General features: G+C 68.9%; 53 protein-coding genes, 1 other RNA gene and 1 pseudogene (1 of these 55 running past the window's edge). 44 read left to right on the top strand and 11 right to left on the bottom strand.

Annotation, left to right across the window (positions count from 1 at the left end):
• The 3 genes from murA to hisD form a co-directional block, all read left to right on the top strand.
• On the top strand, window positions 1–503 hold the end of the coding sequence (murA, locus tag C1H66_RS13900; RefSeq protein WP_102628479.1) for a UDP-N-acetylglucosamine 1-carboxyvinyltransferase. The gene continues 760 nt to the left of window position 1, outside the view; only the last 503 of its 1,263 coding nucleotides appear in the window; its start codon lies beyond the left edge, outside the window; its stop codon occupies window positions 501–503.
• A gap of 21 nt (window positions 504–524) precedes the next feature.
• On the top strand, window positions 525–1,184 hold the full coding sequence (gene hisG / locus C1H66_RS13895) for an ATP phosphoribosyltransferase (RefSeq protein ID WP_102628478.1): 660 nt from the start codon (window positions 525–527) through the stop codon (window positions 1,182–1,184).
• Between the two features lie 73 nt (window positions 1,185–1,257).
• Window positions 1,258–2,583 (top strand): histidinol dehydrogenase, encoded by a 1,326-nt coding sequence (hisD, locus tag C1H66_RS13890; RefSeq protein ID WP_102628477.1) that lies wholly within the window; start codon window positions 1,258–1,260, stop codon window positions 2,581–2,583.
• A gap of 93 nt (window positions 2,584–2,676) precedes the next feature.
• On the opposite strand, the gene C1H66_RS13885 is transcribed toward hisD, so the two are convergent.
• Window positions 2,677–3,909, bottom strand: coding sequence for a Do family serine endopeptidase (locus C1H66_RS13885; protein ID WP_102628476.1), 1,233 nt, complete (start codon window positions 3,907–3,909; stop codon window positions 2,677–2,679).
• Window positions 3,910–4,010: 101 nt separating this feature from the next.
• Here C1H66_RS13885 and C1H66_RS13880 point away from each other — a divergent pair, with 101 nt between their 5' ends.
• Window positions 4,011–4,769, top strand: a complete 759-nt coding sequence (locus C1H66_RS13880; RefSeq protein ID WP_102628475.1) for a Nif3-like dinuclear metal center hexameric protein — start codon at window positions 4,011–4,013, stop codon at window positions 4,767–4,769.
• Window positions 4,770–4,816: 47 nt separating this feature from the next.
• Here C1H66_RS13880 and C1H66_RS13875 read toward each other — a convergent pair whose 3' ends face one another.
• On the bottom strand, window positions 4,817–5,260 hold the full coding sequence (locus tag C1H66_RS13875) for a Z-ring associated ZapG family protein (RefSeq protein ID WP_102628474.1): 444 nt from the start codon (window positions 5,258–5,260) through the stop codon (window positions 4,817–4,819).
• Between the two features lie 209 nt (window positions 5,261–5,469).
• Between C1H66_RS13875 and zapE the strand changes: the two genes are divergently transcribed.
• From zapE to C1H66_RS13835, 8 genes are all read left to right on the top strand, one after another.
• Window positions 5,470–6,636, top strand: a complete 1,167-nt coding sequence (zapE, locus tag C1H66_RS13870; RefSeq protein WP_240618325.1) for a cell division protein ZapE — start codon at window positions 5,470–5,472, stop codon at window positions 6,634–6,636.
• 266 nt (window positions 6,637–6,902) lie between these two features.
• Window positions 6,903–7,331: a 50S ribosomal protein L13 gene (gene rplM, locus C1H66_RS13865; RefSeq protein ID WP_102628472.1), complete on the top strand. Its 429-nt coding sequence runs from the start codon at window positions 6,903–6,905 to the stop codon at window positions 7,329–7,331.
• A gap of 13 nt (window positions 7,332–7,344) precedes the next feature.
• Entirely contained in the window at window positions 7,345–7,734 is a 390-nt protein-coding gene (rpsI, locus tag C1H66_RS13860; protein WP_102628471.1) for a 30S ribosomal protein S9, read from the top strand.
• Window positions 7,735–7,954: 220 nt separating this feature from the next.
• The gene (petA, locus tag C1H66_RS13855) at window positions 7,955–8,545 is read left to right on the top strand and encodes a ubiquinol-cytochrome c reductase iron-sulfur subunit (protein WP_102628470.1); all 591 of its coding nucleotides are present in this window, start codon (window positions 7,955–7,957) and stop codon (window positions 8,543–8,545) included.
• A complete protein-coding gene (locus C1H66_RS13850; RefSeq protein ID WP_102628469.1) occupies window positions 8,545–9,804 on the top strand; it encodes a cytochrome b in 1,260 nt (419 codons plus the stop codon). Before petA ends, C1H66_RS13850 begins: the two co-directional genes overlap by 1 nt.
• Window positions 9,804–10,571, top strand: coding sequence for a cytochrome c1 (locus C1H66_RS13845; RefSeq protein ID WP_102628468.1), 768 nt, complete (start codon window positions 9,804–9,806; stop codon window positions 10,569–10,571). Before C1H66_RS13850 ends, C1H66_RS13845 begins: the two co-directional genes overlap by 1 nt.
• Before the next feature lie 144 nt (window positions 10,572–10,715).
• The gene (gene sspA / locus C1H66_RS13840; RefSeq protein WP_102628467.1) at window positions 10,716–11,342 is read left to right on the top strand and encodes a stringent starvation protein SspA; all 627 of its coding nucleotides are present in this window, start codon (window positions 10,716–10,718) and stop codon (window positions 11,340–11,342) included.
• Between the two features lie 52 nt (window positions 11,343–11,394).
• Complete coding sequence (locus C1H66_RS13835) at window positions 11,395–11,865, top strand: ClpXP protease specificity-enhancing factor (protein ID WP_102628515.1); 471 nt, start codon at window positions 11,395–11,397, stop codon at window positions 11,863–11,865.
• Window positions 11,866–11,958: 93 nt separating this feature from the next.
• Here C1H66_RS13835 and C1H66_RS13830 read toward each other — a convergent pair whose 3' ends face one another.
• From C1H66_RS13830 to C1H66_RS13815, 4 genes are read right to left on the bottom strand one after another with little or no spacing between them, the layout of a single operon-like run.
• Window positions 11,959–12,537 (bottom strand): BON domain-containing protein, encoded by a 579-nt coding sequence (locus tag C1H66_RS13830; RefSeq protein WP_102628466.1) that lies wholly within the window; start codon window positions 12,535–12,537, stop codon window positions 11,959–11,961.
• Window positions 12,538–12,542: 5 nt separating this feature from the next.
• Window positions 12,543–13,136, bottom strand: coding sequence for a phosphoheptose isomerase (locus C1H66_RS13825; RefSeq protein ID WP_102628465.1), 594 nt, complete (start codon window positions 13,134–13,136; stop codon window positions 12,543–12,545).
• 51 nt (window positions 13,137–13,187) lie between these two features.
• A complete protein-coding gene (locus C1H66_RS13820) occupies window positions 13,188–13,556 on the bottom strand; it encodes a YraN family protein (protein ID WP_102628464.1) in 369 nt (122 codons plus the stop codon).
• Complete coding sequence (locus C1H66_RS13815; protein ID WP_102628463.1) at window positions 13,556–15,367, bottom strand: penicillin-binding protein activator; 1,812 nt, start codon at window positions 15,365–15,367, stop codon at window positions 13,556–13,558. Before C1H66_RS13815 ends, C1H66_RS13820 begins: the two co-directional genes overlap by 1 nt.
• A gap of 38 nt (window positions 15,368–15,405) precedes the next feature.
• Here C1H66_RS13815 and rsmI point away from each other — a divergent pair, with 38 nt between their 5' ends.
• From rsmI to lpxC, 17 genes are all read left to right on the top strand, one after another.
• Window positions 15,406–16,263 carry a 16S rRNA (cytidine(1402)-2'-O)-methyltransferase gene (rsmI, locus tag C1H66_RS13810; protein WP_102628462.1) on the top strand — a complete coding sequence of 286 codons (858 nt, stop codon included), beginning with the start codon at window positions 15,406–15,408 and terminating at the stop codon, window positions 16,261–16,263.
• A 32-nt stretch (window positions 16,264–16,295) separates the two neighbouring features.
• Window positions 16,296–16,661: RNase P RNA component class A (rnpB, locus tag C1H66_RS13805), an RNA gene on the top strand.
• Between the two features lie 51 nt (window positions 16,662–16,712).
• Window positions 16,713–17,669 carry a 16S rRNA (cytosine(1402)-N(4))-methyltransferase RsmH gene (gene rsmH, locus C1H66_RS13800; RefSeq protein ID WP_102628461.1) on the top strand — a complete coding sequence of 319 codons (957 nt, stop codon included), beginning with the start codon at window positions 16,713–16,715 and terminating at the stop codon, window positions 17,667–17,669.
• 9 nt (window positions 17,670–17,678) lie between these two features.
• Window positions 17,679–17,999: a cell division protein FtsL gene (gene ftsL, locus C1H66_RS13795; RefSeq protein ID WP_102628460.1), complete on the top strand. Its 321-nt coding sequence runs from the start codon at window positions 17,679–17,681 to the stop codon at window positions 17,997–17,999.
• Entirely contained in the window at window positions 17,996–19,705 is a 1,710-nt protein-coding gene (locus C1H66_RS13790; RefSeq protein ID WP_102628459.1) for a peptidoglycan D,D-transpeptidase FtsI family protein, read from the top strand. Before ftsL ends, C1H66_RS13790 begins: the two co-directional genes overlap by 4 nt.
• A 37-nt stretch (window positions 19,706–19,742) precedes the next feature.
• Entirely contained in the window at window positions 19,743–21,251 is a 1,509-nt protein-coding gene (locus C1H66_RS13785) for a UDP-N-acetylmuramoyl-L-alanyl-D-glutamate--2,6-diaminopimelate ligase (protein WP_102628458.1), read from the top strand.
• Window positions 21,248–22,627 carry a UDP-N-acetylmuramoyl-tripeptide--D-alanyl-D-alanine ligase gene (locus C1H66_RS13780; RefSeq protein WP_102628457.1) on the top strand — a complete coding sequence of 460 codons (1,380 nt, stop codon included), beginning with the start codon at window positions 21,248–21,250 and terminating at the stop codon, window positions 22,625–22,627. The genes C1H66_RS13785 and C1H66_RS13780 overlap by 4 nt, the downstream gene beginning before the upstream one ends.
• Window positions 22,628–22,636: 9 nt before the next feature.
• Entirely contained in the window at window positions 22,637–23,719 is a 1,083-nt protein-coding gene (gene mraY / locus C1H66_RS13775) for a phospho-N-acetylmuramoyl-pentapeptide-transferase (protein ID WP_102628456.1), read from the top strand.
• Between the two features lie 58 nt (window positions 23,720–23,777).
• The gene (gene murD, locus C1H66_RS13770; RefSeq protein WP_102628455.1) at window positions 23,778–25,154 is read left to right on the top strand and encodes a UDP-N-acetylmuramoyl-L-alanine--D-glutamate ligase; all 1,377 of its coding nucleotides are present in this window, start codon (window positions 23,778–23,780) and stop codon (window positions 25,152–25,154) included.
• Entirely contained in the window at window positions 25,151–26,365 is a 1,215-nt protein-coding gene (gene ftsW, locus C1H66_RS13765) for a putative lipid II flippase FtsW (protein WP_102628454.1), read from the top strand. The genes murD and ftsW overlap by 4 nt, the downstream gene beginning before the upstream one ends.
• 29 nt (window positions 26,366–26,394) lie before the next feature.
• Window positions 26,395–27,450 (top strand): undecaprenyldiphospho-muramoylpentapeptide beta-N-acetylglucosaminyltransferase, encoded by a 1,056-nt coding sequence (murG, locus tag C1H66_RS13760; protein WP_102628514.1) that lies wholly within the window; start codon window positions 26,395–26,397, stop codon window positions 27,448–27,450.
• A gap of 58 nt (window positions 27,451–27,508) precedes the next feature.
• The gene (gene murC / locus C1H66_RS13755; RefSeq protein ID WP_102628513.1) at window positions 27,509–28,921 is read left to right on the top strand and encodes a UDP-N-acetylmuramate--L-alanine ligase; all 1,413 of its coding nucleotides are present in this window, start codon (window positions 27,509–27,511) and stop codon (window positions 28,919–28,921) included.
• Window positions 28,918–29,847: a D-alanine--D-alanine ligase gene (locus C1H66_RS13750; protein WP_102628453.1), complete on the top strand. Its 930-nt coding sequence runs from the start codon at window positions 28,918–28,920 to the stop codon at window positions 29,845–29,847. The genes murC and C1H66_RS13750 overlap by 4 nt, the downstream gene beginning before the upstream one ends.
• Window positions 29,844–30,569 carry a cell division protein FtsQ/DivIB gene (locus C1H66_RS13745; protein WP_102628452.1) on the top strand — a complete coding sequence of 242 codons (726 nt, stop codon included), beginning with the start codon at window positions 29,844–29,846 and terminating at the stop codon, window positions 30,567–30,569. Before C1H66_RS13750 ends, C1H66_RS13745 begins: the two co-directional genes overlap by 4 nt.
• Before the next feature lie 199 nt (window positions 30,570–30,768).
• On the top strand, window positions 30,769–32,058 hold the full coding sequence (ftsA, locus tag C1H66_RS13740; RefSeq protein ID WP_102628451.1) for a cell division protein FtsA: 1,290 nt from the start codon (window positions 30,769–30,771) through the stop codon (window positions 32,056–32,058).
• Window positions 32,059–32,092: 34 nt separating this feature from the next.
• Window positions 32,093–33,271, top strand: a complete 1,179-nt coding sequence (gene ftsZ, locus C1H66_RS13735) for a cell division protein FtsZ (protein WP_102628450.1) — start codon at window positions 32,093–32,095, stop codon at window positions 33,269–33,271.
• 111 nt (window positions 33,272–33,382) lie between these two features.
• Window positions 33,383–34,294, top strand: a complete 912-nt coding sequence (gene lpxC, locus C1H66_RS13730) for a UDP-3-O-acyl-N-acetylglucosamine deacetylase (RefSeq protein ID WP_102628449.1) — start codon at window positions 33,383–33,385, stop codon at window positions 34,292–34,294.
• A gap of 102 nt (window positions 34,295–34,396) precedes the next feature.
• On the opposite strand, the gene C1H66_RS13725 is transcribed toward lpxC, so the two are convergent.
• Window positions 34,397–34,819 carry a DUF721 domain-containing protein gene (locus C1H66_RS13725; RefSeq protein ID WP_102628448.1) on the bottom strand — a complete coding sequence of 141 codons (423 nt, stop codon included), beginning with the start codon at window positions 34,817–34,819 and terminating at the stop codon, window positions 34,397–34,399.
• Between the two features lie 144 nt (window positions 34,820–34,963).
• Here C1H66_RS13725 and C1H66_RS13720 point away from each other — a divergent pair, with 144 nt between their 5' ends.
• The 4 genes from C1H66_RS13720 (at window position 34,964) to C1H66_RS13705 (ending at window position 40,498) form a co-directional block, all read left to right on the top strand.
• Complete coding sequence (locus tag C1H66_RS13720; RefSeq protein ID WP_240618323.1) at window positions 34,964–35,338, top strand: hypothetical protein; 375 nt, start codon at window positions 34,964–34,966, stop codon at window positions 35,336–35,338.
• A gap of 64 nt (window positions 35,339–35,402) precedes the next feature.
• A complete protein-coding gene (gene secA / locus C1H66_RS13715; RefSeq protein ID WP_102628447.1) occupies window positions 35,403–38,147 on the top strand; it encodes a preprotein translocase subunit SecA in 2,745 nt (914 codons plus the stop codon).
• Between the two features lie 89 nt (window positions 38,148–38,236).
• Window positions 38,237–39,466: a bifunctional glutamate N-acetyltransferase/amino-acid acetyltransferase ArgJ gene (gene argJ / locus C1H66_RS13710; RefSeq protein ID WP_102628446.1), complete on the top strand. Its 1,230-nt coding sequence runs from the start codon at window positions 38,237–38,239 to the stop codon at window positions 39,464–39,466.
• A gap of 84 nt (window positions 39,467–39,550) precedes the next feature.
• A complete protein-coding gene (locus C1H66_RS13705; RefSeq protein ID WP_102628445.1) occupies window positions 39,551–40,498 on the top strand; it encodes a Nudix family hydrolase in 948 nt (315 codons plus the stop codon).
• 181 nt (window positions 40,499–40,679) lie between these two features.
• On the opposite strand, the gene C1H66_RS13700 is transcribed toward C1H66_RS13705, so the two are convergent.
• Window positions 40,680–41,582, bottom strand: coding sequence for a carbon-nitrogen hydrolase (locus C1H66_RS13700; protein ID WP_102628444.1), 903 nt, complete (start codon window positions 41,580–41,582; stop codon window positions 40,680–40,682).
• The gene (locus C1H66_RS13695; RefSeq protein WP_102628443.1) at window positions 41,579–42,646 is read right to left on the bottom strand and encodes an agmatine deiminase family protein; all 1,068 of its coding nucleotides are present in this window, start codon (window positions 42,644–42,646) and stop codon (window positions 41,579–41,581) included. Before C1H66_RS13695 ends, C1H66_RS13700 begins: the two co-directional genes overlap by 4 nt.
• A 153-nt stretch (window positions 42,647–42,799) precedes the next feature.
• On the opposite strand from C1H66_RS13695, the gene C1H66_RS13690 reads away from it, so the two are divergent.
• Together C1H66_RS13690 and C1H66_RS13685 are read left to right on the top strand one after the other, a co-directional pair.
• The gene (locus tag C1H66_RS13690; RefSeq protein ID WP_102628442.1) at window positions 42,800–44,041 is read left to right on the top strand and encodes a lipoprotein-releasing ABC transporter permease subunit; all 1,242 of its coding nucleotides are present in this window, start codon (window positions 42,800–42,802) and stop codon (window positions 44,039–44,041) included.
• A 49-nt stretch (window positions 44,042–44,090) separates the two neighbouring features.
• Complete coding sequence (locus C1H66_RS13685; RefSeq protein ID WP_102628441.1) at window positions 44,091–44,804, top strand: ABC transporter ATP-binding protein; 714 nt, start codon at window positions 44,091–44,093, stop codon at window positions 44,802–44,804.
• A 96-nt stretch (window positions 44,805–44,900) separates the two neighbouring features.
• Here C1H66_RS13685 and C1H66_RS13680 read toward each other — a convergent pair whose 3' ends face one another.
• A complete protein-coding gene (locus C1H66_RS13680) occupies window positions 44,901–45,443 on the bottom strand; it encodes a DUF2062 domain-containing protein (RefSeq protein ID WP_102628440.1) in 543 nt (180 codons plus the stop codon).
• A 139-nt stretch (window positions 45,444–45,582) separates the two neighbouring features.
• Here C1H66_RS13680 and C1H66_RS13675 point away from each other — a divergent pair, with 139 nt between their 5' ends.
• The 9 genes from C1H66_RS13675 to murB are packed head-to-tail and all read left to right on the top strand — an operon-like array spanning window position 45,583 to window position 54,362.
• Window positions 45,583–47,874 carry a DNA internalization-related competence protein ComEC/Rec2 gene (locus C1H66_RS13675; RefSeq protein ID WP_102628439.1) on the top strand — a complete coding sequence of 764 codons (2,292 nt, stop codon included), beginning with the start codon at window positions 45,583–45,585 and terminating at the stop codon, window positions 47,872–47,874.
• Between the two features lie 35 nt (window positions 47,875–47,909).
• On the top strand, window positions 47,910–48,608 hold the full coding sequence (locus tag C1H66_RS13670) for a MotA/TolQ/ExbB proton channel family protein (RefSeq protein WP_181421933.1): 699 nt from the start codon (window positions 47,910–47,912) through the stop codon (window positions 48,606–48,608).
• Complete coding sequence (locus C1H66_RS13665) at window positions 48,605–49,027, top strand: ExbD/TolR family protein (protein ID WP_102628438.1); 423 nt, start codon at window positions 48,605–48,607, stop codon at window positions 49,025–49,027. The genes C1H66_RS13670 and C1H66_RS13665 overlap by 4 nt, the downstream gene beginning before the upstream one ends.
• Window positions 49,024–50,781 carry a lipid A export permease/ATP-binding protein MsbA gene (gene msbA, locus C1H66_RS13660; protein WP_240618322.1) on the top strand — a complete coding sequence of 586 codons (1,758 nt, stop codon included), beginning with the start codon at window positions 49,024–49,026 and terminating at the stop codon, window positions 50,779–50,781. Before C1H66_RS13665 ends, msbA begins: the two co-directional genes overlap by 4 nt.
• Window positions 50,778–51,809, top strand: a complete 1,032-nt coding sequence (gene lpxK, locus C1H66_RS13655) for a tetraacyldisaccharide 4'-kinase (protein WP_102628437.1) — start codon at window positions 50,778–50,780, stop codon at window positions 51,807–51,809. The genes msbA and lpxK overlap by 4 nt, the downstream gene beginning before the upstream one ends.
• A gap of 46 nt (window positions 51,810–51,855) precedes the next feature.
• On the top strand, window positions 51,856–52,065 hold the full coding sequence (locus C1H66_RS13650) for a Trm112 family protein (RefSeq protein ID WP_102628436.1): 210 nt from the start codon (window positions 51,856–51,858) through the stop codon (window positions 52,063–52,065).
• 13 nt (window positions 52,066–52,078) lie between these two features.
• The gene (kdsB, locus tag C1H66_RS13645; protein WP_102628435.1) at window positions 52,079–52,861 is read left to right on the top strand and encodes a 3-deoxy-manno-octulosonate cytidylyltransferase; all 783 of its coding nucleotides are present in this window, start codon (window positions 52,079–52,081) and stop codon (window positions 52,859–52,861) included.
• A complete protein-coding gene (locus tag C1H66_RS13640; protein WP_102628434.1) occupies window positions 52,861–53,337 on the top strand; it encodes a low molecular weight protein-tyrosine-phosphatase in 477 nt (158 codons plus the stop codon). Before kdsB ends, C1H66_RS13640 begins: the two co-directional genes overlap by 1 nt.
• Window positions 53,334–54,362, top strand: coding sequence for a UDP-N-acetylmuramate dehydrogenase (murB, locus tag C1H66_RS13635; protein WP_102628433.1), 1,029 nt, complete (start codon window positions 53,334–53,336; stop codon window positions 54,360–54,362). The genes C1H66_RS13640 and murB overlap by 4 nt, the downstream gene beginning before the upstream one ends.
• Before the next feature lie 78 nt (window positions 54,363–54,440).
• Here the strand turns inward: murB and C1H66_RS13630 are convergent.
• Window positions 54,441–54,746: pseudogene (locus C1H66_RS13630) on the bottom strand (hypothetical protein); the annotation flags it as partial.

Raw genomic sequence — 54,746 nt, 5'->3', positions numbered from 1 at the left:
GCCGTACCCGGGCCGACATCCTCGAAGCGGTGCTGGCCAAGCTGGAGGAGGCGGGGGCCACCATCACCACCGGTGACGACTGGGTCGAGGCGGACATGGAGGGGCGGCGGCCGCGGGCGGTGAATGTCCGTACCGCGCCCTATCCCGCCTTTCCCACCGACATGCAGGCCCAGTTCGTGGCGCTCAATGCGGTGGCCGAGGGGACGGCCCGGGTGGTGGAGACCATCTTCGAGAATCGCTTCATGCACGTCCAGGAACTCAACCGCATGGGGGCGCAGATCGCCCTGGAGGGCAACACCGCGGTGGTCACCGGCGTCGAACGCCTCTCCGGCGCCCCGGTGATGGCCACCGACCTGCGCGCTTCCGCCTCGCTGGTGGTGGCGGCGATGATGGCCGACGGCGAGACCCTGGTCGACCGCATCTACCATATCGATCGAGGCTACGAGTGCATCGAGGAGAAGCTGCAGCTGCTGGGTGCCAATATCCGTCGCATTCCCGGCTAGCTTCCCAAGACAGGCGAGAGCATGAGCAAACAACTGATTCTGGCCCTCTCCAAGGGTCGCATTCTTGACGAGACGCTGCCGCTGCTGGCCGATGCCGGCATCACCCCGGCCGAGGACCTGGGCGCCAGTCGCAAGCTGCTGTTCGACACCAACCTGTCGGACGTCAAGCTGGTGATCCTGCGAGCCACGGATGTCCCCACCTACGTTCAGCTGGGGGCCGCCGACCTCGGCGTGGCCGGCAAGGACGTGCTGCTCGAGCATGGCGCCGAGGGGCTCTACGAGCCGCTGGATCTCGAGATCGCCCGGTGCCGGCTGATGACCGCCGGTATCGACGGTGCCGAACCGGCCAGGGCCCGGCGCCGCGTGGCCACCAAGTTCGTCAACGTCGCGCGCCGTTACTATGCCGAGCAGGGCATCCAGGCCGAGGTGATCAAGCTCTACGGGGCCATGGAACTGGCACCGCTGATGAACCTGGCCGACGAGATCGTCGATATCGTCGACACCGGCAACACCCTGCGTGCCAACGGCATGGCGCCGCGCGAGCTGATCGCCCCGATCAGTACCCGCTTGGTGGTCAACAAGGCGGCCATGACCATGAAGCATGCCCGGCTCAAGCCGCTGATCGAGCGCCTCGGCGATGCCGTGGCCGCCCGTCGCGATAGCCGCGTCACCTCAACCTGACAGCGACTGATGCCATGGCCCGGCCCTGGCGTCAGGCCCAGACAAGACCCGACAGCCACGGGAGCCGCACCCCATGACCAAGACCCTCGCTTCCGCTACCGGCATCGCCAGACTCGCCACCGGTGATGCCGACTTCGACGACCGCCTGGATGCCCTGCTGGCCTGGGAGGGGGTTTCCGATGCCGAGATCCAGGGGCGCGTCGACGAGATCATCGCCGCGGTGAAGGCCCGCGGCGACGCGGCGCTGGTCGAGTACAGCAACCGCTTCGACCGGTTGTCGGTCGCCTCCATGGCCGAACTCACCCTGGGGTCGGCGCGCCTCGAACAGGCCTACCGAGGATTGCCCGCCGCGCAGCGTGATGCCCTGGCCGCCGCCGCCGAGCGCATTCGTCTCTACCACGCGCGCCAGAAACCCGAGTCCTGGCACTACACCGAGGCCGACGGGACCGTGCTCGGCCAGCAGGTCGTGCCGCTCGACCGCGCCGGGATCTATGTGCCCGGCGGCAAGGCGACCTATCCCTCCTCGGTGTTGATGAACGCGATTCCCGCCCATGTGGCCGGCGTCCGCGAGATCATCATGGTGGTGCCGATGCCGGACGGCGTGCTCAACGAGCTGGTCCTGGCGGCGGCCCACCTGGCCGGCGTCGACCATGTCTTCACCATCGGTGGGGCCCAGGCGGTGGCGGCACTGGCCCATGGCACCGAGACGGTGCCGCGGGTGGACAAGATCGTCGGGCCCGGCAACATCTACGTGGCCACGGCCAAGCGGGCGGTGTTCGGCCGGGTCGGCATCGACATGATCGCCGGGCCATCCGAGATCCTGGTGGTCTCCGACGCCGGCACCCCTGCCGACTGGCTGGCCATGGACCTGTTCTCCCAGGCCGAGCACGACGAGGATGCCCAGGCGATCCTGGTCAGTTGGGATGAGGCCCATCTCGATGCGGTCGAGGCGGCCATCGAGCGCCTGCTGCCGACCCTGGAGCGGGAGGCAATCGTGCGCGAGTCCCTGGCGGGGCGGGGCGCGCTGATCCACTGCCGCAACCGCGCCGAGGCCGTCGAGCTGATCAACCGCATCGCCCCCGAACACCTGGAGCTGTCGGTGGCCGATCCGGACAGCTGGCTGTCCGAGGTGCGCCATGCCGGGGCCATCTTCATGGGGCGCTACACCGCCGAGGCGCTGGGTGACTACTGCGCCGGCCCCAACCACGTGCTGCCGACATCGGGCACGGCACGTTTCTCCTCGCCGCTGGGGGTCTACGATTTCCAGAAGCGCTCGTCGATCATCCACTGCTCGTCCCGGGGCGCTTCCGAGCTCGGCAAGATCGCCTCGGTGCTGGCCCGCGGCGAGTCGCTCACCGCCCATGCCCGGTCGGCCGAGTACCGTATCGAGGAGCGGTAACGCATCCTCAGGGAATCGAAAGGTTTCGTCAGAGCGCCTGAGCGCGTATCGAGACGAAGGCCCCGCAATGTCGGGGCCTTCGTCGTGTATGGATCACTGCTGCGGCTGGCGCAGCTCCGGGGCGGGGCGTTCACCCACTTCCAGGGTGACCTCCAGCGATTCACCGCCGCGCAGCACCGTCAACGGCAGCTCGGTGCCGGGCTCGACGGCGGCGATGTCGCTCATCGCCATCCGGGCATCGAGGATCTGGCGGCCGTCTACCGCCAGCAGGACATCGCCGGGCTGCAGGCCGGCGAGAGCGGCCGGGCCCCCGGGGGTCACGCCGGCGATCACCACGCCGCGGGGCGCCTGCAGGCCGAAGGAGGCGGCCAGCTCCTGGTTCAGCTCCTGGGCCTCGATGCCGAGCCAGCCACGGATCACCCGCCCTTGCGTGACCAACGCCTCGAGGATGTTGCGGGCCAGGTTGGCGGGGATCGCGAAGCCGATGCCCTGGGAGCCGCCGGAGCGCGAGAAGATGGCGGTGTTGATCCCCACCAGGGCGCCCTCGGCATTGATCAGGGCGCCGCCCGAGTTGCCGGGGTTGATCGCCGCGTCGGTCTGGATGAAGTCCTCGTAGGCGTTGAGCCCCAGATGACTGCGGCCGGTGGCGCTGATGATGCCCATGGTCACCGTCTGCCCGACCCCGAAGGGGTTGCCGATGGCCAGCGAGACGTCGCCCACCGCGACGTCGCCGGAGTCGGCGAGCTCGATCACCGGCAGGCCGTCCAGGTCGATGCGCAGCACCGCCAGGTCGCTCTCCGGGTCGGTGCCGATCACCTCGGCCAGCGTCTCGCGCCCGTCGCGCAGCGCCACCTGGATCTGGTCGGCGCCACCGATGACATGATGATTGGTCAGTACGTAGCCGTCGTCGCTGACGATCACGCCGGAGCCCAGGCTCGATAGCATGCGCTGGCGAGCGGGCATGTCGTCGCCGAAGAACTGGCGGAAGAAGGGATCCGACATCAGCGGATGCTGCTCGCGCTCGACCACCCGCGAGGAGTAGATGTTGACCACCGCCGGCGCGGCGCGGTCCACCGCCTCCGAGTAGCTGACCGGGCCCTGCTGGCGTGCCATGGGGTCTGCCTGGCGTAGTTCGGGGGAGGGGCGCGACGTCTCCTCGGGGGGCGCCTCTACCAGGGTCGGCGCGACCGGTGCCTCCGGGGGCTGTGGCGCGAGCGCCGGTGCCTCGGGGCGTCCCAGCAGTTGCGGGAAGGCATTGAGCAGCACGATGGCCAGCAGCACGCCGATGATGACGGGCCAGACGTACGGCAACAGGTTGCGTCGCATGCGGGGTGCTTCCTTACTCGCGGTGCTGTCGCGACCCGGGGCCGCGGTCGATACAATGGCGACAGTGTAACATGCCGATTCCCCGATGCGCGGAGGTGCGAATGAATCGTGATGAACTGGTCGCCGCCTGCGACCGCCAGCTCGATGCCGGTCGCTTCAGGGACTACACCGTCAACGGCCTCCAGGTGGCCGGGCGCGATCGGGTGGTCCGGGTGATGTCCGGCGTCACCGCCTGCCAGGCACTGCTCGACGAGGCGGTGACCTGGGGCGCCGACCTGCTGCTGGTGCACCACGGCTACTTCTGGAAGAACGAGCCGGTGGCGATCACCGGCATGAAACAGCGCCGCCTCCGCACCCTGTTGCTCAACGACATCAACCTGCTGGCCTATCACCTGCCCCTCGATGCCCATCCGCAGTTGGGCAACAATGCCGAGCTGGCCAGGCGCCTGGACTTGCGCGTCGACGGCTGTGCCGACGGCGCGCCGGGGGAGGGGCTGCTGTGGCTGGGGGCGCCGCCAGCCGGGCTGGATGCCCCGGGGCTCGCCCGCCATGTGGGCGAGCGGCTGGCGCGCGAGCCACTGCTGATCGAGGCGGCGAATGGCGGCGAGATTCGCCGCCTCGCCTGGTGCACCGGCGGCGCCCAGGACATGATCACCGCCGCCTGGGAGGCCGGCGCCGATGCCTTCCTCTCGGGGGAGATCTCCGAGCGCACGACCCATCTGGCCCGGGAGCTGGGGATCCACTATCTGGCGGCGGGCCACCATGCCACGGAGCGTTATGGGGTCCAGGCGCTGGGCGAGTGGCTGGCAAGCGAATTCGGGCTCGAGCATCGCTTCGTCGATATCGACAACCCGGCCTGAAGGCGCCGGGTCGTCGCGCCGTCTCGAAAGCGGTGGGTGGGGCGCGGTCAGTAGCGGGGGGGCTGGGGAGCGTTGCTCTGGTTGGCCTTCAGGCCGAAATCCTCCGAGAGGGTGCCGCCGGTGCCGTCGGCGTAGTCGCGTGGGACGGCATACTCCTCGTTGGCTGCCTTCTCCTCGGCCGCCAGGGCCACCTCCAGGCCACGTTGGGCGGGCACACCATTGCCAAGGGTCGCCGCGCCTTCCTCGAGCCGCTGCGCCAGGGCCTCGCTGTCGCGCTGGAGATTCTCGACCAGCGCCGTCACCTCGGTGAAATGGTCGCCGATGCCGTCCTTCAGTGCGGTCAACTCGCGGTCGCGCTCCGCGAGTCGCTGGCGGAGCGTCTGCAGGTGACCGGCGCCGGCGTTGAGCAGGTGATAGCCCAGTGCGCCGATGCCGATGCCGGCCAGCAGGCTGGCGATGGCCAGCACCCAGTTGATGTTGCTTTCGTCCACATTCGTCTCCCTGCGGCTATCGGACGATCCGGTGCGCGAGGCGGGTCCGGTGTCGAGGGCGGGTTGCCCGGTGGCCCCATTATAGGGCCGAGGCCGCGCGTCGGGTCAACGCGGCGGCAGCGGTGCGCAGCGTCGACCGGAAGCGTATAATGCCGTCCTCATCGAAGCCGCGAGCAGGTCATAGACGTTCCATGAGTGCATCGCCAACCATGTCAGCATCCCGTGACGCGAGCCGCCACGCCACGCCGATGGCTCGCTACCGCGCCGATCTCGAGCGAGACGACTTCCAGTACGATCCGGCCCAGGAGCGTGCGGTGGAGCACCTGCAGCGGCTCTTCGATGAGCTGGTGGCGCGGCCGCGTGCCCGGCCCCGGGCGGTTCCCGCTGGCAAGCGGCTGAAATCGCGCATGGCGGGGCTCTTCGGCCGTCGCGAGGAGGCGGCCGAGCCGGCGCTGCCAGAGGTCACCGGTCTCTACTTCTGGGGGGGCGTGGGGCGCGGCAAGACCTATCTGGTCGACACCTTCCATGAGGCCCTGCCCTTCCCCGACAAGATGCGCACCCATTTTCACCGCTTCATGCAGCGGGTGCACAACGAACTCGAGCACTACAAGGGCGAGAAGAACCCGCTCAGGCTGATCGCCGCCAAGTTTGCCGGCGAGGCCCGGGTGATCTGCTTCGACGAGTTCTTCGTCAAGGACATCACCGACGCCATGATCCTGGCCACCCTGCTCGAGGCGCTCTTCGAGCACGGCGTGGTGCTGGTGGCGACCTCCAACATCGTGCCCGACGACCTCTACAGGGACGGCCTCCAGCGGGCGCGCTTCCTGCCCGCCATCGACCTGCTCAACCGCCACTGCGAGGTGGTCAACGTCGATTCCGGCATCGACTATCGCCTGCGGGCCCTGGAGCGTGCCGAGATCTTCCACGCCCCGCTCGACGCCGGTGCCGAACGTGAACTCGCCCGCAGCTTTCGCGAGATCGCCGGCCATGAGGGAGAGGAGGGGGCGCCCATCGAGATCAACCACCGGGTACTGCACACCCGGCGGCTGCATGACGACGTGGTGTGGTTCGAGTTTGGCGAGCTGTGCGACGGACCGCGTAGCCAGAACGACTACATCGAGCTGGCCCGGGAGTACCACACGGTACTGGTCTCCAACGTGACCCGCATGAGCGGCGCCACCGACGACCAGGCGCGGCGTTTCATCAACATGGTCGACGAATTCTATGATCGCGGTGTCAAGCTGTTGATGTCCGCCGAGGTGCCGGCCGAGCGGCTCTACGCCGACGGCCGCCTGGAGTTCGAGTTCCAGCGCACCCTCTCGCGCCTCCAGGAGATGCAGTCCCACGAGTACCTGGCGCTGCCGCACAAGCCGTGACCCGGCTTCGCCGGGAGCTGTAAGCCTTAAGCTGTAAGAAAAATCTTGATTCAGATGCCGGAGGCAAGAGTCTGGCTTCGAGCTTCGAGCTTCGAGCTTCGAGCTTGAGTGCGGCATTGCCTTGGCACCGGTGGCTCGTGTAGAATGCGCGCTCGCTCGACCGTTGTGCCGTCCTCCGCGAGGCGGGGCAACCAAGAAGAATAGGGATGGTCCCATGCCGGGCGCTCCGGCGGCAGGACCCAATACATCGATCTGGTGATACCTCCATGAAGACGTTCACTGCCAAACCGCAGTCCGTCCAGCGCGACTGGTACGTCGTCGACGCCACGGACAAGACGCTCGGCCGTCTGGCCACCGAAATCGCTCGTCGCCTGCGCGGCAAGCACAAGCCGGAATTCACCCCGCATGTCGATACCGGCGACTACATCGTCGTGATCAATGCCGAGAAGGTGAAGGTCACCGGCAACAAGGCCAAGGCCAAGACCTATTATCGCCACACCGGTTATCCGGGTGGCCTGCGCTCCATGACCTTCGACAAGCTGGTCGAGCACGCGCCGGAGCGCATCATCGAGTCCGCCGTGAAGGGCATGCTGCCGAAGGGTCCCCTGGGTCGTGCCATGTATTCCAAGCTCAAGGTCTATGCCGGCACCGAGCATCCGCATGCTGCCCAGCAGCCGCAAGAACTGAACATCTGAGGGAGTCTTCGCCATGACACAGCAGTATTACGGTACCGGGCGCCGCAAGACCTCTACCGCCCGCGTCTTCCTGAAGCCGGGCACCGGCAAGATCATCGTCAACAGCCGTGAGCTGGACCAGTACTTCGGTCGCGTCACCGGGCGCATGGTGGTCCGTCAGCCGCTGGAGCTGACCGACACCCTGAACCAGTTCGACGTCTTCGTCACCGTCAAGGGCGGCGGCGGTTCGTCCCAGGCCGGGGCCATCCGTCACGGCATCACCCGTGCCCTGATGGTGTACAACGAGGAATTCCGCAAGTCGCTGCGCGAAGCCGGCTACGTCACCCGTGACGCCCGTCAGGTCGAGCGCAAGAAGGTCGGCCTGCGCAAGGCGCGTCGCCGCCCGCAGTTCTCCAAGCGTTAAGCGGTCGCTGCGGCGAGAAAAAACGCCCGGGTCCCATGACCTGGGCGTTTTTTTATTCCTGATCAATGATTTGTCGCCGGCTTTCCACCTTGGTCAAGGGTGGTTGTCCTTGTGCGGGGCGTCACGATTTTTTACCATAGTGCGCATTTGGTGTCCGTGGTCGCGGGATGCGTTCCTGCCCGTGATGGAACGACGGGTAAGCTGATGGGAGAAACCTGAAATGGCAGACAACGGCGTGAACAAGGGTCGGCGCCGTTTCCTCGTGGGTGCCACCACCGTTGTGGGTGCGGTGGGTGCCGTCGGGGTAGCGGTCCCCTTTGTGGCTTCCTGGCAGCCCAGTGCCAGGGCAAGGGCGGCGGGTGCGCCGGTACGAGCTGACATCTCCAAGCTCGAACCGGGTCAGCGCATGACCGTCGAATGGCGGGGGCGGCCGGTGTGGGTCATCAATCGCACCCCCGAGATGATCGAGCGGACCGAGAGCAGCGACCCGGCGCGTTTCTCCGACCCGGATTCCGAGGTTCCCCAGCAGCCGGGGTATGTCAGCGGACCGTTGCGTTCCATTCGTCCCGAGATCGGCGTGTTGATCGGTATCTGCACCCACCTGGGCTGTTCGCCGCTCTACCGGCCCGAGCCGGATGCGGTTGACATGGACAACTGGCCGGGCGGCTTCTTCTGTCCCTGCCACGGCTCCTATTTCGACCTGGCGGGACGGGTATTCCGCAACGTGCCGGCCCCGACCAACCTCGAGGTGCCGCCGTACCGCTTTGAAGACGATGACATCATCGTCGGTGAAGATGAGGAGACTGCCTGATGGGTACCCCGAATCGCGTCAAGGCGGAACGCGGCCTCATGCGCTGGGTCGATGACCGCTTTCCTGCCACCCAGATGTGGCAGGACCACCTGTCCAAGTACTACGCGCCGAAGAACTTCAACTTCTGGTACTTCTTCGGTTCGCTGGCCTTGCTGGTACTGGTCAACCAGATCCTCACCGGCGTGTGGCTGACGATGAGCTACAATCCTTCGGCCGAGGGTGCCTTTGCCTCGGTCGAGTACATCATGCGCGACGTGGAGTACGGCTGGCTGATCCGCTACCTGCACTCCACCGGTGCCTCGGCCTTCTTCGTCGTCGTCTACCTGCACATGTTCCGCGGCCTGCTCTACGGCTCCTACAAGGCGCCCCGCGAGCTGGTGTGGATCTTCGGCATGGCGATCTACCTGCTGCTGATGGCCGAGGCCTTCATGGGCTACCTGCTGCCCTGGGGGCAGATGTCCTACTGGGGGGCGCAGGTGATCATCTCGCTGTTCTCGGCGATCCCGTTCATCGGCCCGGATCTGGCCCAGTGGGTGCGGGGCGACTTCCTGATCTCGGGCATCACCCTGAACCGCTTCTTCGCCCTGCACGTGGTGGCGCTGCCCATCGTGATCCTGGCACTGGTGGTCCTGCACCTGATCGCCCTGCACGAGGTCGGCTCCAACAACCCCGACGGCATCGACATCAAGGCCAAGAAGGACGAGACCGGCAAGCCACTCGACGGCATCCCGTTCCATCCCTACTACACGGTGAAGGATATCGTCGGCGTGGCGGTCTTCCTGTTCGTCTTCGCCGTGGTGGTGTTCTATTTCCCGGAGGGCGGTGGCTATTTCCTCGAGCGACCCAACTTCGAGCCTGCCAACCCCATGGTCACGCCTGACCACATCGCGCCGGTGTGGTACTTCACGCCCTTCTACGCGATCCTGCGGGCCATCACCTTCGACCTCTTCGGGCTCGACGCCAAGTTCCTCGGGGTGCTGTTCATGGGCGGCGCCATTGCGGTGCTCTTCGTGCTGCCCTGGCTCGACCGCAGCCCGGTGCGTTCGATGCGCTACAAGGGCTGGATGTCCAAGGTCATGCTGGTGCTGTTTGCGGTCAGCTTCGTGATCCTGGGTATCCTCGGGGCGCTGCCGGCCACGGCGCTGCGTACCGCGGTGGCGCAGCTCTGCACCGCCCTGTATTTCGCCTTCTTCCTGCTGATGCCGCTCTACACCCGGCTGGAGAAGACCAAACCCGTTCCGGAGAGGGTGACTGGCTAATGAAAAAGCAACTGTTCGCACTGCTCTTCGCGCTGGTGCCCTTAACAGCGCTGGGTGCCGGGGCCGAGGACGTGCCCCACTCCATGACCCCGGACCTGAGCAACCAGGAGTCACTGCAGCGTGGCATGCAGCTCTACGTGAACTACTGCATGGGCTGCCACTCCCTGGAGCACCAGCGTTTCGCCCGGGCCGCCGAGGATTTCGGTATGCCCCAGGATCTGGTCGAGCAGAACCTGATCTTCTCCTCGGACCTGGCCTACAACGACCAGATGCACGTGGCGATGACTCGCGAGGACGGGGACAACTGGTTCGGTGCCGCCGCACCCGATCTGACCCTGCATGGTCGCCTGCGTGGTGGGGACTGGATCTACTCCTACCTGTTGAGCTTCTACAAGGATCCAAGCCGTGCGACCGGCGTCAACAACGCCGTCTTCGACATGGTGGCGATGCCCAACGTGCTCGAGCCGCTGCAGGGGGTACAGGAGAAGGTCTGCGCCGAGAGCGACCGCCCCATCGAGGGCGCCGAACTCGATCCGTTGACCGGCAAGTACCAGTCCTGCGAAGTGCTGCAGGTGACCCAGCCGGGGGCCATGGAGCCCGACGAGTTCGAGGAGGCGGTCTATGACCTGACCAACTTCCTGGTCTACGTCGGCGAGCCGTCCAAGCTGCATGCCCAGACCCTGGCGCCCAAGGTGCTGATCTTCATCTTCATCTTCGGTGTCATCGCCTACCTGCTGAAGCGCGAGTACTGGCGCGACATCCACTGATCCGTCAGCGACGGACGTGACCGGGGGCGTGTGGCCGGAGGCCATGCGCCCCCTGTGGTTCATGCAAGGTGGTTCGTGCTCGGCCCCTCAAGGCGGGGGCTGTCGTGTTATCATTCCGGTTCGAACTGATGCGAGGATTGTTTCATGGGTGTAGTGGCCAAGCGGTCGTCGATGATCTTCTACTCCGGGGGCGATGACCACTTCAGTCATCGTGTACGCATCGTGCTCGCCGAGAAGGGCGTGGCGGTGGATATCGTCGAGGTCACCGACGAGCAGCACCCCGAGGAGCTCGCCGACCTCAACCCCTACAACAGCGTTCCCACGCTGCTGGACCGGGACCTGGTGCTCTATGAGTCGAAGGTGATGATGGAGTACCTGGACGAGCGTTTCCCGCATCCGCCGCTGTTGCCGGTGTATCCGGTGGCCCGGGCCCAGAGCCGCCTGTGGATGCATCGCATCGAGCGCGAATGGTGCCCGTTGGTCGACCAGATCCTCGGCTCGCCCCGGAAGGAGGCCGAGAAGGCACGCAAGGAGTTACGCGAGAGCCTGATCGGCATCTCGCCGATCTTCGAGGACATGCCGTTCTTCATGAGCGAGGAGTTCACTCTGGTCGACTGCTGTCTGGCCCCGATCCTCTGGCGCCTGCCGGTGCTGGGTATCGAATTGCCGGAGCCGCAGATCAAGCCGCTGACCGGCTACATGGAGCGGTTGTTCGACCGCGAGGGCTTCAAGGCCGCGCTGAGCGAAAGCGAACGCGAGATGCGTCCCTGAATCCGAGTCCCGGCCCCTTGGTCCGGGCTCCCCAATGCAGGAGGGCAAGATGATGCAATCGAGCCGCCCCTATCTCGCCAGAGCCCTGTACCAGTGGTTGCTGGACAACGAGCTCACCCCCTATATCGTCGTCGATGCCGAGCAGCCCGGCGTCGAGGTGCCGCGCCAGTTCGTGCAGAACGGCCAGATCGTGCTCAACATGGCGCCCACCGCGGTGCGAGATCTCTTCATGGAGAACGAGGCGCTGGGGTTCAGTGCCCGCTTCGGTGGCCAGCCGATGCGCATCATGGTGCCGATCTCGGCGCTCGTGGCGATCTATGCGCGCGAGAACGGCGTAGGCATGGTGTTCGGCCACGAGCCAGTGCTGCCGGAGTCGGCCAAGCCCGAGGCCGACGAGCCGGTGCTTTCCAGTGTCGATGCCGAGGCGCCGGGCGACGATCCTGAAGCCGGGGAGTCGGGGGTGGATGCCGACGGCGAGGCCCGGCCTCGCAAGGGGCGCCCCTCGCTGCGGGTCATCAAGTAGCCTGATGCGAGGCGTGGGTGTGAAGGTGAGAAGAGCGGCAAACGAAACGGCAGGCCTTCGGGCCTGCCGTTCGCGATCCAGGGCTCGAGAGCGTCAGTCGATGTAGTCGAATACCTTGACGATGCGCTGCACGCCGCCGATCCGCGAGACCGCCTCGACGATACGATCCGCTTCGGCGCGGCTGACGATGCCCATCAGGTAGACGCTGGCGTTCTCGGTGACCACGCGGATGCGTCCCGAGTCGATCGACTCGTTGCCGGCCAGGTTGGTGCGGATCCGGGTATTCACCCAGGTATCCGAAAGCCGCTGGCTGGCGGGCAGGTTGCCGGCCACGGTCAGTTCGTTGTGCACCTCGCGCACGTTGCGCACCTCGCCGGCGATCTCGGTCGCCTTGTCCTTCAGCTCTTCGCTCGGCACCTGGCCGGTGAGCAGAACCACGCCGTTGTAGGCGTCGACATTGATGCGCGCGTCGCCCAGGCGGGCGTCGGTACGACGCAGGTTGTGACGGATCTTGGTCTCGATGCTCTCATCCTCGACCTGGGTGCCGAGGGTGCGTCTGCCGTAGTTCTCGTCGAGGGTGCCGGGGTTGGTGACGCCGGTAACGGCGGTACAGCCGGCGATGCCGAGTGCCAGGGTCAGCAGCAGGGGGGTGCACAGGGACTTCTTGGTCATGGGAGTTACTCGCTTGCGCCGAAGAGTTGTTCGTCGATCAGATCGCACAGGCAGTGGATCACCAGCAGGTGAACCTCCTGGATGCGGGCGGTGGAAGTGGCCGGCACGCGGACCTCGCAGTCGTCCTGGCCGAGCAGGGAGGCCATGTTGCCGCCATCGCGGCCGGTGAGGGCCACCACCGTCATGTCGCGGTCGTGGGCCGCCTGAATCGCCTGGATCACGTTGGCCGAGTTGCCGCTGGTGGAGATGGCCAGCAGGATGTCGCCGGGTTGTCCCAGGGCACGCACCTGCTTGGAGAAGACCTCGTTGTAGCTGTAGTCGTTGGCGATGGAGGTCAGCGTCGAGGTGTCGGTGGTCAGGGCCAGGGCGGGCAGGCTCGGGCGCTCGCGCTCGAAGCGGTTGAGCAGCTCGGAAGAGAAGTGCTGGCTGTCGCCGGCGCTGCCGCCGTTGCCGCAGGCGAGGATCTTTCCTTCATTGACCAGGCACTGCACCATCATCTGGCTGGCCACCTCGATGAAGGGCGGCAGCACTTCACTGGCGTAGGTCTTGGTGTCGATGCTGGCGTTGAAGTGGCCGAGAATTCGCTGCTGGAAATCCATGCTGGGTTCCTGGTCCTGGTTCGTGCCTGTGGGGCAGTTTGGCTTGGCCGGTCAGAACGCGTCGAAGGCACCCTGCACCCACAGGAAGTCGAGGGCCGGGGCCTGGCCGGTCACGGCCAGCACGTCGAAGCGGCAGGGACATGATAGCCCGTTGCGCTGGAGATAAAAACGCGCCGCCCGGATCAGGCGGCGCTGCTTGGCGGCGGTGACGGTCTCGAGCGGGTGGCCGTGGCGGGTGTCGGCACGGTGACGAACCTCGACGAACACCAGTACCTCGCCGTCGCGCATCACCAGGTCGATCTCGCCGCCCTTGGCGTGCTGGTTGCTCGCCTCGAGATCGAGGCCCCGGTCGGCCAGCCAGGCCGCGGCGAGACGCTCGACGGCGCCGCCACGGGCCCGGGCGTCGCGGGGGCCGGCCATCAGTCGCTGCTGGCGTCGTGGTTGTCGCTGGAGCCGCCGCGGCCGCCCTGGCCGAAGAGCCCGGGGATCAGGATGGGACGCGGCACGCCGTTCTCGAAGCGCGCCCAGGGCAACTGGCGCTGGATGCGACCGTCGCTTCCCGGGCGCAGGGTCCCGGTGGCGCCGTACAGCTCGCTGTCCGGCACGGCCTGGAATTGCGGCAGGCGGCGCGCGAGTTCATAGGCATCGACCCCCATGGCCATCAGTCGGAACAGCGCCGGGTCGGACTCCTCGCGCAACTGGCGATAGCTGGTCGTGAAGGGCAGGGCGTCCTCGCCGCCCACCGCGGCATCGGGAATCTGCCAGGGGATGTCGATGAACTGGACATCGTCGAGGTCGTGGTCCAGCCGCGGCTGCAGGCGACCCTCGAAGAGATGCGAGGTGGCATAGATCGGCAATCCGCTGGCGTAGTAGTAGTCCAGGGTGGGGGGGACCTGGCGGGCATACTCGGGCAGGGCGAGCAGGAACAGCATGTCGATGTCGCCGAGCCGTGCGCGTTCACCGCTCACGCGCAGCGCCGGGCGCACCGCATTGGCGACGCTGCCCTCCGGGTCGTAGCGCACGGCATTGGTGACCTCGCCGCCGCGCTCGCTCCACTCGCTCCAGAAGGCTTCACCGACGCGACGCCCCCAGTCGTTGTCCGGCACCATCAGGACCGCCCGGCGGTGGCCGTCCTGCCAGGCGCGGCGCGCCGACTGGCGGGCCTCGTCCTCGGCGGAGAGGCCGTACTGGAAGAGCCCTCGGGCCTGGTTGCGTTCGCCATGGCCATAGTTGAGCGCCAGGGTCGGCAGCGGCACGCTGTCGAGGTTCTCGAGCTCGGTGACCTGATCCTTGTCGAGCGGGCCGATCACCACCTGGGCGCCGCGATTCTCGGCCTCTCGATAGAGCGCCGCAAGGTCGCTGTTGCTGGCGTCGATGAAGCTCAGGCGGGCGCTGCTGCCGCCATCGGCGGCGTTGAGGTGATGGGCGCGCATGCCTTCGCGGATGGCGCCGGCGACGCCCGACAACGGGCCCGATTCGGGCAGGAAGACGGCGATGTGGTCGACCTCCATCCCGCGCAGGTCGCGCAGGGCCAGCAGATCGGAGGGTACCCGCCGTGCGGCGGGGTGCCGGGGGTGGCGCTCACGCCAGTCGTCGAGGCGGCTGAACAGTCGCTCCAGGTCGCCGGCGCTGCTGCGGGCCAGCTCGGCCAGGTCCAGCCAGCCCTGGGTGAGGTCGTCGGCGCCGTCGCGCAGCGCCGAGAGTTCGCGCCCATCGAGACGCGAGAGGGCCTTCCAGATCGGATCGTTGAGGGCCTCCTGGTCGGAGTCGGCCTGGGCACGAAGCAGTGCCTCGGCGGCGGCGCCAGGCTCGTCGACCTCGAGCAGGGCCAGCCCCAGGCGCTGGCGCAGGGTGTCGGCCTGGTCGCGGGAGAGGTCGAGGGCGTCGATGTCCTGTCCGGCCTGGATCACCGCCCAGGGGTCGTCCAGGTCCTCACCCAACCCGGAGAGCAGCAGTGCCCAGCGTGCCCTGGCCTGGCCGGGGAGCAGGCCGTCGTCGATGTCGCCGGCGATCTCGAGTGCCTGGGTGCGCTGCCCCTGGCGTGCTAGGATGTCGGCCGCTTCGAGCCGGGTGAGGGCGGCCTGTTCGGGGGCTTGCTGCTGGGCCTGCTCGAGCAGGCGGCCGGGATCGTCGTCGGGCATGCGCTCGACGATACCGGGTTGATAGGCACAGCCGACCAGCAGCAGTGCCAGGAGCGCGGCGGCCATGGGGCCGCGGGGCATTTTCCGCATGAATCCATCCTTGTCCTGAGGGCGCCAGGGGAGCCGACATGTCTGACTCGAGTATGGGCACATTGTACGTGGTCGCCACGCCGATTGGGAATCTGGAGGATCTGAGCCCCCGCGCCGCCAGGGTGCTGGGCGAGGTGGCGCTGGTCGCCGCCGAGGATACCCGACACACGGCCCGGCTGTTGCGGCACCTCGGGCTCTCGGTGCCGATGCTCTCGCTGCACGAGCACAACGAGGCGGCCCGGGTTGCCCAGCTCGATGCGCGGCTCGCCGCCGGTGAGTCGATCGCCCTGGTCAGCGATGCCGGCACGCCACTGATCAGCGACCCGGGCTTCGTGCTGGTGCGCGAGCTGCGTGCCCGCGGCCGGCGTATCGTGCCGCTGCCAGGCCCCTGTGCCCTGGTGACGGCGCTCTCGGCGGCGGGCCTGCCCACCGACCGCTTCCTGTTCAGTGGCTTCCTGCCGGCGAAGGGGAGTGGCCGCCGCGGCCGCCTGGAGGCGCTGGCGAGGCGCGAGGAGACCCTGGTCTTCTATGAGTCCCCTCATCGTATCCGCGACACCCTGGCCGACCTGGCCACCTGCCTGGGCGGTCGTCGCCTGGTGCTGGCGCGAGAGTTGTCCAAGGCCTTCGAGACCTTCCTCGACGGCACGGCGGCCGAGCTGCTCGAGCGCATGGCGACCGACCCCGACCAGGCCCGCGGCGAGTTCGTGATCATGGTGGCCGGTGCCCCGCCCCGCGAAGACGAGGAGGCCGCGGCGGTGGACGCCGACGCCCTCCTCGCGGCGATGCTGGTCGAGGGGGTGGGGGTCAAGCAGGCCGCGGCGGTGGCGGCCCGGGTGCTCGGCGGCGGCAAGAAGGCCTGGTACGCCAGGGCGCAGGCGCTCAAGGACGGGGATTGAGGGGCGCGCGAGGCGCTGGTATGCTTGCCGCGGGAGTTGGCCAGGCAGTCGCCGCTGGTCCCGGTTCTCGGATCGGGCCAGGGGAGGAAAGTCCGGGCTCCACAGGGCAGAGTGCCAGGTAATGCCTGGGCGGCGCGAGCCGACGGAAAGTGCAGCAGAGAGCAGACCGCCTACGTCTCCCCCGGGAGGCCGGCAAGGGTGAAAGGGTGCGGTAAGAGCGCACCGCGCGCCTGGTAACAGTGCGTGGCAAGGTAAACCCCACTCGGAGCAAGACCAAATAGGAACCCCATGGCGTGGCCCGCGTCGGGTTCGGGTAGGTTGCTCGAGGGCCGTGGTGACGCGGCCCCTAGATGAATGACTGTCCACGACAGAACCCGGCTTATCGGCCGACTCCCACTCGCGAATCTTGTCGTCGCGTCCGCCCCCTCCAGCTTGTCATCGAGAAGCGCATGCCGTCACCCGCCCCTGAACACGCCTCCCGCGGCTTTCGCCATGCCAGCGTGCTGCTCGATGGCGCCGTCGCCGCCCTGGTCCACGAGCCGCGCGGCGCTTACCTGGATGGCACCTTCGGGCGCGGCGGCCACTCCCGTGAGATCCTCGGCCGGCTGGCTCCCGAAGGGCGCCTGCTGGCCATCGATCGCGATCCCCAGGCGATCGCCGAGGCGGCCGCCATCACGGATCCGCGCTTTGCCATCGAGCAGGGCGAGTTCGCCCGGCTCGGCGAGATCGCCGATCGCCATGGCCTGCACGGTCGGCTGGCCGGCATCCTGCTCGACGTCGGCGTCTCCTCGCCCCAGCTCGACGACCCCGAGCGCGGTTTCAGCTTCCTGCGCGACGGCCCGCTGGACATGCGCATGGATCCGACCCGCGGCGAGAGTGCGGCGGACTTCATTGGCCGGGCCAAGGAGGCGGAGATCGCCCGGGTCTTCAAGACCTACGGCGAGGAGCGCTTCGCCCGGCGTCTGGCTCGGGCCATCGTCGCGCGTCGCACCGAACGGCCCTTCACCCGCACGGCGGATCTCGCCGATGTCGTCAAGACCGCCCATCCCGCCTGGGAGAAAGGCAAGCACCCGGCGACCCGTGTCTTCCAGGCGCTGCGCATCCAGGTCAACGGCGAGCTCGAGCAGCTCGATGCGGCCCTGGAGGCGGCGCTGGAGGCCCTGGCTCCGGGCGGTCACCTGGTGGTGATCAGCTTCCACTCCCTGGAGGACCGCCGGGTCAAGCGCTTCATTCGCCAGCATGTGCGGGGCGATACCCACCTGCCACGCGGCGTGCCGATCCGTGACGACCAGCTCGAGCGGCGGCTGGAGGCCCTGGGCAAGGCGCAGCGCCCGACGGCCGCCGAGGTCGAGGACAACCCCCGTGCCCGCAGTGCGGTGATGCGCGTGGCACGCAAGCGGCATTGAGGAGGCGTCATGGTCCAGGGACGACCCGCGACGGCATCCGCCTTCGACTGGCTGCGGGGCCGGTCGAGCCTGCTGCTGGTCGCCACCCTGCTGGTGATGGCCTGCCTGGTCAGTGCCCTGGCGGTGATCACCGCCAGCCACCTGACCCGCGAGCAGTATGGCCGTCTGCAGCAGCTCGAGCGTGAGCAGAACCAGTTGCAGACCGAGTGGGGCCAGCTGCTGCTCGAGGAGAGCGCCTGGTCGTCGCCGGCCCGTATCGAACGCCTCGCCGTCGAACGCCTGGAGATGCGCCTGCCCGATGTCAACGAGGTCGAGGTGATCCGGCCATGAGTACCGAGGTGCGCAGCGGGGTGACGCCGCGCCGCCCGCCGCCCATGGCGCCCATGGGCGGGTTGCGCTATGGCCTGGTATTGCTGCTGGTGGCGATCGGCCTCGGCCTGCTGGGCGGTCGCATCGCCATCCTGCACGTGATCGACCGCCCCTTCCTGCAGGGGCAGGGCGATGCCCGCACCCTGCGCACCGACACCATTTCCGCCCACCGGGGCATGATCACCGACCGCAACGGCGAACCGCTGGCCATTTCCACGCCGGTGGTGACGCTGTGGGCCAATCCCCAGGAGCTGCCGGTGGACAGCATCCAGCGGCTGATGCTGGCCCGGGCCCTGGGGGTGGAGCTCGATGCGCTCAACGAACGCGTCGGGCGCTACGGCGAACGCGAGTTCATGTACCTGCGGCGGCAGATGACCCCGGAGGCGGCCCAGCGGGTCCTCGACCTGCGGATTCCCGGTGTCTATGCCCAGAACGAATACAAGCGCTACTACCCGGCCGGCGAGGTCACCGCCCAGCTGCTGGGGGTGACGAACGTCGACGACGCCGGCCAGGAAGGCCTCGAGCTCGCCTACCAGCCCCATCTCGCCGGGACCCCCGGGCAGCGGCGGGTGCTCAAGGACCGGCGCGGCCGCCTGGTGCGCGACCTGCAACTGCTGCGCGAGGCGCGGCCCGGCGGCGATCTCACCCTTTCCATCGACCAGCGCCTGCAGTACATGGCCTATCGCGAACTCAAGGCCGCGGTGACCGAGCACGAGGCCGACGGCGGGGTGGTGGTGATGATGGATGCCCGCAGCGGCGAGGTGCTGGCCATGGCCAACCAGCCCTCCTACAACCCCAACAATCGTGCCGGCATCGACCCGCGTGGGCTGCGCAACCAGGCCATCGTCGACGTCTTCGAGCCCGGCTCGGTGATGAAGCCCCTGGCCATGGCGGCGATCATGGAGAGCGGCCGGTTCGACCGCGACACCGTGGTCGATACCTCGCCCGGCTGGATGCGTATCGACCGCTTCACCATCCGTGATATCCGCAACTACGGCGAGCTGGACATGGCCGGGATCCTCGAGAAATCCTCCAACATCGGCATGTCGAAGCTGGTACTCGAGCTCGATGACCCCGTGGTGCCGGATCTCTACCGGCGGCTCGGCTTCGGCCAGAGCCCGGAAACCGGGTTCCCGGGCGAGTCCACCGGCAGCCTGCCGGCACCGGTGCGCTGGTCGCGCAGCCAGTGGGCGGCGATCTCCTATGGCTATGGCCTCTCCGTTTCGGCGTTGCAACTGGCCAGCGCCTATACTGCCATCGCCAACGATGGCGTCAGGATGCCGCCGTCGCTGCTCAGGCTGTCGGAGCCGTCATCGGGCATGCCGGTGATCGAACCCGACGTGGCCCATGACCTGTTGCGGATCATGGAGGAATCGGTCCAGCCGGGTACCGGTGGGCGGCGTGCCGGCGTGGCCGGCTACCGTGTGGCCGGCAAGTCCGGCACGGTGCGCAAGACCTCGGCCAGCGGTTACCAGCAGAACGTCTACCGCAGCCTGTTCGCGGGCATCGCGCCGGTCTCGGACCCGCGCATCGTCACCGTGGTGATGATCGACCACCCGCGTGGAGGGGAGTATTACGGTGGCGCCGTGGCGGCGCCGGTGTTCTCGCGAGTCACCGGCAACGCCCTGCGGCTGCTCGATGTGCCGCCCGACCAGCGGGTTCGCTGAAACCGACCATGTATCCGAGCCAGGGGAGACGCAGTTCATGCAGGTGAGTGCAGCGCGGTTGGCGGCCAGCCTGAGGCGGGGCTGGCCCGGGGTCGAGCTGCCCCGGCTCGACGAGCGCCCGGTGCGCCTGGTGATGGACAGCCGTCGCCTGACGGCGGGCGATGTCTTCGTCGCCGTGCCGGGCGTGGCCAGCGATGGTCGCGACTTCATCGAAGCGGCCCTCGCGGCCGGCGCCGGTCTGGTGCTCGCCCATCGGGAGGCCGACGCGCCATCGGCCGTCCCGGTCGATCCTCGGGTGGTGCCGCTCGAGGGGCTACGCGGGCGTCTCGGCGAGCTGGGCCGCGAACTCTTCGCGGTGCCTGCCGCGCTGGAACTGATCGGCGTGACCGGCACCAACGGCAAGAGCTCGGTGACCCACTACCTGGCCGAGCTGAGTCGGGCACTCGGCGTCGATACCGGCCTGGTCGGTACCCTCGGACACGGCCGCCCCGGGGCCCTGATCGACGCCGGCCTGACCACGCCGGGGCCGCTGGCCCTGCAGGCGTCGCTCGGCGAACTCGCCGCGAGCGGGGTCCGGCGCGTGGCCATGGAGGTCTCCTCCCATGCCCTGGAACAGGGGCGTTTGGAGGGGTGCCGGATCACCGCCGCGCTGTTCACCAACCTGACCCGCGACCATCTCGACTACCACGGCAGCATGATCGCCTATGCCGCCGCCAAGGCGCGGCTGTTCCGCCGGCCGGAGCTCGAGCTCGCCGTGGTCAATGCCGACGATCCGCTGGCCCGGTTGATGCTGGCGGGTCTGGACCCCGGTGTGCGGGTGCTGGCGACCGGCGAGGACGAGGCGGTGACCCTGAGGGTCGTGGACTGGCGGCCCCATGAGGCCGGACAGCGGGCACTGATCGCCACCCCCGAGGGCGAACGGGTGCTCGAGCTGCCGCTGCTGGGCCGCTTCAACCTCGACAATGTCCTGCTCGCCATGGCGACTCTCCACGGGCTCGGTCATGGACTGGAGGCGCTGTTCGCCGCCGCCGGCGAACTGACGCCGGTGCCGGGGCGCATGCAGGCCCTCGTGCGCCCTGGTGCCCCCACGGTGGTGATCGACTACGCCCATACCCCGGATGCCCTGGAGAGCGCGCTCACGGCGCTCGCGGCGCACCTGCCGGGCAGCGGTCGACTGTGGTGCCTGTTCGGCTGCGGCGGTGACCGCGACGCCGGCAAGCGCCCGCTGATGGCGGCCGCCGCCGAGCGCCACGCCGACCGCCTGGTGGTCACCGACGACAACCCGCGCGGCGAGGCGCCCGCGGCGATCCGCGGGCAGATGCTCGCCGGGCTGTCCGACGACGGCCGGGAGCGGGCCTGGAACCTGGGCGGGCGCGCCGAGGCGATCGCCCGGGTACTCGCCGAGGCCGGTGGCGACGACGTGGTGCTGATCGCCGGCAAGGGGCACGAGACCTATCAGGACGTGGCCGGCGTGCGTCACCCCTTCTCGGATGTCGACGAGGCCGAGCGGGCCCTGGCGGCCCGGGCCGAGGAGGGGGCGCCATGAGCCAGTCTGGCCTTGCGACCCTGGCCGCGGTGGCGGACGCCCTGGGGCTGCCGGCACCGGTCGAGGACCGCGCGCTCACCGCCATCGTCACCGATACCCGCCGGCTCGTGCCCGGCTGCCTGTTCGTGGCGCTCAAGGGCGAGCGCTTCGATGCCCACGACTTCATCGACCAGGCCCGGGAAGGCGGTGCGGTGGCGGCCGTGGTCGAGAGAAAGGTGGAACGGCCGGGGGACGATCCGCTGCCGCAGCTGGTGGTGGCGGATACCCGCCTGGCCCTGGGGCTGCTCGGTCGGGCGCGGCGTCGCGCCTGGGGCGGCCCACTGGTGGCGGTGACCGGCAACAGTGGCAAGACCACGGTGAAGGAGCTGCTCGCGGCGCTGCTGTCGCGCCGTGGAGCGACGCTTTCGACCCGCGGCAATCTCAACAACGACATCGGTGTCCCCCTGACCCTGCTCGGGCTCGAGCCGGGGCATCGCCAGGCGGTGGTGGAGCTCGGCGCCAACCACCTCGGCGAGATCGCCTGGACCACGGTGCTGGCCGAGCCGCGGGTAGCGGTGATCACCAACGTCACCGGCGCCCATGTGGGCGAGTTCGGCGGTCCGGGCCGCATCGCCCAGGCCAAGGCGGAGATTCTCGCCGGGCTCGCCGCCGATGGTGTGGCGGTGCTCAACCGCGACGACGCCTACTTCGCCACCTGGGCGCGGCTGGCGGCACCCCGCGAGGTGCTCGACTTCGGCCTCGAGGGGTTGGCCCGGGTCACGGCCTCCGCGCTGGCCTGCGACGCCCTCGGGCGCTATGCTTTCACGCTTGTCGTGGACGGGCGTGAGCTCGGCCGCGTGCAGCTCGCCCTGCTGGGGCGCCACAACGTCGCCAACGCCCTGGCCGCGGCTGCGGCCGCGCTGGCCATGGGCCTCGACGAGGCCGAGGTGCTCGCCGGCCTCGCCGCGGTGGCGCCGATGCCCGGGCGCTTGAGCGTCGTGGAGGGGATCAACGCCACACGACTGCTGGATGATACGTATAATGCCAACCCCGGCGCGGTGAAGGCGGCGCTCGACCTGCTGGTGGCGCTGCCCGGGCCGCGCTGGTGCCTGCTCGGCGCCATGGGCGAACTGGGGGAGGCGTCCGACCGGTTGCACGCCGAGATCGGGCGCCACGCGCGGGAACTGGGGATCGACTTCCTCGGCACCTTCGGCGAGCCGGCACGGGCGGCGAGCCGAGCCTTCGGCGAGAAGGGGTGCCACTTCGACGATCGGGAGGCGCTGACGCGCCACGTCCTCAACCATCTGCCGCCAGGGGCCAGCGTGCTGGTCAAGGGATCGCGCAGTGCCGGCATGGAACAGGTGGTGGCCGCACTGCGCTCGGATGCATCAAGGTGAACGCGATACATGCTGCTTTATCTGGCCAATCTACTGGCGCAATTCTTCAGCGCCTTCAACGTCTTCAACTACCTGACCCTGCGCATGATCCTGGGGACCCTCACCGCCCTGGTGCTCTGCCTGTGGCTCGGGCCGGTGATGATTCGTCGCCTGGTGGAGCGCCAGATCGGCCAGGCGGTACGTGACGACGGCCCCCAGTCGCATCTCTCCAAGGCCGGCACCCCGACCATGGGCGGTGCGATGATCCTGATGGCCATCGCCGTCAGCACGCTGTTGTGGGGCGACCTCGCCAACCACTATGTGTGGATCGTGCTGGCGGTGACCCTGGGCTTCGGTGCCATCGGCTGGGTCGACGACTACCGCAAGGTGGTGGAGAAGAACCCGCGCGGCCTGCCGGCACGCTGGAAGTACTTCTGGCAGTCGGTGATCGGCCTGGCGGCGGCAGGCGTGCTCTACGCCACCGCCGTCGAACCGGCGGAGACCAGCCTGATCGTGCCGCTGTTCAAGGACATCGTGCTGCCGCTCGGCGTGTTCTATCTGGTGCTCACCTACCTGGTGATCGTCGGGAGTTCCAATGCGGTCAACCTCACCGATGGCCTCGACGGCCTGGCGATCATGCCCACCGTGCTGGTGGCCATGGGACTGGCGGTGTTCGCCTATGCCAGCGGCAACGCGGTGTTCGCCAACTACCTGCAGATTCCCAACATCGTCGGCGCCGGTGAGCTGGCGGTGTTCTGCGCCACCATCGCCGGGGCCGGCCTGGGCTTCCTGTGGTTCAATACCTACCCGGCCCAGGTGTTCATGGGCGACGTGGGGGCCCTGGCGCTCGGGGCGGCGCTGGGCGTGGTGGCGGTGATCGTGCGCCAGGAGATCGTGCTGTTCATCATGGGCGGCATCTTCGTCATGGAGACCGTCTCGGTGATCCTTCAGGTGGGTTCCTACAAGCTCACCGGGCGGCGCATCTTCCGCATGGCGCCGCTGCATCACCACTACGAGCTCAAGGGCTGGCCGGAGCCGCGGGTCATCGTGCGCTTCTGGATCATCACCGTGGTCCTGGTGCTGATCGGCCTGGCCACGCTGAAGGTTCGCTGAACGGATTCGCTGAGCCCCGCGGGGGAAGATCGTCAACGTCGTACGCCAGGAGCCAACCATGGTTAAGGTGCCGAAGGGAGTCACGCTGGTGGTCGGGCTCGGCGTCTCCGGGCGCGCCATCTGTCGCCACCTGAACCGGCTGGGTCGGTCCTTCATGGTCGCCGACACCCGGGCCATACCGCCCGGCATGGATGACTTCCGCGCGGCCCATCCGGGGGTCGAGGTCCACTGCGGGCCGCCGAGTGACCTGGACCTCTCCGAGGTCGAGGAGGTGGTGGTCAGCCCCGGCGTCGACCCGCGTACCCCGGGACTGGCCGAACTCGCCGACCGTAGCCGCGAGGCCACCGGCGAGCCGCTGCTGGTGGGGGAGATCGCGCTCTTCGTGCGTGCCTGTCACGCGCCCATCGTTGCCATCACCGGCTCCAATGCCAAGTCCACCGTCACCACCCTGATCGGCGAGATGGCCCGGGAAGCCGGCCGCCGCGTCGCGGTGGGCGGCAACCTGGGCACCCCGGCCCTGGACCTGCTGGCCGAGGCCCCCGAGGCCGAGTTGTACGTGCTGGAGCTGTCCAGCTTCCAGCTCGAGACCACGCCGCGCCTCGGGGCCGAGAGCGCGGTCTTCCTCAACCTCTCCGAGGACCACCTGGATCGCCACGGTGACATGGCCGGCTATCGGGCCGCCAAGCTCGGTATCTTCCGTGGCGCTCGCCATGGGGTGATCAACGCCGAGGAGCCCATGACCTGGCCCGAGACCCGCCTGCCGGCCCAGGACCGCTTCACCACCGGCACTCCCGCGGCCGGTGAGTGGGGCATCGGCCGTCGTGAGGGGCGCGGCTGGCTGATGCATGGCGACGAGCCGCTGATGCCGGCCGACGAGGTCCGCCTGCCGGGGCGCCACAACCAGGCCAATGCCCTGGCGGCGCTGGCCGTGGGACGCCGCCTCGACCTGCCGCTGGACGCCATGTGTCGCGTGCTGCGCCGCTTTCCCGGGTTGCCGCACCGTGGCGAACTGGTCGCCGAGGTCGAGGGCGTGCGCTGGATCAACGACTCCAAGGGCACCAACGTGGGGGCCACCCTGGCCGCCATCGCCGGCCTCGGCCCGACCCTCGAGGGGCGGCTCGTGCTGCTCGCCGGCGGGGTGGGCAAGGGCGCCGACTTTCGACCGCTCGCCGAGCCCCTGGCCCGCTACGGCCGCGAGGCGATCCTCTTCGGCCTGGATGCCGAGCGCCTGGAGCGGGCGCTGGGGGGGCGGCTACCGCTGACCCTGGTGGAGAACCTGGACGCCGCCATGACCCGCGCCGCCGCCATCGCCGAGCCCGGCGACTGCGTGCTGCTCTCGCCGGCCTGTGCCAGCCTCGATCAGTTTGCCAACTACCAGGCGCGGGGCGAGGCGTTTCGTCGCCGGGTGCAGCGCCTGGCGGGGAGGACACCATGAAACGCCTGGCCCGCTGGCGGGAACGCCTCTCCACCCGCGACCAGCCCTTCGACGGCTGGCTGCTGCTGGCGGCCCTGTCGCTGATGCTGATCGGCTGGGTGATGGTCACCTCGGCCTCCACCGAGGTGGCCTCGAGCCTGACCGGCAACGCCTACTACTTCAGCATCCGCCACGGCATCTTCCTGGTGGTCGCGCTGCTCGTCGCGGCCCTGGTAGTGCGAGTGCCGCTGCTATGGTGGAAGGCCAACGGGCCGCTGCTGCTGCTGGTGGGCATCGCCCTGCTGGTGCTGGTGCTGCTGGTGGGGCGCGAGATCAACGGCAGTAAGCGCTGGCTCTCGATCCCCGGGGTGCCCTTCAACCTCCAGGCCTCGGAGGTCGCCAAGCTCTGTCTGATCGCCTACATGGCGGGCTATCTGGAGCGCTTCCTGCCCCAGGTGAGGCGGCAGTGGGGCGCCTTCCTGCGCCCCCTGCTGGTGATGGCGCTGATCGCCCTGCTGTTGATCCTCGAGCCCGACTACGGTGCCGTGGTGGTGATGACCGGCTGCGTGATGGGCATGCTGCTGCTCGCCGGCGCCCCCTGGGGGCGTTTCGTGCTGCTGCTGGGCCTGGTGGGGCTGGCCGGTTTCTACGTGGCGATCGCCGAACCCTATCGCCTGGCGCGCCTGACCAGCTTCGCCGACCCCTGGGCCGATCAGTTCGCCAGCGGTTACCAGTTGACCCAGGCCCTGATCGCCTATGGTCGCGGCCACTGGCTGGGCATGGGGCTCGGCAACAGCGTGCAGAAGCTCTTCTACCTGCCCGAGGCCCACACCGACTTCGTCTTCGCCGTGCTGGCCGAGGAGCTCGGCCTGTTCGGCGCCATCGGGGTGGTGGGCCTCTTCGCGCTGCTGATCTGGCGCGCCATGGCGGTGGGACGGCGCGCGGAACTGGCCAAGCTGCCGTTCGCCGCCTACCTGAGCTATGGCATTGCCCTGGTGGTCGGTGCCCAGGCCTTCATCAACATCGCGGTGAGTACCGGCATGTTGCCCACCAAGGGGCTGACCCTGCCGCTGCTCAGCTACGGGGGGTCGAGCCTGCTGGTCAGCGCCGTGATGATGGCGCTGCTGCTGCGCGCCGACATCGAGACCCGCCAGGCGGTGCGTCGGGCCAGCCCGGCCGCCCCGCGGGAGGGCCCGGCCCCCCGTCTCGACAAGCGAGGAGCCGTCCAGTGAGCACGCGACCGGGACGTCGTGCCCTGATCATGGCCGGGGGTACCGGAGGCCATGTGATTCCGGCCCTGTCGCTGGCCCGCGGATTGACGGCCGAAGGGGTCGAGGTCGAGTGGCTGGGCAGCCCGCGGGGCATCGAGAACCGCCTGGTGCCCGAGGCCGGCATTCCCCTGCACCGCATCGCGGTGGCCGGGCTGCGCGGCAACGGCCTGGGCGGATGGCTGATGACGCCGTTCAATCTCAGCCGGGCGGTCTGGCAGGCGTGGCGTATCATCCGCGCCTACGACCCCCAACTGGTGGTGGGGCTGGGCGGCTTCGCCAGCGGGCCCGGCGGGCTCGCCGCCTGGCTGGCGCGCCGGCCCCTGGTGATCCACGAGCAGAACGCCGTGGCGGGACTGACCAACAAGGCCCTGGCGCACCTGGCGCGGCGAGTCTATGCCGCCTTTCCCCAGGCCTTTCCCGGCCGCGGCGAAGTGATCGGCAACCCGGTGCGACCCGAGATCGCGTCGCTGGGTGAACGGCCCCGCCCGGCCGAGGCGATGCACGGCCGGCCCCTGCGGCTGCTGGTGGTGGGGGGCTCCCTGGGGGCCAGGGCACTCAACGAGACGTTGCCCGGAGCGCTGGCCGCACTGCCCGAGGACCGGCGGCCCGAGGTGCGCCACCAGGCCGGTCGCGACAAGGAGGCGGCAACCCGGGAGGCCTATGCCGCCCAGGTGGTGACCGCCGACGTGACCGCCTTTATCGACGACATGGCCGGGGCCTACGACTGGGCCGACCTGGTGGTCTGCCGGGCCGGAGCGCTCACCGTGGCGGAGCTGGCGGCGGCGGCCAAGCCGGCGCTGTTCGTGCCCTTCCCCCACGCGGTGGACGATCACCAGACCGCCAACGCCCGGGCCCTGGTCGAGCGGGGAGCGGCCCGACTGGTGCCCGATCAGGAGATGAGTGCGGCGTCGCTGGCCGAGGAGCTGGCGACGCTGCTGAACCCCGATACTCTCGCCACCATGGGCGCGCAGGCACGCGGCTGCGCGCACCTCGACGCCGTCGAGCGCCTGGTGGCCGGCTGCATGGAGACAGGTTTTGAGCGATAGCACACCGAGGCCGGTGACCGGCCCATTCGATCCCCCGAGCCATGGCCGGGGCCTGGGCATGCGCCGTATCCGGCACATCCATTTCGTCGGCATCGGCGGAGCCGGCATGTGCGGCATCGCCGAGGTGCTGGCCAACCAGGGCTACCGCGTCAGCGGCAGCGACCTGAGGGCATCGCCGGTGGTGACGCGGCTGCGCCACTGTGGCATCCGCGTGGCCATCGGCCACGGCGCCGACAATGTCGCCGGCGCCGACGTGGTGGTGGTCTCCACCGCGGTGGACGAGGCCAATCCCGAGATTCGCTGGGCCCACGACCATCGGGTGCCGGTGGTCCGGCGCGCCGAGATGCTCGCCGAGCTGATGCGTTTCCGTCATGGCATCGCCGTCGCCGGCACCCACGGCAAGACCACCACGACGAGCCTGACCGCCACCCTGCTCGGTGAGGGTGGGCTCGACCCCACCTTCGTCATCGGTGGCCGACTGACCAGTGCCGGCACCAATGCGCGACTGGGGGAGGGCGACTACCTGGTCGCCGAGGCCGACGAATCCGACGCCTCCTTCCTGCATCTGCAGCCGATGGTCTCGATCGTCACCAATATCGATGCCGATCACATGGCCACCTACGGTGGCGATTTCGAGCGCCTCAAGGGCACCTTCATCGAGTTCCTGCACAACCTGCCGTTCTACGGGCTCGCCGTGCTCTGCATCGACGATGCCAATGTGCGCGGCCTGCTCGATCGGGTGAGCCGCCAGTTCGTCACCTACGGCTTCAGCGAGGATGCCGATTACCGCATCGAGGATTTCGAACAGCAGGCCGGCGAGGTGCGCTTCACCGCTCGGCGGCCCGGTGGCCTGGCGCCGCTCGAGGTGCGGTTGGCGATGCCCGGTCGCCACAACGCCCTCAATGCCATGGCGGCGATCGTGGTGGCCACCGATGCGGGCGTCGGCGACGCGGCGATCCTGGCTGGCCTGGCCGGCTTCGCCGGCGTGGGGCGTCGCTTCCAGGTCCATGGCCACTTCCCGGCGCCGGAGGGCGAGGGCGAGGTGATGCTGGTGGACGACTACGGCCATCATCCCCGCGAAGTGGAGATGGTGATCCGGGCGGTGCGTGCCGGCTGGCCCGAGCGGCGCCTGGTGATGGTCTACCAGCCCCATCGCTATTCCCGCACCCGCGACCTCTACGAGGACTTCGTGCGCGTGCTGGCCGAGGTCGACACCCTGCTGCTGCTGGACGTCTACAGCGCCGGCGAGGCGCCGATCCCGGGTGCCGACGGGCGTACCCTGGCCGGGTCGATCCGCCAACGCGGCGAGGTCGACCCGATCTTCGTCCAGGAGAAGGGCGAGCTGCCCGGCCTGCTGGCCAGGGTGCTGCGCCCCGGCGATATCCTGATCACCCAGGGGGCGGGCGACGTAGGCGGCATCGCCCTGCGCCTGGCCGAGAGACAGCTGAACTTCGATGAGGTCGAACTATGAGCGCAGGCAGCAGCGATCCGGGACGCGTGGTGGTGCTCTACGGCGGTGATTCCGCCGAGCGGGAGGTGTCGCTCAAGAGCGGCGCCGCCGTGCTGGCCGCCCTGCGCCGCGCCGGGGTCGATGCCATCGGCTACGATCCCGCCGAGGGAGGGCTGGCCGGCCTGGAAGCCCTGGCGCCGGACCGGGTCTTTATCGCCCTGCACGGCCGCGGTGGCGAGGACGGTACCCTGCAGGGCGCGCTCGAACTGCTCGGCATTGCCTATACCGGCAGTGGCGTCCTGGCCTCGGCGCTGGGCATGGACAAGCAGCGCACCAAGCTGATCTGGCAGGCCCGGGGGCTACCCACTCCCGACGCCGTGATGCTTGGCCCCGATGCCGACTGGGTGGCGGTGGTCGAACGGCTCGGCCTGCCGCTGATCGTCAAGCCGGTGCACGAGGGCTCGACGCTCGGCATCAGCATCGTCGATAGCCCCGCGTCGTTGGAAGCGGCCTACCACGAGGCGGCGCGCTTCGACGCCCGGGTAATGGCCGAATGCTTCGTGCAGGGCGACGAGTACACGGTATCGCTGCTCGATGACCAGGTATTGCCGGCGATTCGGGTCGAGGTGCCCGGCGGCTTCTACGACTACGACGCTAAGTACCTCTCCAGCGATACCCTCTATCACTTGCCTTGCGGCCTCTCTCGGGAGGAGGAGGGCGAGCTGGCCGGCCTCTGTCGCGAGGCCTTCGACGCGGTCGGCGGCGAAGGCTGGGGACGGGTGGACGTGATGCGTGACGGCGACGGGCGTTTCTGGCTGATCGAGGTCAACACCTCGCCGGGCATGACCGACCATAGCCTGGTGCCCCAGGCGGCGGCCCATGCCGGTATCGACTTCGAGGCGCTGGTGCTGCGCATTCTCGCCAGTGCAGGGTGTGGCCGGGCATGACCCGTCGGGGTGGTCTGGTGGGCGTGTTGCTGCTGGTACTGCTGATCGGTGCCGGTGGCCGTGCCCTGTGGCTCTGGCTCGACCGGCCCATCGAGCGGGTCTCGATCCGTGGCGAGCTCCACCATGTCAGTGCCGACTACCTGCGCAGCCGGCTGGCGCCGCTGATCCAGGGCCAGACCTGGCTCTCGGTGGACCTCGGCGACCTGCGTGAGCGTGCCCTGGAGATCGACTGGCTGGCCGAGGTCAGCCTCAGCCGCGAATGGCCCAATGCGCTGACCTTCGAGCTCGTCGAGCAGGTGCCGGTGGCGCGCTGGAACGACGACTATCTGCTCAATCCGGAGGGCGAGCCCTTCGCCTTCGGCCCGGTGTCGCCGCCCGGCGACCTGCCCGACCTGGCCGGGCCGGCGGGTAGCGGTGCCGAGGTGCTCGGCTATCACCGGCGGCTGGCATCGCGCTTCGCCGATCTGGGGCTCGGGATGACCCAGCTGCGCCTCGAGCCGCGCGGCGCCTGGCGCTTCCAGCTCGATGACGGGGTCTGGGTGATGCTGGGACGCAACGATCGCGAGGCGCGCCTGGCACGCCTGGCCGCGGCCTGGCAGCGGCAGCTCGGTTCCCAGGCGTCGCATATCCGCTACATCGACCTGCGTTATCCCAATGGCGTTGCCGTGGCCTGGCATGGTGAAACCGAGCCCGTCGGGGAGGGCGAAGCCGAGGGGAGTTGAGGTCTTTTTTTGCCGAAGACGCACGCGCTGCAGGGGATCGAGGTGTTTCTTTTACGGCAAAATCGCCGTATCGTGAAGTTTGATTTTCGTAATGGGCTGGTGGATCAACCGTAGTTGTTCCTATAATTGCTCCAGACTTGTTTTTCAGGATTAAACGCCCCCTTATTTGTGGGCTAAGTTCGAGGAGACTTCCCGACTCATGGCAGGTCCATCCAATGCGTCCAATATGGTAGTCGGGCTGGATATCGGAACGTCCAAGGTCGTGGCGATCGTGGGGCAGCCCACCGACGATGGCGGGATCGAGATCGCCGGTATCGGCTCACACCCCTCCCGGGGCATGAAGAAGGGCGTGGTGATCAACATCGAGTCCACGGTGCAGTCGATCCAGCGTGCCGTGGAGGAAGCCGAGCTGATGGCCGGCTGCGATATCCACTCCGTCTATGTCGGGGTGGCCGGCAGCCACATCAGTTCGATGAATTCCGATGGCGTGGTGGCGATCAAGGAGCGTGAGGTGACGCCCTCCGATATCGATCGTGTCATCGACTCGGCCCGCGCCCGGGCGATTTCCGAGGGGCAGCGGGTGCTGCACGTGCTGCCCCAGGAGTTCGCCATCGACACCCAGGGCGGCATCCGCGAGCCGCTGGGCATGTCGGGCGTGCGGCTCGAGGCGCGGGTGCACCTGGTCACCGCGGCGCTCAATGCGGTCCAGAACATCGAGAAGTGCGTGAGGCGCTGCGGCCTCGAGGTCGACGCCATCATCCTCGAGCAGCTGGCCTCGAGCCATGCGGTGCTCACCGAGGACGAGCGCGAGCTCGGCGTCTGCATGGTCGACATCGGCGGCGGTACCACGGATATCGCGGTATTCACCGAGGGGGCCATTCGCCACACGGCGGTGATCCCCATCGCCGGCGATCAGGTCACCAACGACATCGCCATGGCGCTGCGTACGCCGACCCAGTATGCCGAGGAGATCAAGGTCAAGTATGCCTGTGCCCTGACCCAGCTGGCGGCCAGCGACGAGATGATCAAGGTGCCGAGCGTCGGCGACCGGCCGGCGCGGGACCTCTCCCGCCAGTCCCTGGCCGAAGTGGTCGAGCCGCGCTACGAGGAACTCTTCACCCTGATCCGTGACGAACTCCGGCGCAGCGGCTACGAGGACCTGGTGGCGGCCGGCGTGGTGCTGACCGGCGGCACATCGCGCATGGAAGGCGTGGTGGAACTGGCGGAGGAGATCTTCCACATGCCGGTACGCATCGCCTGCCCTCAGAACGTGCGAGGGCTCGCCGATGTGGTACGCAACCCGATTTATTCGACCGGGGTCGGTTTGCTACATTACGCCTTGCGGGAGGTCCGTCAGGGGCTGAGTCGACAGGCACCGGGTGGCGTGATCCCGGTGCAACCGAGGCGCGAAGATGCCTCCCGACGGGGATTGAGGGAAGGGATTCCGGCGCTGGAAAGGCTGAAGGGCTGGTTGAAAGGAAATTTCTGACAGGGCCGCCGATGCGGTCCAGGAGACGGGGCATATGTTCGAACTGGTAGATAGCGCACCCTCAAGCAGTGCGGTCATCAAGGTGATCGGTGTCGGCGGTGGTGGCGGCAATGCCGTGAATCACATGGTCGAGAGCAACATCGAGGGCGTGGAGTTCATCTGCGCCAACACCGACGCCCAGGCCCTGAAACGGGTCGCGGCGAAGACCGTCCTTCAGCTCGGCAGCGAGATCACCAAGGGGCTCGGCGCCGGGGCCAATCCCGATGTCGGTCGCCAGGCCGCCATGGAGGACCGAGAGCGTATCGCCGAGTTGCTCGGCGGCGCCGACATGGTGTTCATCACCGCCGGGATGGGGGGCGGTACCGGCACCGGGGGGGCTCCGGTGGTGGCACAGGTGGCCAAGGAACTCGGCATCCTGACCGTTGCCGTGGTGACCCGTCCCTTCCCCTTCGAGGGCCCCAAGCGCATGCGTGCCGCCGAGGAGGGCATGAAGGAGCTCTCCGAGCATGTCGACTCCCTGATCACCATCCCCAACGAGAAGCTGCTCTCGGTGCTGGGCAAGAGCGCCAGCCTGCTGACCGCCTTCAGCGCCGCCAACGACGTGCTGCTCGGTGCCGTGCAGGGCATCGCCGAGTTGATCACCAGCCCGGGCATCATCAACGTCGACTTTGCCGATGTGCGCACGGTGATGTCCGAGATGGGCATGGCGATGATGGGGACCGGCGGCGCCACCGGCGAGAATCGTGCCCGCGAGGCCGCCGAGAAGGCGATCAGGAGCCCGCTGCTCGAGGACATCGATCTACACGGTGCCCGCGGCATCCTGGTCAACATCACCGCTGGCCCGGATCTCTCCATCGGTGAATTCAACGACGTCGGTGCCACCGTCCAGGAGTTCGCTTCCCAGGACGCCACCATCGTGGTCGGTACCTCCATCGACATGGAGATGACCGACGAGCTGCGGGTCACCGTGGTGGCGGCTGGCCTCGATGGTCGTCAGGCCCAGCAGAAAGCCGCTCCTGCCCGCGAGACCGCGCGGCGTGCCGAGGGGGGCGACTATCGCCAGCGCCAGCAGCCGGCGGCGATGCGCCAGCAAGCCACCGCCAGGGCGGCCGAGCCCGAACAGGCCGCCAAGCCCCGGCCGGAGAAACGCAAGTCCCAGGAGCTCGATGATTACCTCGATATCCCGGCCTTCCTGCGCCGTCAGGCCGATTGAGGTGTGCTATCGGCTGCATAGGCAGGGTCGGGTGATGTTTTTTTGTTGAAACACTCGTTCGGTGTTATAGTGAACGGTGTTTGATAATCAACAACTGCCTGGCCACTGCCCATGATCAGACAACGTACCCTGAAGAACGTCATCCGCGCCACCGGCGTCGGCCTGCATTCCGGCAAGAAGGTCTACCTGACCCTGCGGCCGGCACCGGTCGATACCGGTATCGTGTTCGTGCGCACCGACCTGGATCCCGAGGTACGGATTCCGGCGCGTGCCGAGAACGTCACCGATACCACCCTGTGTACCGCGCTCTCCGCGGGCGGGGCCAAGGTCGCCACCGTCGAACACCTGATGTCGGCCCTGGCCGGCCTGGGCATCGACAACGCCTATGTGGATGTCAGCGCCCCCGAGGTGCCGATCATGGACGGCAGCGCCGGCCCCTTCGTGTTCCTGATCCAGTCGGCGGGCATCGCCGAGCAGGGTGCGGCGAAGAAGTTCATCCGCATCAAGCGCGAGATCGCGGTGCGCGAGGACGACAAGGAGGCGATCTTCCTGCCCCACCGGGGCTTCAAGGTCTCCTTCGCCATCGACTTCGACCACCCGGTGTTCGAGGACCAGAAGCAGACCGCCATGGTCGACTTCTCCACCACCTCCTTCGTCAAGGAGGTCTCCCGGGCGCGCACCTTCGGCTTCATGCGCGACCTCGAGTACCTGCGCTCCAACAACCTCGCGCTGGGCGGTAGCCTCGACAACGCCATCGTGGTCGACGACTACCGCATCGTGAACGAGGGCGGGCTGCGCTACGACGACGAATTCGTCAAGCACAAGGTGCTCGATGCCATCGGGGACCTCTATCAGCTCGGCTACAGCCTGATCGGTGAGTTCCGCGGCGTGAAGTCGGGCCATGCCCTCAACAACCAGCTCTGTCGCGCACTGATGGCTCAGCCCGATGCCTACGAACTGGTGACCTTCGAGGACGAGGCCGAGATCGCTCCGATCTCCTATGCGGCGCCGGCCATGGCCTGATCCGCATTTCCCCTCTCCGGCAGCCAGGCTAGCAAGGCGCCGCCAACCCGATCGGGTTGGCGGCGTCGTTGGTTTCGTCGGCCCGCTGCGGGGGGGGGCGGGTCAGGGCTTCTCGGCGTGGGAGGCCAGGCGTTCCAGGGCGCGTTTCAGGCGAGGGTCCTCAACGTCGGCGGCGCAGCTGGAGAGCTCGTCGGCGGCTCGGGCGGGAAGCTGGCGGACCTGGCGAGGGGGCGTGCTGGCCGGCCGCACCGGGCGTACCTTGAAGTGGAAGCTGGTCACGGCCTCGAAACCGGGCAACTGGTGCAGCAGCGACAGCAGGCGGCGCTGTTCGTAGCGCAACCAGGTCAACCAGACGGCTCGGTCGGTGATCAGGGTGAGGTGCCCCTCGCGATAGCCGCCCACATAGAGATGCTCGCGAACCTCCTCGGGTAGGTGGTCGCGCAGATGCTGCTGGGCCCGCTCGATCAGGCGCGCCGTGCGCATCAGTGAGCCGAACTCGCCGCCGCCCTCCAGCAACCGGGACATGGGCTGTGCTCTGGGACGCTTAACCTTTATACTCATGGGCTTGTTTCTCGGGGCCTTCCCCTGTTCTGCGCATCCGGCCGCGTCATGGGAGCCGGCAACCGGTCAACAGCAAGAGCCTAGCACGCTCGGGAGTTCATCGACAGCATGCCGCCCGTCCAGCCCGCTGCCCGTAACGCTGCCGCCCGCGGTCATCGCCCCGCGCTGGCGCGCCGTTCGGCGCGCTGGTGGCTGGCCGGTTTGCTGGTGGGTTGCCTGCTGCCGGCCGGGCTGGCGCAGGTCGAGAGCCTGCGTCATGCCGAGCGGATCGCGCAGATCTGCATCCTGGCCCCGGCCCTGATTCGCGCCAGTTCGCGACTCCAGGCCCGTCGTCGTGCGCTGACGCGCTGGCCGGCGATGCGCGACCCTGCGTGGCCGAAGCCTCGTCTCGGCCTGCGCCCCCTGTCATCGCCAAGCCGGCGCCTTACCGCCGCCCACGACGTCCTGACACGACGAGGCCCGCCCGCTGCGTGGGCACGCTGAAAACCCAATCGAATGGCCGGCCCCCGTGCCCGGCACGATGCCACACGCAGATATTGGACCCTTCATGATCAATTCCCTGTTACGCAAGGTCGTCGGCTCGAAGAACGACCGTGAAGTCAAGCGCATGTCCCGGCAGGTCGCGCAGATCACCGCCCTGGAGCCGGAATTCGAGGCGCTGGATGATGCAGCACTCGAGGCGCGGACCGGTGAATTCCGCCAGCGCCTGGAGGCCGGCGAGTCCCTCGATGCCCTGCTGCCCGAGGCCTTCGCGGTGGTGCGCGAGGCGAGTAAGCGGGTCATGGGCATGCGCCATTTCGATGTGCAGATGATCGGCGGCATGACCCTGCATCGCGGCCGCATCGCCGAGATGAAGACCGGCGAGGGCAAGACCCTGGTGGCGACCCTGGCCGTCTACCTCAATGCCCTGCCAGGCGAGGGCGTGCACGTGGTCACGGTCAACGACTACCTGGCCCGCCGCGATGCCGAGTGGATGCGTCCGCTCTACGAGTTCCTGGGCCTGTCGGTGGGCACCATCTACGCCGGACAGACCTCCGAGGAGAAGCGTGCCGCCTACGCCTGCGACATCACCTATGGCACCAACAACGAGTTCGGCTTCGACTACCTGCGCGACAACATGGCCTTCTCGCTGGAGGACAAGGTGCAGCGCGGGCTCCATTACGCCATCGTCGACGAGGTGGACTCGATCCTGATCGACGAGGCGAGAACGCCCTTGATCATTTCCGGGGCGGTAGACGAGAACACCGAACTCTACAAGGTGGTCGACCGCCTGGCGGTGAACCTGGTCAAGGGCGAGGTCTCGGAAGACCCGGACGCGCCGGTGAGTGGCGACTTCCTGCTCGACGAGAAGCAGAAACAGGTGGAAGTCACCGAGGAGGGGCATAACAAGATCGAGGAGCTGATGCGGGCCGAGGGGCTGCTCGGCGCCGAGGACTCCCTCTATGCCGCCCAGAACCTCAATCTGCTGCAGCACATGCACTCGGCGCTGCGGGCGCGCCACCTCTACCATCGTGACGTCGACTACATCGTCAAGGATGGCCAGGTGGTGATCGTCGACGAGCACACCGGCCGTACCATGCCGGGCCGGCGCTGGTCCGAGGGGCTGCACCAGGCGGTGGAGGCCAAGGAGGGGGTGGCCGTGCAGCGCGAGAGCCAGACGCTCGCCTCCACCACCTTCCAGAACTATTTCCGGCTCTACGACAAGCTGGCCGGGATGACCGGTACCGCCGACACCGAGGCCTTCGAGTTCCGCCAGATCTACGGCCTGGACGTGGTGGTGATTCCCACCAACCGGCCGCTGGTGCGCCAGGACCTCAACGATCTGGTCTATCTCAGTGCCGAGGAGAAGTTCGAGGCGATCATCGAGGACGTCAGGGTCCAGACCGAGGCCGGGCGACCGGTGCTGGTGGGTACCGCCTCCATCGAGACCTCGGAGTACCTGGCCGGTCTGATGAAGCAGGCCGGCCTCGCCTTCAACGTGCTCAACGCCAAGCAGCACCAGAGCGAGGCGGAGATCATCGCCCAGGCCGGCCGCCCCGGGGCCGTCACCATTGCCACCAACATGGCCGGCCGCGGTACCGACATCGTGCTGGGCGGCAACTGGGAGGCCGAGGCGGCCAAGCTCGAGAACCCCAGCGAGGCACAGATCGAGGCGCTCAAGGCCGACTGGCAGGCCCGTCACGAGGCGGTGCTGGCCGCCGGTGGACTGCACGTGGTCGGCTCCGAGCGTCACGAGTCGCGGCGCATCGATAACCAGTTGCGCGGCCGTTCCGGCCGCCAGGGCGACCCGGGCTCGACCCGCTTCTTCCTGTCGCTGGAAGACAACCTGATGCGCCTGTTCGGCTCCGACCGGGTGCAGCGCCTGATGCAGGCGCTGGGACTGGAGCGCGGCGAGGCGATCGAGCACAAGATGGTCTCCAATGCCGTGGAGCGGGCCCAGAAGAAGGTCGAGAGCCGCAACTTCGACATTCGCAAGCAGCTGCTCGAGTACGATGACGTGGCCAACGACCAGCGTCGGGTGATCTACGAGCAGCGTAACGAGATACTGGGTTCCGACGACGTCTCCGGCGCGGTCAGCGGAATCCGCGAGGAAGTGCTGGATCTCGCCGTCAGCGAGTTCGTGCCCCCCCAGAGCCTGCCCGAGCAGTGGGACCTGCCGGGACTGCAGGACCACCTCAAGAGCGAGTTCAACCTCGAGGCCCCGGTGGTCGAGTGGGCCGAGCAGGACGACCGCTTCCACGAGGAGCAGCTGCGCGAACGCCTCCAGGCGATGCATCGCGATGCCTACCAGGCCAAGGTCGAGGAGGCCGGTGCCGACCTGATGCGCCGCTTCGAGAAGCAGGTCATGCTGCAGGTGCTCGACACCCGCTGGAAGGAGCACCTGCAGTCGATGGATCACCTGCGCCGCGGCATCCACCTGCGCGGCTATGCCCAGAAGAATCCCAAGCAGGAGTACAAGCGCGAGTCCTTCGAGCTGTTCCAGTCCCTGCTGAGCAACATCAAGGCCGACGTGACCCGTATCCTCAGCCATGTGAAGGTGCGCCGTCCCGAGGAGGTCGAGGAGCTGGAGCGCCAGCGTCGCGCCGCCCTGGAGCGGGAGAAGGCTACCGCCGACAGCCGTCACGACGTGCCGGTGGCGGCGACCGCCGACGGCGAGGACGAGGACGAGGCCCCGCGGCCGGGCGCCGATGGCCGGCCGCTGCGCCGGGATGGGCCCAAGGTCGGGCGCAACGACCCCTGTCCCTGCGGGTCCGGCAAGAAGTACAAGCAGTGCTGCGGCAAGCTGAGCTGACGGGCTACGGGCTACGGGCTACGGGACTCGAGTCGGAGGAGACCATCCTGCTCGAAGCTCGAAGCGGATTCCAGACAGGAGAGAAGACCATGGCAGTGGGTGAAGCACGCTTTCCGGAGATGCCGGTGATCGAGGGCCTGCGCCTGGGGACGACCATGGCGGGCATCAAGAAGCCCGGCCGTCGTGACCTGGTGGTGATCGAGATCCCCGAGGGGGCCGAGGTCGCCGGGACGTTCACCCGGAACGCCTTCTGTGCCGCGCCGGTGATCGTGGCCAGGGAGCACCTGGCGACCTGCGTCGCCCGCGGCGAGGGGCCACGCTACCTGCTGATCAACACCGGCAACGCCAACGCCGGCACCGGCGAGGCCGGCCTGCACGATGCCCGCACCAGCTGTGCCGACCTGGCGCGACTGAGCGGGGTGGCCGAAGAGCGCGTGCTGCCGTTCTCCACCGGGGTGATCGGCGAACCGCTGCCGATGGACCGGCTGCTCGGCGGCCTGCCGGGGGCACTCGGAGCCCTCGACGAGGGGAGCGCGGCCTGGCGCGAGGCGGGCGAGGGCATCCTCACCACCGATACCCGCGCCAAGGGGGCCAGCGTGACCCTGGCACTGGGCGATAGTCGCGTGACCATCAACGGTATCAGCAAGGGCTCGGGCATGATCCAGCCCAACATGGCCACCATGCTGGCCTTCGTGGCCACCGATGCCGCCATCGAACAGCCGCTGCTGGAGTCGCTGCTGCGTGAGACCGTGGATCGCTCCTTCAACTGCATCACGGTGGACAGTGATACCTCCACCAACGATGCCTGCGTGCTGATCGCGACCGGCCGGGGGGCCGCCGTCGCCAGCGAGGAGCAGATCGCGGTGTTCCGCAACGGCCTGCAGCGGGTGATGACCGAGCTGGCCCAGGCGATCATCCGCGACGGCGAGGGAGCGACCAAGTTCGTCACCCTCCAGGTCGACTCGGCAGCGAGCCGGCGGGAGGCCCTGGGCGTGGCCTTCACCGTGGCCCATTCGCCCCTGGTCAAGACCGCCCTCTACGCCTCGGACGCCAACTGGGGACGGATCCTGGCCGCGGTGGGGCGAGCGCCGGTGGAGGACTTCGACGTGGCACGGGTGACCATCGACCTGGGCGAGGTCCGGCTGGTGGAGAACGGCGGCCGTGCCGCCGGCTATACCGAGGCAGCGGGCAGCGCCGTGATGGCCCGCGAGGAGATCGTCATCCGCATCGACCTGGGGCGCGGCGGGGAGAGCGCCACGGTCTGGACCTCGGACCTCTCCCATGACTACGTGACGATCAACGCCGACTACCGCAGCTGACCGGCAGCGATGGTGGGCCATCGCCAGACAAGAGACCTTTGCGCTTTGCCAGGCGCGAACCAGTTGGAAGAGTGAATGAACGCAATGGTGAAGAGAAGGGTGCACGTGGCGGCCGCCGCCATCATCAGCGCCGATGGTCGGGAGGTGCTGCTCGCCCGCCGGCCGTCCAACGTCGATCACGGTGGCCTGTGGGAGTTTCCGGGCGGCAAGCTGGCGCCCTACGAAACCGGGCTCGAGGGGCTCAAGCGGGAGCTGCACGAGGAACTGGGGGTGGAGATCCAGCGTGCCCAGCCGCTGATCCGCATCCACCACGAGTACTCCGACAAGCACATCCTGCTGGATGTGTGGCAGGTGCATGAGTTCTCCGGCGAGCCCTTCGGCCGCGAAGGGCAGGCGGTCCGCTGGGTACCCATGGCGGAGCTGGTCAACTACCCGTTCCCGGCGGCCAACCTGCCGATCCTCAAGGCGGTGATGTTGCCCACCGAGTACCTGATCACCGCCGAGGAGGAGGACGAGGTGCTCTTCCTCGCGCGCCTCGAGCGGGCGCTGGTCGAGGACGGGGTGCGCCTGGTGCAGCTGAGGGCCAAGACCCTGGACGAATCGGCCTACCTGGCCCGCGCCGAGCAGGCGCTGGCGCTGTGTCGCCGTTTCGAGGCACGACTGCTGCTCAACGGTGCTCCGGAGCTGCTGTCGCGGCTCGACGCCGACGGCATCCATCTGACCAGCGAACGGCTGATGTCACTGGAGCGCCGGCCCATCGCCGAGGGCAAGTGGCTCTCCGCCTCCACCCACGATCGTGGCCAACTGGTCCAGGCCGGCCGTCTCGGCTGCGACTTCGTGACCCTCTCGCCGCTGCGCACCACGCCGTCGCATCCGGAGGTGGCGCCGATGGGCTGGCACGACTTCCAGCAGCTCGTCGAGCGCGCCGCCATGCCGGTCTTCGCGCTGGGCGGCATGACCCGCTTCGACGCCAACCATGCCCGTGCGGTGGGCGCCCAGGGCATCGCCTCGATCCGCGATTTCTGGAAATAGAGTTTCAAGCCATAAGCTTGAAGCTGGAAGAAGCACACCCCCGTCGGCCGAGCCGGCGGGGGTGTCTTCACAAGCATTGATGAGAAATCAGCTGGTTGGGTCGACTCCGTGGCGGACAGCCAGCGCTGGGAGGCCCTATGGGGTCAGACCCCGGGGTAGCCGCGTGCCCGCAGCCTTCCGCCTAGTCCCGGTAGCGTCGTGTGAGATCGCCGTAGGCATCGATCCGGCGATCGCGGAGGTACGGCCACATGCGTCGCACCTCCTCGCCGCGGGTCATGTCCAGGGTCACCAGCAGCCGCTCGGCCTGCACGCCGGCATGGGCCAGCAGCTCCCCCTGGGGGCCGCAGATGAAGCTGCCGCCCCAGAAGTCGATGCCGGGGCTCACCCCGGAGTGGTCGGGCTCGTGGCCGACCCGGTTGGCGACGACCACCGGTAGCCCGTTGGCCACCCCGTGGCTGCGCTGGATCAGGGTCCAGGCGTCCTTCTGGCGGTGCTTCTCGGCGTCGTCGTCGGGCGGATGCCAGCCGATGGCGGTGGGGTAGAGCAACAGCTCGGCACCCGCCAGCGCCATCAGCCTGGCCGCCTCGGGGTACCACTGGTCCCAGCACACCAGCAGGCCGAGCCGACCCACCGAGGTATCGATGGGCGCAAAGCCCTGGCCGCGTGCGTCGTCGACATCGCCGGGGGTGAAGTAGAACTTCTCATAGAAGCCCGGATCGTCCGGAATGTGCATCTTGCGGTAGTGGCCCACTCGGCCGAGCTTGCGGTCGTAGACCGTGGCGGTGTTGTGGTAGAGCCCCGGGGCGCGGCGTTCGAACAGCGAGCCCACCAGCACGATATCGAGCTCGGCGGCAAGGGCCGCCAGCCGGCTGTCGGTGGGACCGTCCAGCGGCTCGGCCAGGTCGAAGAGCTCGGCGTCCTCGTACTGGCAGAAGTAGTGGGTGGCGTGGAGTTCCTGCAGCATCACCAGCTCGGCGCCGGCGGCGGCCAGTTCACGCACGCCGGCCTCGCTCTCGGCCAGGCTGCGCGCCTTGTCGGGCCAGGCGGGTTGCTGGACCAGGCCGACTTTCAGGTGGCGGGTCATGGGGTCTCTCCTCTGTCGCTGCCGTCGGGACGGGCCAGGGTCCCGGCCGGCAGCTGCATGGTCAGGCAGTGCAGGCTGCCGTGCTGGCGGATCACGCTCAGGCAGTCGATGGGCACGATGTCGCGATCGGGGAAGCCGCCGGCCAGGGCGGTCAGCGCCCGGGTGTCGGCGGCGTCGCCGTAGACCGGCACCAGCACGGCACCGTTGATGATCAGGAAGTTGGCATAGGTCGCGGGCAGTCGGTGGCCGTCCACCGGGTCGAAGCAGGGGCGCGGCCAGGGCAGCGGGATCAGCCGGTAGGGTTCGCCGTCGATGCGACGGAAGGCCTTCAGTTCGGCCTCCATGGCGGCCAGCGCCGGGTAGTGGGGGTCGCTCTCGTCGTCGCAGCGTACATAGGCGATGGTGCCGGGGTCGCAGAAGCGTGCCAGGGTGTCCACGTGGCTGTCGGTGTCGTCGCCCTCGAGATGGCCGTTGGACAGCCACAACACTCGAGAGATTCCGCAGTCCGCGTGCAGCCTGGCCTCCATGGCGGTGCGGTCGAGGGTCGGGTTGCGGTTGGGATTGAGCAGGCAGGCCTCGGTGGTCAGCAGCGTGCCCTGGCCATCGGTGTCGAGGGCGCCGCCCTCGAGCACCAGGTCGTGGCTGACCACCGGGCAGGCGAAGGCCCCGGCCTCGGCCAGGCGCCGTGTCAGGGTGTCGTCCCGGGTGGCTTCAAACTTGCCGCCCCAGCCGGTGAAGCGATAGTCGAGCAGTTGCGGTACCCCGTGACGCTCCACGGCGATCGGGCCATGGTCCCGGGCCCAGCTGTCGTCGGCCGCGGCGACCACCAGGTGCAGGCGCGAGGCATCCACGCCGAGGCGAGCGAAGCGCCGTTCGAGGTGGGTGCGGGTGGCGGCGTCGGGTAGGCTGATCAGCACGGCCTGGTAACGGGTGATGGCCACCACCATGGCTTCCAGGGTGGCCTCGATGCGCTCGAGCAGGGGCGCCCAGTCGCTGTCGGGACCGGGCCAGGTGAGTTGCACGGCATCCTGGGGATGCCATTCGGGAAGCAGGCGGACGGCCATGGGGCTGGGCTCTCGTCGAATGGATGATCACGGGGCCGGCGAAATGTAGGCGCAGTGCGAAAATGATGCAAGCACCGCGCAATCTCTTCTTGCCCCGATGCAGCGCGCTGCAAAAAACCGTACCATGAGCCCCCGCTGACAAGGAACGACACCATGCTCGACCGCCTGCCTTTCCTGATCGGGTTGCGCTATGTGCGCGCCAAGCGCCGCAACCACTTCATCTCCTTCATCTCGCTGACCTCCATGCTGGGCCTGATGCTGGGCGTGGCGGTGCTGATCCTGGTGCTCTCCGTGATGAACGGCTTCGATTACGAGCTACGCACCCGGATCCTCGGCATGGTGCCGCACACCAAGATCGAGTCGCCCTCGGGGCTCACCGAGTGGCGGTCGCTGGCCGAGCGGCTGATGGAACGCGAGCGGGTGATCGGCGCCGCGCCCTATGTGGAGCAACAGGGCATGTTCTCGGTGGGCGGTCGCAACGAGGGTGCCATGGTCAATGGCATCGATCCCGAGTGGGAGGATCGTGTCTCGATCATCGGCCGTCACATGCGCCAGGGCAGCCTCGAGGATCTCGAGCCCGGCGAGTGGAACATCGTGCTCGGCTCGATCCTGGCCCGGCGCCTGGGCGTGGGGGTGGGCGACCGGGTCACCCTGCTGGTGCCCGAGGCCTCGATCACTCCCGCCGGGGTCTTCCCGCGGCTCAAGCGCTTCAACGTGAGTGGCATCTTCAGCGTCGGTGCCGATCTCGATGCCGGCCTGGCCTACGCCAATATCGAGGACATGCAGACCCTGGCCCGGATGGGCGATGCCGTGGGCGGGCTGCGCCTGGAGCTGGACGATCTCTTCCTGGCCGGTAGCGAGACCCGCGCCATCATCGACGAGCTCGGCTCGGGCTACCGCGGCCTCGACTGGACCTTCTCCCACGGCAACCTCTTCCAGGCGATCCAGATGGAGAAGCGCATGATCGCGCTGCTGCTCACGGTGATCATCGCCGTGGCGGCCTTCAACATCGTCTCGACCCTGGTGATGGTGGTCACCGACAAGCATGCCGACATCGCCATCCTGCGCACCATCGGCGCGACACCGCGCTCGATCATGGGCATCTTCATCGTCCAGGGGCTGGCCATCGGCACGATCGGGATTCTCGTCGGGGTGGGGCTCGGCGTGCTGCTGGCGCTGACCATCGCGGATCTCATCGGTTGGGTCGAATCGACGCTGGGCATCCAGTTCCTCGATGCCGGGGTCTACTTCATCAGCGACCTGCCGTCCCGACTCCACTGGGCCGACGTGCGCGACATCGTCGCCGCCGCCCTGGTCCTGACCTTCCTGTCGACCCTCTATCCCGCCTGGCGCGCGGCCCGGGTCCAGCCGGCCGAGGTGCTGCGCTATGAATGAGTCGAGCCTCCACCCGCGTACCCATCAGGACCCGAACAAGGAGACACCGATGCCCGCCGCGCCGAGCGCTGCCTCCGCCCAGCCGATGCTGGAGTGCCACGACCTGACCCGGGTCTACCGGGAGGGCCCCCAGGACGTCACCGTGCTCGATGGCCTGGAGCTGCGGGTCCACGCCGGCGAGCGGGTGGCCATCGTCGGCAGCTCCGGCTCCGGCAAGACCACGCTGCTCAACCTGCTGGGCGGGCTCGATAGCCCCAGCCGGGGCGAGGTGCACATCGCCGGCGAGTCGCTGCACAACCTCGGCGACGCGGCCCTGGGGCGCTTCCGCAACCAGCGCATCGGCTTCGTCTACCAGTTCCACCACCTGCTGGCGGAATTCACGGCGCTGGAGAACGCCGCCCTGCCGCTGATCGTCCGGGGGCAGCGCAAGAAGGCCGCCGAGGCCCGGGCCCTGGAGATCCTCGCTCGGGTGGGCATGGCGGCGCGTGCCGATCACAAGCCGGGCGAGCTCTCCGGCGGCGAACGCCAGCGGGTCGCCATCGCCCGGGCGTTGGTCACCGACCCGAGCCTGGTGCTGATGGACGAGCCCACCGGCAACCTGGACCAGACCACGGCGGCGAGCATCCTGGCGTTGATGGACGAGCTGGCGCGTACCTCCGCCTGCGCCTTCGTGGTGGTGACCCACGACCCGGCACTGGCGGCCCACCAGGATCGCGTGCTCAGGCTCGATGGCGGGCGTCTCACCGAAGAGTCCCGAGCCTGAGTCACTCGTTGCGGTTCGTCAGATGCATCGCGGCCGGCGCCATGGCGCCGGCCGCGGTGGTTTCGGCGGTTGGCAGTAACGCCTCGCTGGCCCGGGTCAGGGGTCCTGCTCATGGCAACGGCGCCTGTGCCGGCGCCGGGAACGCTGCTTCCAGCTGCGCGAGACCTGCCAGCGCCAGATGAGACGAATCGTCACGTTGCCGAGAATGGCGATGACGAGCGCCGAGACCACCGAGCCCACCGCCAACGCGGGCAGGATGTCGGCCATCTGTTCGGCGACCCAGCGCGTCGACAGCCGGCTCGGGGCCTGCCGGGCCGGGATATCCATCAGCCAGGCGCCGAGGCGATAGTTGCCGTAGAAGATCAGCGGCATGGTCAGCGGGTTGGTGATCCAGACCAGCCCCACCGACAGCGGCAGGTTGCAGCGTGTCAGCCAGGCCCCGAAGGCGGCCACCACCATCTGGAAAGGGATCGGCAGCATGGCGCTGAACAGGCCTACGGAGAAGGCGTTGGCGACGCTGCGTCGCGACAGTACCCACAGCGAGGGGTTGCCGATCAGGTGGCTCATGAAGCGCAGCGAGCGCTGACGCCTGAGCGTGTCGGGGTGGGGCATGTAGCGCTGCAGGAATCGGCGCGGCATGTCGTCGGGCTCGCTGCTTCGGGACCCGAGCTATTATCCATACAAGCCAGGAGTCTCGCCATGCCGGCCACCCAACGGTTGCCTGGCAGGGCGCTGCCGTCATCCGCTCTCCGGCGGCAGTCGACGCAGGAGCAAGGGAATGCCGTTTGGACTCGCCATCCCCCTGGCGCTCGCCGCGCTCGGCGGCGTGCTGCTGGGGCACCATGCGCCGCCGGGCCTGATCGAGGCGCTGGGCCTGGCGCTGCTGCTGGCCGTGAGCCGTCGCCGCCTGGCCGTGCTGCTGCCGGTGGTGGCGATGACCGGTGTCGCCATCGCCCTGCTGCTGGCGCGGGGCGCCGAGCTGCCGGCCGGCCTGACCCGCGAGGACCTCGCCGTGGAGGCCCGGGTGGTCTCGGTGGCCCGGGAGGGGCGGTTGACACGGCTGGTGGTCGCCGTCGAGGCCTGCCGCCCCGTCGCCGACGGTCGGCTGCCCTGTGACGACCTTCGCCGGCTGCGGCTCAGCGCCTTCGCCGCACCGGCGTTCCGGCCCGGCGAGCGCTGGGCCTTCACGGTGCGCCTGCGGCCCCCGTCTGGCCTCGCCAATCCCCATACCTTCGATTACCGCGGCTGGCTGTGGCGCGAGGGCATCCAGGCCACCGGTTATGTGCGCGGTGAGCCGGCCGCCCGTCGGCTCGAGGCGGCAGGACCCTCGCTGCGGCGCCGGGCACTGGCACATCTCGATGCCCGGGCGCTGGACGCCCGGGCGTCGCGCTGGCTGGCGGCCCTGAGCCTGGGGGCCGGCGAGCGACTGCAGCAGGCGGACTGGGAACTGCTCAATGCCAGCGGCACCACCCACCTGATGGTGATCTCGGGGCTGCATGTCGGGCTGGTGGCGGCCTTCGTCCTGCTGATGGCACGTGGCGTGGCTCGCCTGGCCACGCCGGGGCACTGGCGGCTGGCCGTCTGGCCCTGGTGGCTGGCCGGGGGCGCGGCGATCGGTTATGCCTGGGTGGCCGGGCTCGAGCCGCCGGCCCTGCGGGCCATGGTGATGACCCTGGTGGGGCTCTGGGTGGCCAGTGGCCGCCATGCGCCCGGCCCCTGGCAGGCCTGGTGGCTGGCACTGGGACTGGTGCTGCTGCTGGATCCCCGCTCGGCCTGGCGCCCCGGGCTGTGGTTGTCGTTCGCCGCCGTGGCGCTGCTGATCCTGATCTGGCAGGGGCGGCCCCGGCCACGGGGCGTGCGTGGCTGGCTAGGGGCGCTGATCCGTACCCAGCTGTTGCTGGCGCCGCTGATGGCGGCCGCCGTGCTGCTGGCCTTCGCCCGCCTGGCCCCGGCCGCACCGCTGGTCAACCTGGTCGCCGTGCCGCTGGTCAGCAGCCTGTTGGTGCCCCTCGGGCTGCTCGGCTGGCTGCTGGCCTGGCTGCCGCCGCTCTCGCGCCTCTGCTGGCGGCTCTTCGAACACCTGGTCGAGGGGCTCGTGTGGCTGCTCGAGCTGGCGGTGACCTGGCTGCCGCTGTGGGTGCCCGGCCCGGAGCTGGTGACGCCGCTGGCCCTGGCCCTGGCAGTGGTGACGCTGCTCTGGGCGTTGCCCGGTCTGGCCCGGTCGCTGCGACTGGTGGCGAGCCTGCTGCTCGCCCTGGTGCCGCTGACCCCGTCGTTCGAGTCGTCGTTGCCGGGCCAGCTGCGGGTCCGGGTGCACGACGTGGGGCAGGGCCAACTCGTCGAGCTGCGCACCGCCGGCTATCGGGCACTCTATGATGCCGGGCCGCGGTTCGCTTCGGGCTTCGCGCCGCTGGCCTCGCTGTGGCCGCCGGGTCAGCGCTTCGATGACGTCATCGTCAGCCACGACGACCTCGACCATGCCGGTGGCGTGCCGCTGCTGGCGGATGAGCATCAGGTGGTGCGCTTCATCGCTCCCCCCGGGGAGAGGGTCGGCGTGCCCGTCGCCCCCTGCCGGGCGGGTGATGCCTGGGAGCGCGATGGGGTGCGCTTCCGCTTCCTGTGGCCCCCTCACGAGACCGGCGAGCTCTCCAGCAACGACCGCTCCTGTGTCCTCGAGGTCACGGCCGGCGATCATCGCCTGCTGATCACCGGTGACGTCGGACGCGAGGTGGAGCGGGCCCTGCTGCTCGAGACCCGCACGCCGGTGACGGTGCTGGTCGCCGGCCACCATGGCAGCCGCACCAGTTCCGGCCCCCAGTTGGTGCAGAGCCTGTCGCCGCGCCATGTGATCTTCAGTGCCGGGCGTGACAACCCCTTCGGTCACCCCCATGACGAGGTGGTCCGTCGCTTTCGCCGCGTCGGCAGTTGCCCGTGGAGTACCGCCCACGACGGCGCCGTGACCCTCTGGCTGGGCGAGGCCGTCATCGGTGACGTGGTGAGCGAGCGCCCGGCGGCCTGGCGGCGCAGCGGTGTCGGAGGCGACTGCCTTGCGTTAGAATCGCCCGAATGACGGGTGTGTGCTTCCAGGGCACTTGGGGGAACGGCATGGACATGATGGAGGCCCTGATCGCCGGGGGCTGGCTGATGCTGCCGTTGCTCGGCTGCTCCCTGCTGGCCACGGTGATCATCATCGAGCGGTTGTGGACGCTGCGGGCGAGTCGTATCGCACCGCTGGGGCTGGGGCAGGAGGTCTGTTCGCTGGTGGCCCGCGGCCAGGTCAATCTCTACTGGCTGGAGAGCCACTCGCCGCTGGGCGGGGTGCTGGCCGCGGGGCTGCGTAACGCGCGTCTCGGTCACGAGCAGGTACGGTCGAGGCTGCAGGAGGCCGCCACCGCGGTGATCCACGACATGGAGCGCTTCCTGAGCCCGCTCGGCACCATCGCCGCGATCACCCCGCTGATCGGCCTGCTGGGGACCGTGGTGGGCATGATCGAGGTGTTCTCGGTGATCGTCGCCGGGGATGGCGCCAGCCGCACCGCCGACCTGGCGGGGGGGATTTCCCGGGCCCTGGTCACCACCGCGGCGGGCCTCACGGTGGCGATTCCGGCGCTGATGTTCCACCGCTACTTCCAGCGCCGGGTCGAGGACATCACCGTGCGCATGGAGGAGCAGGCCGGCCAGGTGGTGGAGTTCCTCGCCCATTACCCCGGCGAATTGACCCTGGCCGAGCGCCATGAGGGCGAGCGGGATGGCGAACGCCTGGAAGCCGACGGGCGCATCGCCCCGAGGGTGAAGCCGTCGTGAGGTTCCCGCGCACCCGGCGCGATCCGGTGGAGGTGAATCTCACGCCACTGATCGACGTGGTCTTCCTGCTGTTGATCTTCTTCATGGTCTCGACCACCTTCGAGACCCGCCAGGCGCTCGAGCTGGAGCTGCCCGAAAGCGTCAGCGGCGTGGCGGCCGAGGTCTCGCCGGTGACCCTGGTGGTCACGGCGGCGGGCGATTATCGCCTCGGCGACCGGGAGCTCTCTGCCGCGGGGCTGGGCGAGGCCCTGGCCGGCGAGGCCGAGCAGGCCCGCCGCCACGGCCTGGTGTTGGAGGCCGATGGCCGGGCCAGCCACGCCTCGGTGGTCCGGGCCCTGGACCAGGCCGGTGGCCTCGGCATCCGCCAGGTGCGCATCGCCACCACCGAGGTTTCATCCACACAAGCGGAGACACCGTGATTCTCTACGGGACCCAATATTCGGGCTGGACCCTCTACAAGCAGCTGCTCGGCTACGTCAGGCCGCACTGGCGCTCCTTCCTGCTGGCGATCGTCGGCTATGTCATCTATGCCGCTTCCAGCACCGCCCTGGCGGAGATGATGAAACGGCTGATCGACGGCATCCAGGATCCGGACGCCGCCTTCCGACTGTTCCTGCCGCTGTTCGTGGTGGGCATGTTCGCCGCCCGTGGTCTCGGCACCTTTCTCGGGACCTATTTCATGAGCAACGTGGCGCGCAACATCGTGCATGCGCTGCGCTGCAACGTCTTCAACCACATGCTGCATCTCCCCGGGCGCTTCTTCGACACCCATTCCAGTGGCCACCTGATCTCCCGGGTCACCTACCATGTCGAGCAGGTCACTGGGGCGGCCACCAAGGCGATCACCATCCTGCTGCGCGAAGGCCTCTTCGTCATCGGCCTGATCCTCTACCTGCTGTGGACCAACTGGATGCTGACCCTGCTGTTCCTGGCGGTGACGCCGCTGATCGGCGGGGTGGTCAGCTACGCCAGCAAGCGCTTCCGGCGCATCTCGAGTCGCATCCAGGCCTCCATGGGCGATGTCACCCATGTCGCCTCCGAAGCACTCTCCGGCTACCGGGTGGTCCGTACCCATGGCGCGGAGGCCTTCGAGAAGGCGCGTTTCGCCGCGGCCAGCGAGTACAACCGCCAGCAGAGCATGAAGGAGGCGCTGACCAAGGCGATCAGTACCCCCGTGATCCAGCTGCTGGTGGCTCTGTCGCTGGCGATACTGGTGTGGCTGGCCCTGGCGCCTGGCCTGATGGCCGACATGACCCCCGGCGAGTTCGTCGCCTTCGTCACCGCGGCTGCGCTGATGGCCAAGCCGGTGCGCCAGCTCACCGAGATCAACAGCGAGATCCAGAAGGGCATCGCCGCCGCCAGCGAGCTGTTCGGCCTGCTCGACGAGCCGCTCGAGCGGGACGAAGGCGAGCACGAGCCCGGCCGCCTCGAGGGGCACGTGGCCTTCGAAGGCGTGCGTTTCGCCTACGGGGAGGGCCAGCCCGAGGTCCTCAAGGGGATCGATCTCGAGGTGGCACCCGGCGAGATGGTGGCCATCGTCGGCCGCTCCGGCAGCGGCAAGTCGACCCTGGTCGGCCTGCTGCCGCGCTTCTACCGGCCGACCGCCGGGCGGGTGATGGTCGACGGGATCCCCCTCGACGAGTACCGGCTGACGCCGCTGCGCCGCCAGATCGCCCTGGTCTCGCAGCAGGTGACCCTGTTCAATGCCAGCATCGCCGACAACATTGCCTACGGCGTACCCGACGCCGACCCGGCGGCCATCGAGGCCGCCGCCCGGGCCGCCCATGCCCACGAGTTCATCGAGCGCCTGCCCGGCGGCTATGCCACCGTGGTGGGCGACAACGGCGTGATGCTCTCGGGCGGCCAGCGTCAGCGCCTGGCCATCGCCCGGGCGATCTTCAAGGACGCGCCGCTGCTGATCCTCGACGAAGCCACCTCGGCGCTGGACACCGAATCCGAGCGCCATATCCAGGCGGCACTGGAGGAGGTGTGCCGGGGGCGTACCACCTTCGTCATCGCGCACCGGCTGTCGACCATCGAGCGTGCCGATCGCATCCTGGTGATGGAACAGGGCGAGATCGTCGAGCAGGGCAGTCACGCCGCGTTGCTGGCCCGTGAGGGGGCCTACGCGGCCCTGCACCGGCTGCAGTTCCAGGAGGCCTCATCGGCATGAGCCTGGAACGGCGCTGGCTCGAGGCGGCCTACCGGGGCGATGCCTGGCTTCTTGCGCTGCGCCCCCTGGAGGCCCTGTACCGCCGTGCGGTGGCCCGTCGCGCCGCGGCCTACGCCACCGGCAGCAAGCCCGTGTGGCGGGCGCCGGTACCGGTGATCGTGGTCGGCAACATCACCCTGGGGGGGACCGGCAAGTCGCCGCTGGTCGCCTGGCTGGCGCATTTCCTTGCCGTGCGCGGCTGGCGCCCGGGCATCGTCTCCCGGGGCTATGGCGGCCGGGCGGGCCGCTACCCGCTGCGGGTGGAAGAGACGACCCTCGTGGCCGAGTGCGGCGACGAACCGCGCATGCTGTTCGACCAGACGGGGCTGCCGCTGGTGGTGGACCCGGACCGTCCGCGGGGGGCCGGGCGGTTGGTCGAGGCGGGATGCGATATCCTGATCAGTGACGATGGTCTGCAGCACCTGGCGCTGGGCCGCGACCTGGAGCTGGTGGTGGTCGATGGCCAGCGGGGGGTCGGCAACGGCCGCTGCCTGCCGGCGGGGCCGCTGCGCGAGCCGCTGTCGCGCCTCGAGGGCGTCGATGCCGTGGTGATCAATGGGGACCCCGCCTTCACGCCGCCCGAGGGCGCCCACGGCATGGCGCTGGTGCCTGCCGGCTGGCGCCACCTGGCGAGCGGTGAGCGCCGCCCGGTGGCGCCGCTGCCCTTCGCCGGGCCGGTGCATGCCGTCGCCGGCATCGGCCATCCGGGGCGCTTCCTCGCCACCCTGGAAGGGCTTGGGGTCGAGGCGACGCTCCATCCCTTCGCCGATCACCACGACTTCCGTGGCGAGGATCTGGCGTTCGATGACGGTCGCCCGGTGGTGATGACCGCCAAGGATGCGATCAAGTGCCGTGGACTGGCGCCGCCCGATAGCTGGGTGCTGGAGGTGGAGGCGCGACCCGATGCCGGCTTCGTGGCCTGGTTCGAGGCGAGGCTGAAGGCGTTTGGACCGCCCCCGGGAGGATCCCGGGGCGAAGCAGGTCGTTGATCCCGGGGCACACGACTCGGGACAATCCAAGCAAGAGGTGCGAGAGATGGACAAGGAACTGCTGGCCATGCTGGTCTGCCCGCTGTGCAAGGGCAAGCTCAAGTATCACCGGGAGGCCCAGGAGCTGCATTGCCTGTTCGATGGCCTGGCCTACCCGGTGCGCGACGGCATCCCGGTGATGCTGCCCGAGGAGGCACGGGCCCTGGACGTCGACGAGAAGCTGCATGACTCCCCCGGACGCACCGGTGAGCCGTGAAGGGAGACTTGGCATGAAGGAGTTCATTGCGGTGATCCCGGCCCGGCATGCCTCGTCGCGCCTGCCGGGCAAGCCCCTCGCCGATATCAACGGCATGCCCATGGTGGCCCACGTGTGGCGGCGTGCCTGCGAGAGCGCGGCCGTTCGAGTCGTGGTGGCCACCGATGACGAGCGCATCCGCGAGGCACTGGTGCCGTTCGAGGCCGAGGTGCTGATGACGCGGGCCGATCACCCCTCGGGCACCGATCGCCTCGCCGAGGTTGCCGAGCGGCTGGGCCTCGCCGACGACGCGGTGCTGGTCAATGTCCAGGGTGACGAGCCGCTGATTCCCGCGGCGCTGATCGACCAGGTGGCCGCCCGGCTGTTCGACGACCCGGGGGCGTCCATCGCCACCCTGGCCGAGCCGATCACCGAGGTCGAGGCGCTGTTCAACCCCAATGTGGTGAAGGTGGTGCGTGCACTCTCCGGGCGGGCGCTCTACTTCTCCCGGGCTCCCATCCCCTGGGACCGTGAGGCCTTCGCCACGCGGCCCGAGCTGCTCGAGACCGACGCCTGGCTGCGCCATATCGGCCTCTATGCCTATCGCGCGGGCTTCCTCGCCGACTACCGCGACTGGCCGCCGTCCCCGCTGGAGCGTCTCGAGCAGCTCGAACAGCTGCGCGCCCTGCACCATGGGCACGCCATCCAGGTGGCGTTGGCCCGGGTGCCGCACCCGGCCGGGGTGGATACCGCCGAGGACCTGGCGCGGGTCCGTGCGCTGATGCGGGCCGGCGCCGAGAGCGAGGGAGATCGATGATGCGGGTGCTGTTCGTCTGCCTGGGCAATATCTGCCGTTCGCCCACCGCCGAGGGGGTGTTCCGCCGCCGGCTCGAGGAGCGTGGACTGGCCGGCCGGGTGGAGGTGGATTCCTGCGGCATCGGCGCCTGGCATGTGGGCAAGGCACCGGACCCACGGGCCATGGAGGCGGCGGCCCGGCGCGGCGTCGATCTCTCGGCCTTGCGGGCGCGTCAGCTCGCCGACGGCGACTTCGCCCGCTTCGACTACCTGCTGGCCATGGATCACGACAACCTGGCCGCCATCGAGGCTCGGCGCCCCGCCGAGTGCGAGGCCCATGTCGGGCTCTTCCTGGCGTTCGCCGGGTACCACGGCCGGGCGGTGCCGGATCCCTACTTCGGTGGAGAGAGTGGCTTCGAGGAGGTGCTGGACCTGGTCGAGGCGGCCGCGGGCGGATTGATCGCGGAGCTCGAGGCCCGGCTGGAGCCGTCATCTTGAGCCCGAGGCTGCTTGCCGAGCACGACCTCGGCCGGGCCAATACCCTGGGCCTGCCCTGCGTGGCGGAACGCTTCATCGCTCCCCGAGATGAGCGGCAACTGTGTGAGGCCCTGGCGCTGGCCGAGCGGGAGGGCTGGCCGTTGACGCTGCTGGGCGGCGGCAGCAACCTGATCCTGCCCGAGCGGCTCCCGGGGCTGGTGGTGCAGCCGGCAATGGCCGACTGGTGGCTGGAGGAGCGGGGGGACGAGGTCCTGGTGCATGCGGAGGCCGGTGTGGTCTGGCATGAGCTGGTGATGGCCCTGGTCCAGCGCGGCCTGTGGGGGATCGAGAACCTGGCGCTGATCCCCGGGCATTGCGGTGCCGCGCCGATCCAGAACATCGGCGCCTACGGCGTGGAGCTTGGCGAGATGCTCGAGGCGGTGCACCTCGTCCGCCTCGACGACGGCCGCGAGGCGGTGATGACGGCCGCCGACTGCGCCTTCGGCTACCGCGACAGCGTCTTCAAGGGCGCCCTGGATGGCCGGGTGGCGATCACCCGGCTGGTGCTGCGGCTGTCGCGCACGCCGCGACCCCGGCTCGGCTACGGCGATCTGGCGACGCGCGTCGGCTCCGAGCCGACGCCGCTGGCGGTGGCCGAGGCGGTCTGCGCGATACGCCGCGAGAAGCTGCCCGACCCCCTGACGCTGGCCAACGCCGGCAGCTTCTTCAAGAATCCGCTGGTGGATGCCGGGACGGCTCGACGATTGCTGGCCGGCCACCCCGGGCTACCGCACTTTCCCCAGCCCGACGGCCGGGTGAAGCTGGCCGCCGGCTGGCTGATCGACCGCTGCGGGCTCAAGGGCTGGTGCCGGGGGCATTTCGGCGTCCACCGGCGCCAGGCCCTGGTGCTGGTGCACTTCGGCGGGGGGGGCGCGGCCGAGTTGCTGGACTTCGCCGACGCCGTGGCGGGCCAGGTCAGCGAGCGCTTCGGCGTCGCCCTGGAACGGGAACCACGCCTGGCCGGGAAGGGCGGCACGCTGGCCTGAGGCCCGGCGAGACGAAAGGCCTAACGACGACGCCCGCGCATCTGCGCGGGCGTCGTCGTTGGGAAGGCGGGCAGGGGATTATCCCTGCTTGCTTTCCCTGGCCTTGGCCTCCTGCTCACGACGGCGGATCTCCCGCGGGTCGTTGTGAGCACGACGGCGACGGCGGCTGGAGGGCTGTGACGACTCCGCCTCGGCGGCCTGTTCGGCTTCCGGCTTGGGCGTCTCGGCCTTCTCGGTCGGCTTGGCCTCGGGCTTGGCGGCCGGCTGCCTGGGCGCTTCGGCCTGCTCACTCGGCTTGGCCTCGGGCTTGGCGGCCGGCTGCTGGGGCGCTTCGGCCTGCTCGCTCGGCTTGGCCTCGGGCTTGGCGGCCGGCTGCCTGGGCGC

This window comes from Halomonas heilongjiangensis, assembly GCF_002879645.1.
In the GTDB taxonomy this organism is placed as follows: domain Bacteria; phylum Pseudomonadota; class Gammaproteobacteria; order Pseudomonadales; family Halomonadaceae; genus Halomonas; species Halomonas heilongjiangensis.
Note: the sequence above shows the minus strand (reverse complement) of the source record. Positions and strands in the feature narration are given on the sequence as shown.

What these genes read in the sequence shown, in the direction of transcription:
- hisG (WP_102628478.1), top strand. Translation starts at nt 525, where the DNA reads ATGAGCAAACAACTGATTCTGGCCCTCTCCAAGGGTCGCATTCTTGAC.
- hisD (WP_102628477.1), top strand. Translation starts at nt 1,258, where the DNA reads ATGACCAAGACCCTCGCTTCCGCTACCGGCATCGCCAGACTCGCCACC.
- C1H66_RS13885 (WP_102628476.1), bottom strand. Translation starts at nt 3,909, where the DNA reads ATGCGACGCAACCTGTTGCCGTACGTCTGGCCCGTCATCATCGGCGTG.
- C1H66_RS13880 (WP_102628475.1), top strand. Translation starts at nt 4,011, where the DNA reads ATGAATCGTGATGAACTGGTCGCCGCCTGCGACCGCCAGCTCGATGCC.
- zapE (WP_240618325.1), top strand. Translation starts at nt 5,470, where the DNA reads ATGTCAGCATCCCGTGACGCGAGCCGCCACGCCACGCCGATGGCTCGC.
- rplM (WP_102628472.1), top strand. Translation starts at nt 6,903, where the DNA reads ATGAAGACGTTCACTGCCAAACCGCAGTCCGTCCAGCGCGACTGGTAC.
- rpsI (WP_102628471.1), top strand. Translation starts at nt 7,345, where the DNA reads ATGACACAGCAGTATTACGGTACCGGGCGCCGCAAGACCTCTACCGCC.
- petA (WP_102628470.1), top strand. Translation starts at nt 7,955, where the DNA reads ATGGCAGACAACGGCGTGAACAAGGGTCGGCGCCGTTTCCTCGTGGGT.
- C1H66_RS13850 (WP_102628469.1), top strand. Translation starts at nt 8,545, where the DNA reads ATGGGTACCCCGAATCGCGTCAAGGCGGAACGCGGCCTCATGCGCTGG.
- C1H66_RS13845 (WP_102628468.1), top strand. Translation starts at nt 9,804, where the DNA reads ATGAAAAAGCAACTGTTCGCACTGCTCTTCGCGCTGGTGCCCTTAACA.
- sspA (WP_102628467.1), top strand. Translation starts at nt 10,716, where the DNA reads ATGGGTGTAGTGGCCAAGCGGTCGTCGATGATCTTCTACTCCGGGGGC.
- C1H66_RS13835 (WP_102628515.1), top strand. Translation starts at nt 11,395, where the DNA reads ATGCAATCGAGCCGCCCCTATCTCGCCAGAGCCCTGTACCAGTGGTTG.
- C1H66_RS13830 (WP_102628466.1), bottom strand. Translation starts at nt 12,537, where the DNA reads ATGACCAAGAAGTCCCTGTGCACCCCCCTGCTGCTGACCCTGGCACTC.
- C1H66_RS13825 (WP_102628465.1), bottom strand. Translation starts at nt 13,136, where the DNA reads ATGGATTTCCAGCAGCGAATTCTCGGCCACTTCAACGCCAGCATCGAC.
- C1H66_RS13820 (WP_102628464.1), bottom strand. Translation starts at nt 13,556, where the DNA reads ATGGCCGGCCCCCGCGACGCCCGGGCCCGTGGCGGCGCCGTCGAGCGT.
- C1H66_RS13815 (WP_102628463.1), bottom strand. Translation starts at nt 15,367, where the DNA reads ATGCGGAAAATGCCCCGCGGCCCCATGGCCGCCGCGCTCCTGGCACTG.
- rsmI (WP_102628462.1), top strand. Translation starts at nt 15,406, where the DNA reads ATGTCTGACTCGAGTATGGGCACATTGTACGTGGTCGCCACGCCGATT.
- rsmH (WP_102628461.1), top strand. Translation starts at nt 16,713, where the DNA reads ATGCCGTCACCCGCCCCTGAACACGCCTCCCGCGGCTTTCGCCATGCC.
- ftsL (WP_102628460.1), top strand. Translation starts at nt 17,679, where the DNA reads ATGGTCCAGGGACGACCCGCGACGGCATCCGCCTTCGACTGGCTGCGG.
- C1H66_RS13790 (WP_102628459.1), top strand. Translation starts at nt 17,996, where the DNA reads ATGAGTACCGAGGTGCGCAGCGGGGTGACGCCGCGCCGCCCGCCGCCC.
- C1H66_RS13785 (WP_102628458.1), top strand. Translation starts at nt 19,743, where the DNA reads ATGCAGGTGAGTGCAGCGCGGTTGGCGGCCAGCCTGAGGCGGGGCTGG.
- C1H66_RS13780 (WP_102628457.1), top strand. Translation starts at nt 21,248, where the DNA reads ATGAGCCAGTCTGGCCTTGCGACCCTGGCCGCGGTGGCGGACGCCCTG.
- mraY (WP_102628456.1), top strand. Translation starts at nt 22,637, where the DNA reads ATGCTGCTTTATCTGGCCAATCTACTGGCGCAATTCTTCAGCGCCTTC.
- murD (WP_102628455.1), top strand. Translation starts at nt 23,778, where the DNA reads ATGGTTAAGGTGCCGAAGGGAGTCACGCTGGTGGTCGGGCTCGGCGTC.
- ftsW (WP_102628454.1), top strand. Translation starts at nt 25,151, where the DNA reads ATGAAACGCCTGGCCCGCTGGCGGGAACGCCTCTCCACCCGCGACCAG.
- murG (WP_102628514.1), top strand. Translation starts at nt 26,395, where the DNA reads ATGGCCGGGGGTACCGGAGGCCATGTGATTCCGGCCCTGTCGCTGGCC.
- murC (WP_102628513.1), top strand. Translation starts at nt 27,509, where the DNA reads ATGCGCCGTATCCGGCACATCCATTTCGTCGGCATCGGCGGAGCCGGC.
- C1H66_RS13750 (WP_102628453.1), top strand. Translation starts at nt 28,918, where the DNA reads ATGAGCGCAGGCAGCAGCGATCCGGGACGCGTGGTGGTGCTCTACGGC.
- C1H66_RS13745 (WP_102628452.1), top strand. Translation starts at nt 29,844, where the DNA reads ATGACCCGTCGGGGTGGTCTGGTGGGCGTGTTGCTGCTGGTACTGCTG.
- ftsA (WP_102628451.1), top strand. Translation starts at nt 30,769, where the DNA reads ATGGCAGGTCCATCCAATGCGTCCAATATGGTAGTCGGGCTGGATATC.
- ftsZ (WP_102628450.1), top strand. Translation starts at nt 32,093, where the DNA reads ATGTTCGAACTGGTAGATAGCGCACCCTCAAGCAGTGCGGTCATCAAG.
- lpxC (WP_102628449.1), top strand. Translation starts at nt 33,383, where the DNA reads ATGATCAGACAACGTACCCTGAAGAACGTCATCCGCGCCACCGGCGTC.
- C1H66_RS13725 (WP_102628448.1), bottom strand. Translation starts at nt 34,819, where the DNA reads ATGTCCCGGTTGCTGGAGGGCGGCGGCGAGTTCGGCTCACTGATGCGC.
- C1H66_RS13720 (WP_240618323.1), top strand. Translation starts at nt 34,964, where the DNA reads ATGCCGCCCGTCCAGCCCGCTGCCCGTAACGCTGCCGCCCGCGGTCAT.
- secA (WP_102628447.1), top strand. Translation starts at nt 35,403, where the DNA reads ATGATCAATTCCCTGTTACGCAAGGTCGTCGGCTCGAAGAACGACCGT.
- argJ (WP_102628446.1), top strand. Translation starts at nt 38,237, where the DNA reads ATGGCAGTGGGTGAAGCACGCTTTCCGGAGATGCCGGTGATCGAGGGC.
- C1H66_RS13705 (WP_102628445.1), top strand. Translation starts at nt 39,551, where the DNA reads ATGGTGAAGAGAAGGGTGCACGTGGCGGCCGCCGCCATCATCAGCGCC.
- C1H66_RS13700 (WP_102628444.1), bottom strand. Translation starts at nt 41,582, where the DNA reads ATGACCCGCCACCTGAAAGTCGGCCTGGTCCAGCAACCCGCCTGGCCC.
- C1H66_RS13695 (WP_102628443.1), bottom strand. Translation starts at nt 42,646, where the DNA reads ATGGCCGTCCGCCTGCTTCCCGAATGGCATCCCCAGGATGCCGTGCAA.
- C1H66_RS13690 (WP_102628442.1), top strand. Translation starts at nt 42,800, where the DNA reads ATGCTCGACCGCCTGCCTTTCCTGATCGGGTTGCGCTATGTGCGCGCC.
- C1H66_RS13685 (WP_102628441.1), top strand. Translation starts at nt 44,091, where the DNA reads ATGCCCGCCGCGCCGAGCGCTGCCTCCGCCCAGCCGATGCTGGAGTGC.
- C1H66_RS13680 (WP_102628440.1), bottom strand. Translation starts at nt 45,443, where the DNA reads ATGCCGCGCCGATTCCTGCAGCGCTACATGCCCCACCCCGACACGCTC.
- C1H66_RS13675 (WP_102628439.1), top strand. Translation starts at nt 45,583, where the DNA reads ATGCCGTTTGGACTCGCCATCCCCCTGGCGCTCGCCGCGCTCGGCGGC.
- C1H66_RS13670 (WP_181421933.1), top strand. Translation starts at nt 47,910, where the DNA reads ATGGACATGATGGAGGCCCTGATCGCCGGGGGCTGGCTGATGCTGCCG.
- lpxK (WP_102628437.1), top strand. Translation starts at nt 50,778, where the DNA reads ATGAGCCTGGAACGGCGCTGGCTCGAGGCGGCCTACCGGGGCGATGCC.
- C1H66_RS13650 (WP_102628436.1), top strand. Translation starts at nt 51,856, where the DNA reads ATGGACAAGGAACTGCTGGCCATGCTGGTCTGCCCGCTGTGCAAGGGC.
- kdsB (WP_102628435.1), top strand. Translation starts at nt 52,079, where the DNA reads ATGAAGGAGTTCATTGCGGTGATCCCGGCCCGGCATGCCTCGTCGCGC.
- C1H66_RS13640 (WP_102628434.1), top strand. Translation starts at nt 52,861, where the DNA reads ATGCGGGTGCTGTTCGTCTGCCTGGGCAATATCTGCCGTTCGCCCACC.